The sequence below is a fragment of the Streptomyces sp. NPDC006733 genome (genome assembly GCF_040636125.1).
Lineage (GTDB): Bacteria > Actinomycetota > Actinomycetes > Streptomycetales > Streptomycetaceae > Actinacidiphila.
Genome location: NZ_JBEYJD010000013.1, coordinates 56,830 through 113,778, shown reverse-complemented (window position 1 = coordinate 113,778; position 56,949 = coordinate 56,830). Strand labels below are relative to the sequence as shown.

Annotated in this window: 50 protein-coding genes, 1 tRNA gene and 1 pseudogene (2 of these 52 cut by a window edge); 31 read left to right on the top strand and 21 right to left on the bottom strand. The window is 73.0% G+C overall.

Features of this window, described 5'->3' with window-relative positions:
- From ABZ721_RS14245 to ABZ721_RS14225, 5 genes are all read right to left on the bottom strand, one after another.
- On the bottom strand, positions 1 to 1,009 hold the 5' portion of the coding sequence (locus tag ABZ721_RS14245) for a MoxR family ATPase (RefSeq protein WP_358788904.1). 200 nt of this gene lie to the left of the window's left edge; only the first 1,009 of its 1,209 coding nucleotides appear in the window; its start codon is at positions 1,007 to 1,009; its stop codon lies off the left edge, out of view.
- Positions 1,006 to 3,060, bottom strand: a complete 2,055-nt coding sequence (locus ABZ721_RS14240; RefSeq protein ID WP_358788903.1) for a hypothetical protein — start codon at positions 3,058 to 3,060, stop codon at positions 1,006 to 1,008. The genes ABZ721_RS14245 and ABZ721_RS14240 overlap by 4 nt, the downstream gene beginning before the upstream one ends.
- The gene (locus tag ABZ721_RS14235; RefSeq protein WP_358788902.1) at positions 3,057 to 4,232 is read right to left on the bottom strand and encodes a hypothetical protein; all 1,176 of its coding nucleotides are present in this window, start codon (positions 4,230 to 4,232) and stop codon (positions 3,057 to 3,059) included. Before ABZ721_RS14235 ends, ABZ721_RS14240 begins: the two co-directional genes overlap by 4 nt.
- A gap of 290 nt (positions 4,233 to 4,522) precedes the next feature.
- Entirely contained in the window at positions 4,523 to 5,278 is a 756-nt protein-coding gene (locus ABZ721_RS14230; RefSeq protein WP_358788901.1) for an SGNH/GDSL hydrolase family protein, read from the bottom strand.
- Positions 5,278 to 5,847 (bottom strand): TIGR03086 family metal-binding protein, encoded by a 570-nt coding sequence (locus ABZ721_RS14225; protein ID WP_358788900.1) that lies wholly within the window; start codon positions 5,845 to 5,847, stop codon positions 5,278 to 5,280. Before ABZ721_RS14225 ends, ABZ721_RS14230 begins: the two co-directional genes overlap by 1 nt.
- An 82-nt stretch (positions 5,848 to 5,929) precedes the next feature.
- Between ABZ721_RS14225 and ABZ721_RS14220 the strand changes: the two genes are divergently transcribed.
- Positions 5,930 to 7,369, top strand: a complete 1,440-nt coding sequence (locus ABZ721_RS14220; protein WP_358788899.1) for a PLP-dependent aminotransferase family protein — start codon at positions 5,930 to 5,932, stop codon at positions 7,367 to 7,369.
- A 160-nt stretch (positions 7,370 to 7,529) separates the two neighbouring features.
- Positions 7,530 to 7,979, top strand: coding sequence for an ATP-binding protein (locus tag ABZ721_RS14215; protein ID WP_358788898.1), 450 nt, complete (start codon positions 7,530 to 7,532; stop codon positions 7,977 to 7,979).
- Positions 7,980 to 8,617: 638 nt separating this feature from the next.
- Here ABZ721_RS14215 and ABZ721_RS14210 read toward each other — a convergent pair.
- Positions 8,618 to 9,739, bottom strand: a complete 1,122-nt coding sequence (locus ABZ721_RS14210) for a DUF3500 domain-containing protein (RefSeq protein WP_358788897.1) — start codon at positions 9,737 to 9,739, stop codon at positions 8,618 to 8,620.
- A 497-nt stretch (positions 9,740 to 10,236) separates the two neighbouring features.
- On the opposite strand from ABZ721_RS14210, the gene ABZ721_RS14205 reads away from it, so the two are divergent.
- The 3 genes from ABZ721_RS14205 (at position 10,237) to ABZ721_RS14195 (ending at position 12,360) form a co-directional block, all read left to right on the top strand.
- A complete protein-coding gene (locus tag ABZ721_RS14205; protein WP_358788896.1) occupies positions 10,237 to 10,635 on the top strand; it encodes a YrdB family protein in 399 nt (132 codons plus the stop codon).
- 63 nt (positions 10,636 to 10,698) lie between these two features.
- A complete protein-coding gene (locus ABZ721_RS14200) occupies positions 10,699 to 11,346 on the top strand; it encodes a HEAT repeat domain-containing protein (RefSeq protein WP_358788895.1) in 648 nt (215 codons plus the stop codon).
- Positions 11,347 to 11,352: 6 nt separating this feature from the next.
- Positions 11,353 to 12,360 (top strand): MerR family transcriptional regulator, encoded by a 1,008-nt coding sequence (locus tag ABZ721_RS14195; protein WP_358788894.1) that lies wholly within the window; start codon positions 11,353 to 11,355, stop codon positions 12,358 to 12,360.
- A 61-nt stretch (positions 12,361 to 12,421) separates the two neighbouring features.
- On the opposite strand, the gene ABZ721_RS14190 is transcribed toward ABZ721_RS14195, so the two are convergent.
- Positions 12,422 to 13,432, bottom strand: coding sequence for a Gfo/Idh/MocA family oxidoreductase (locus ABZ721_RS14190; protein WP_358788893.1), 1,011 nt, complete (start codon positions 13,430 to 13,432; stop codon positions 12,422 to 12,424).
- Positions 13,433 to 13,597: 165 nt separating this feature from the next.
- Here ABZ721_RS14190 and ABZ721_RS14185 point away from each other — a divergent pair, with 165 nt between their 5' ends.
- The gene (locus ABZ721_RS14185) at positions 13,598 to 14,338 is read left to right on the top strand and encodes a GntR family transcriptional regulator (protein WP_358788892.1); all 741 of its coding nucleotides are present in this window, start codon (positions 13,598 to 13,600) and stop codon (positions 14,336 to 14,338) included.
- An 80-nt stretch (positions 14,339 to 14,418) separates the two neighbouring features.
- Here ABZ721_RS14185 and ABZ721_RS14180 read toward each other — a convergent pair whose 3' ends face one another.
- The 3 genes from ABZ721_RS14180 to ABZ721_RS14170 form a co-directional block, all read right to left on the bottom strand.
- Complete coding sequence (locus ABZ721_RS14180) at positions 14,419 to 15,063, bottom strand: DUF47 family protein (RefSeq protein WP_358788891.1); 645 nt, start codon at positions 15,061 to 15,063, stop codon at positions 14,419 to 14,421.
- Positions 15,060 to 16,028, bottom strand: coding sequence for an inorganic phosphate transporter (locus ABZ721_RS14175; RefSeq protein ID WP_358788890.1), 969 nt, complete (start codon positions 16,026 to 16,028; stop codon positions 15,060 to 15,062). Before ABZ721_RS14175 ends, ABZ721_RS14180 begins: the two co-directional genes overlap by 4 nt.
- Positions 16,029 to 16,186: 158 nt before the next feature.
- Complete coding sequence (locus tag ABZ721_RS14170; protein ID WP_358788889.1) at positions 16,187 to 17,500, bottom strand: phytase; 1,314 nt, start codon at positions 17,498 to 17,500, stop codon at positions 16,187 to 16,189.
- A 301-nt stretch (positions 17,501 to 17,801) separates the two neighbouring features.
- On the opposite strand from ABZ721_RS14170, the gene ABZ721_RS14165 reads away from it, so the two are divergent.
- From ABZ721_RS14165 to iolD, 11 genes are all read left to right on the top strand, one after another.
- The gene (locus tag ABZ721_RS14165) at positions 17,802 to 19,016 is read left to right on the top strand and encodes an ABC transporter substrate-binding protein (protein ID WP_358788888.1); all 1,215 of its coding nucleotides are present in this window, start codon (positions 17,802 to 17,804) and stop codon (positions 19,014 to 19,016) included.
- 67 nt (positions 19,017 to 19,083) lie between these two features.
- Positions 19,084 to 20,940 carry an iron ABC transporter permease gene (locus ABZ721_RS14160; RefSeq protein ID WP_358788887.1) on the top strand — a complete coding sequence of 619 codons (1,857 nt, stop codon included), beginning with the start codon at positions 19,084 to 19,086 and terminating at the stop codon, positions 20,938 to 20,940.
- 5 nt (positions 20,941 to 20,945) lie between these two features.
- The gene (locus ABZ721_RS14155) at positions 20,946 to 22,103 is read left to right on the top strand and encodes an ABC transporter ATP-binding protein (protein ID WP_358788886.1); all 1,158 of its coding nucleotides are present in this window, start codon (positions 20,946 to 20,948) and stop codon (positions 22,101 to 22,103) included.
- Positions 22,091 to 22,873 (top strand): HAD-IA family hydrolase, encoded by a 783-nt coding sequence (locus ABZ721_RS14150; protein WP_358788885.1) that lies wholly within the window; start codon positions 22,091 to 22,093, stop codon positions 22,871 to 22,873. The genes ABZ721_RS14155 and ABZ721_RS14150 overlap by 13 nt, the downstream gene beginning before the upstream one ends.
- Complete coding sequence (locus ABZ721_RS14145) at positions 22,870 to 23,709, top strand: inositol monophosphatase family protein (RefSeq protein WP_358788884.1); 840 nt, start codon at positions 22,870 to 22,872, stop codon at positions 23,707 to 23,709. Before ABZ721_RS14150 ends, ABZ721_RS14145 begins: the two co-directional genes overlap by 4 nt.
- A complete protein-coding gene (locus ABZ721_RS14140) occupies positions 23,706 to 24,524 on the top strand; it encodes an HAD family hydrolase (RefSeq protein ID WP_358788883.1) in 819 nt (272 codons plus the stop codon). Before ABZ721_RS14145 ends, ABZ721_RS14140 begins: the two co-directional genes overlap by 4 nt.
- A gap of 332 nt (positions 24,525 to 24,856) precedes the next feature.
- Entirely contained in the window at positions 24,857 to 25,783 is a 927-nt protein-coding gene (locus ABZ721_RS14135) for a TIM barrel protein (RefSeq protein ID WP_358788882.1), read from the top strand.
- A gap of 3 nt (positions 25,784 to 25,786) precedes the next feature.
- Positions 25,787 to 26,761 (top strand): 5-dehydro-2-deoxygluconokinase, encoded by a 975-nt coding sequence (gene iolC, locus ABZ721_RS14130; protein ID WP_358788881.1) that lies wholly within the window; start codon positions 25,787 to 25,789, stop codon positions 26,759 to 26,761.
- On the top strand, positions 26,761 to 27,639 hold the full coding sequence (locus ABZ721_RS14125) for a deoxyribose-phosphate aldolase (protein WP_358788880.1): 879 nt from the start codon (positions 26,761 to 26,763) through the stop codon (positions 27,637 to 27,639). The genes iolC and ABZ721_RS14125 overlap by 1 nt, the downstream gene beginning before the upstream one ends.
- Complete coding sequence (gene iolB, locus ABZ721_RS14120) at positions 27,636 to 28,640, top strand: 5-deoxy-glucuronate isomerase (RefSeq protein ID WP_358788879.1); 1,005 nt, start codon at positions 27,636 to 27,638, stop codon at positions 28,638 to 28,640. Before ABZ721_RS14125 ends, iolB begins: the two co-directional genes overlap by 4 nt.
- On the top strand, positions 28,637 to 30,619 hold the full coding sequence (iolD, locus tag ABZ721_RS14115; RefSeq protein ID WP_358788878.1) for a 3D-(3,5/4)-trihydroxycyclohexane-1,2-dione acylhydrolase (decyclizing): 1,983 nt from the start codon (positions 28,637 to 28,639) through the stop codon (positions 30,617 to 30,619). The genes iolB and iolD overlap by 4 nt, the downstream gene beginning before the upstream one ends.
- A 28-nt stretch (positions 30,620 to 30,647) precedes the next feature.
- Here the strand turns inward: iolD and ABZ721_RS14110 are convergent, their stop codons facing one another.
- Positions 30,648 to 31,103 carry an ATP-binding protein gene (locus tag ABZ721_RS14110; protein ID WP_358788877.1) on the bottom strand — a complete coding sequence of 152 codons (456 nt, stop codon included), beginning with the start codon at positions 31,101 to 31,103 and terminating at the stop codon, positions 30,648 to 30,650.
- A 254-nt stretch (positions 31,104 to 31,357) separates the two neighbouring features.
- Here ABZ721_RS14110 and ABZ721_RS14105 point away from each other — a divergent pair, with 254 nt between their 5' ends.
- Positions 31,358 to 31,750 (top strand): nuclear transport factor 2 family protein, encoded by a 393-nt coding sequence (locus ABZ721_RS14105; protein WP_358788876.1) that lies wholly within the window; start codon positions 31,358 to 31,360, stop codon positions 31,748 to 31,750.
- A gap of 46 nt (positions 31,751 to 31,796) precedes the next feature.
- Positions 31,797 to 33,815: an ATP-binding protein gene (locus ABZ721_RS14100; protein ID WP_358788875.1), complete on the top strand. Its 2,019-nt coding sequence runs from the start codon at positions 31,797 to 31,799 to the stop codon at positions 33,813 to 33,815.
- Between the two features lie 45 nt (positions 33,816 to 33,860).
- Here ABZ721_RS14100 and ABZ721_RS14095 read toward each other — a convergent pair whose 3' ends face one another.
- The 5 genes and pseudogenes from ABZ721_RS14095 to ABZ721_RS14075 form a co-directional block, all read right to left on the bottom strand.
- A complete protein-coding gene (locus ABZ721_RS14095; RefSeq protein ID WP_358788874.1) occupies positions 33,861 to 35,396 on the bottom strand; it encodes an FAD-dependent oxidoreductase in 1,536 nt (511 codons plus the stop codon).
- 39 nt (positions 35,397 to 35,435) lie between these two features.
- A complete protein-coding gene (locus tag ABZ721_RS14090; protein WP_358788873.1) occupies positions 35,436 to 36,350 on the bottom strand; it encodes a diiron oxygenase in 915 nt (304 codons plus the stop codon).
- Between the two features lie 110 nt (positions 36,351 to 36,460).
- Positions 36,461 to 37,162 (bottom strand): N-acetylmannosamine-6-phosphate 2-epimerase, encoded by a 702-nt coding sequence (locus ABZ721_RS14085; protein WP_358788949.1) that lies wholly within the window; start codon positions 37,160 to 37,162, stop codon positions 36,461 to 36,463.
- Between the two features lie 129 nt (positions 37,163 to 37,291).
- Positions 37,292 to 37,411, bottom strand: a pseudogene (locus ABZ721_RS14080) (ROK family protein); the annotation flags it as partial.
- Between the two features lie 116 nt (positions 37,412 to 37,527).
- Positions 37,528 to 38,565 (bottom strand): substrate-binding domain-containing protein, encoded by a 1,038-nt coding sequence (locus tag ABZ721_RS14075; protein ID WP_358788872.1) that lies wholly within the window; start codon positions 38,563 to 38,565, stop codon positions 37,528 to 37,530.
- Between the two features lie 126 nt (positions 38,566 to 38,691).
- Between ABZ721_RS14075 and ABZ721_RS14070 the strand changes: the two genes are divergently transcribed.
- From ABZ721_RS14070 to thpR, 5 genes are all read left to right on the top strand, one after another.
- On the top strand, positions 38,692 to 40,635 hold the full coding sequence (locus ABZ721_RS14070; protein WP_358788871.1) for a discoidin domain-containing protein: 1,944 nt from the start codon (positions 38,692 to 38,694) through the stop codon (positions 40,633 to 40,635).
- Between the two features lie 177 nt (positions 40,636 to 40,812).
- Positions 40,813 to 42,186, top strand: coding sequence for a hypothetical protein (locus tag ABZ721_RS14065; RefSeq protein ID WP_358788870.1), 1,374 nt, complete (start codon positions 40,813 to 40,815; stop codon positions 42,184 to 42,186).
- An 86-nt stretch (positions 42,187 to 42,272) separates the two neighbouring features.
- Positions 42,273 to 42,345, top strand: a tRNA-Gln gene (locus tag ABZ721_RS14060).
- Positions 42,346 to 42,473: 128 nt separating this feature from the next.
- On the top strand, positions 42,474 to 43,277 hold the full coding sequence (locus ABZ721_RS14055; RefSeq protein ID WP_358788869.1) for a hypothetical protein: 804 nt from the start codon (positions 42,474 to 42,476) through the stop codon (positions 43,275 to 43,277).
- 125 nt (positions 43,278 to 43,402) lie between these two features.
- A complete protein-coding gene (thpR, locus tag ABZ721_RS14050; protein WP_358788868.1) occupies positions 43,403 to 43,999 on the top strand; it encodes an RNA 2',3'-cyclic phosphodiesterase in 597 nt (198 codons plus the stop codon).
- A 70-nt stretch (positions 44,000 to 44,069) separates the two neighbouring features.
- On the opposite strand, the gene ABZ721_RS14045 is transcribed toward thpR, so the two are convergent.
- Both ABZ721_RS14045 and ABZ721_RS14040 read right to left on the bottom strand, forming a co-directional pair.
- Positions 44,070 to 44,441 carry an alpha/beta hydrolase gene (locus ABZ721_RS14045; protein ID WP_358788867.1) on the bottom strand — a complete coding sequence of 124 codons (372 nt, stop codon included), beginning with the start codon at positions 44,439 to 44,441 and terminating at the stop codon, positions 44,070 to 44,072.
- Positions 44,438 to 44,881 (bottom strand): MFS transporter, encoded by a 444-nt coding sequence (locus tag ABZ721_RS14040; protein ID WP_358788866.1) that lies wholly within the window; start codon positions 44,879 to 44,881, stop codon positions 44,438 to 44,440. Before ABZ721_RS14040 ends, ABZ721_RS14045 begins: the two co-directional genes overlap by 4 nt.
- A gap of 295 nt (positions 44,882 to 45,176) precedes the next feature.
- Here ABZ721_RS14040 and ABZ721_RS14035 point away from each other — a divergent pair, with 295 nt between their 5' ends.
- The 6 genes from ABZ721_RS14035 to ABZ721_RS14010 all read left to right on the top strand — a co-directional run bounded on the left by ABZ721_RS14035 (position 45,177) and on the right by ABZ721_RS14010 (position 51,927).
- Complete coding sequence (locus ABZ721_RS14035) at positions 45,177 to 45,572, top strand: DUF2267 domain-containing protein (RefSeq protein WP_358788948.1); 396 nt, start codon at positions 45,177 to 45,179, stop codon at positions 45,570 to 45,572.
- Positions 45,573 to 46,042: 470 nt separating this feature from the next.
- Entirely contained in the window at positions 46,043 to 47,437 is a 1,395-nt protein-coding gene (locus ABZ721_RS14030; protein WP_358788865.1) for a DUF4331 domain-containing protein, read from the top strand.
- Between the two features lie 75 nt (positions 47,438 to 47,512).
- A complete protein-coding gene (locus tag ABZ721_RS14025) occupies positions 47,513 to 48,817 on the top strand; it encodes a tetratricopeptide repeat protein (RefSeq protein ID WP_358788864.1) in 1,305 nt (434 codons plus the stop codon).
- The gene (locus ABZ721_RS14020; protein WP_358788863.1) at positions 48,814 to 50,577 is read left to right on the top strand and encodes a hypothetical protein; all 1,764 of its coding nucleotides are present in this window, start codon (positions 48,814 to 48,816) and stop codon (positions 50,575 to 50,577) included. Before ABZ721_RS14025 ends, ABZ721_RS14020 begins: the two co-directional genes overlap by 4 nt.
- 53 nt (positions 50,578 to 50,630) lie before the next feature.
- The gene (locus ABZ721_RS14015) at positions 50,631 to 50,948 is read left to right on the top strand and encodes a hypothetical protein (RefSeq protein WP_358788862.1); all 318 of its coding nucleotides are present in this window, start codon (positions 50,631 to 50,633) and stop codon (positions 50,946 to 50,948) included.
- Between the two features lie 250 nt (positions 50,949 to 51,198).
- A complete protein-coding gene (locus ABZ721_RS14010) occupies positions 51,199 to 51,927 on the top strand; it encodes a helix-turn-helix domain-containing protein (protein WP_358788861.1) in 729 nt (242 codons plus the stop codon).
- A 102-nt stretch (positions 51,928 to 52,029) separates the two neighbouring features.
- Here the strand turns inward: ABZ721_RS14010 and ABZ721_RS14005 are convergent, their stop codons facing one another.
- On the bottom strand, positions 52,030 to 53,127 hold the full coding sequence (locus ABZ721_RS14005) for a YncE family protein (protein WP_358788860.1): 1,098 nt from the start codon (positions 53,125 to 53,127) through the stop codon (positions 52,030 to 52,032).
- Between the two features lie 196 nt (positions 53,128 to 53,323).
- Between ABZ721_RS14005 and fes the strand changes: the two genes are divergently transcribed.
- The gene (fes, locus tag ABZ721_RS14000) at positions 53,324 to 54,595 is read left to right on the top strand and encodes an enterochelin esterase (protein WP_358788859.1); all 1,272 of its coding nucleotides are present in this window, start codon (positions 53,324 to 53,326) and stop codon (positions 54,593 to 54,595) included.
- Positions 54,596 to 54,656: 61 nt separating this feature from the next.
- On the opposite strand, the gene ABZ721_RS13995 is transcribed toward fes, so the two are convergent.
- Both ABZ721_RS13995 and ABZ721_RS13990 read right to left on the bottom strand, forming a co-directional pair.
- Positions 54,657 to 54,863, bottom strand: a complete 207-nt coding sequence (locus ABZ721_RS13995) for an MbtH family protein (RefSeq protein ID WP_358788858.1) — start codon at positions 54,861 to 54,863, stop codon at positions 54,657 to 54,659.
- A protein-coding gene (locus ABZ721_RS13990) for an amino acid adenylation domain-containing protein (RefSeq protein ID WP_358788857.1) crosses the window boundary here: on the bottom strand, positions 54,860 to 56,949 show its 3' portion. The gene runs 1,849 nt beyond the window's last position; the window shows 2,090 of its 3,939 coding nt (coding positions 1,850–3,939); its start codon lies beyond the right edge, outside the window — the gene reads right to left on this strand; it ends in the stop codon at positions 54,860 to 54,862. Before ABZ721_RS13990 ends, ABZ721_RS13995 begins: the two co-directional genes overlap by 4 nt.

The window sequence follows — 56,949 nt, the reverse complement described above, 5'->3', positions numbered from 1 at the left end:
GGACGATCTCCTTCAACCGGTCGCCCTCGGGATGCTTCAGCTTCAGGAACAGACAGCGCCTGCGGAACGCCGAGGAGAACTCACGCTCCCCGTTGCTGGTGAGGATCACCACCGGGAACTGCGCGCACCGCACCTTGCCCTCGTGCACGGGAACCCGGTCGCCGCCATCGGCGGACAGCACCCGCACCGGGGAGCGCTCCGCGCGGCGCAGCTCGGGGATCTCGTAGCCGCCCGTCTCGAAGACGTGCAGCAGGTCGTTGGGCAGGTCGACGTCGCTCTTGTCGATCTCGTCGATGAGCAGGACACGGGGTTTGAGCCGGGGCAGCAGGGCGTCTCCCAGCGGACCCAGCCTGATGTAGCGCCCGATGTCCTCCGGGGCCTCCGGCGGAACCTGTTGCGCGGCCTCTTTCGGGGCCCCCTTCGGCCCCGGGTTCGCGCGCAGCGACGTGGCGCGCTTGGGCTGCCCTTCCACCGCGTCCGGGCGGCGCGGGAGCCGCTGCTGGATGTTCAGGTCGTGCAGGCGGGCGAGGACGTCGTACTCGTACAGGCCCTCTCGCAGGGTGGAACGGCTGGTGATGCCCCACCGCAGCACCGGCCCGAGAGCGAGCTCCCGCGCGATGCTGGCCGCCAGCGTGGTCTTGCCCGTGCCCGGCGGTCCGGTGACCAGCAGGGGGCGGCGCAGATGGATGGCCGCGTTCACCAGGTCGTGGGCCTCGCCGTCCCCCTGGTACGAGACGGCGATGTGATCCTCCCAGGAGGAGTCCCCCGGGCTCGGCTGCGGTGCGCGCACCGGCCGTCGCGGATCGTCCTCCGGCAACCCCTCCGCCTCTTCGGGGGAGGCGAGGGCCCCGAGCCCGAAAGAGCGCCAGGGGGGCGGTTCCGGTAACTCGGCGGCAGGGCCGGAGGGGCCGGAGGAGGCGGAGGAGCCGGCGGCGCCGCGGGGCGGGGCCCAACGTCCGCGGTAGACCCACCAGTCCGCTGCTGTGCCCGTACCCTCGTACCGCGTCATCGCGCATCTCCTTCCACTGGGGTCGCGACCGCCGTCCTGACCAGTGGAGAACGACGGGGATCGTCGAAGAGCACGGTGACGTTCCGGAAAGTACCGACGCCGGACGGGTGTTGACGCAGGGCGTACATGATCTCCGGTACCTCCTCGAGCCGGCACTCCAGCAGTTTCTCCCGCAGCCCGTTGTCCAGGGCCAGCCGGTGGCAGGGCGGGGCGGACTGCCAGATGGGACAGTCGGCGTGGCACTCGACCCGCGGCCAGATTGCCAGCACGGCGCCCGCGTTGAGCGCACTGGAGACGATGTGCTTCCCGTCGGCGGAGTCCCTGGGCCGGGAGAGGACGATGCCGGCCGGTGCGTCGTCGTCGTTCCGGCTGAAGGCGCGACTGACGCCCTCGGCGTCCACCGTCCCGCTCGCGTCCACCCCGGCCCGCTGGTCGGCTCCGGCCTGCTGGTCCGCGCACAGGCGCCACATCAACGGCGCGGCCGGTGAGCTGTCCAGCACGGGACCGCGATCCTGCCAGGGGTGGAGCTGGGCGCCACGGCGGTGCCGCCACTGGTCCCGCACGACCAGCGCCCCCGCGTCACCGATGGTCGGGGCCACGCCCTCCTCCACCTCGTACTTGGGAAAGGCGTGGAAGTCGTGGTCGAACAGGTCGCGTTCCACGATGAACTCGACACGGGCGCGGTTCAGGGCCGATCCGACCTGCAGGGCCGCCTGCTCGTAGGTCAGGCGGAACGCCTCATGGAGCCGGGACTTCGGCCACGCCCCCGGCAGCCGGCCGATGGGCTCCAGCCTCGGCCCGGCGTAGAACCACGCGCGGGCCGTGTAGTGGGTCTCCGCGTCCGGACCGGGAACCGCTTCCACTCCCTCGGTGAACTCGGTCGCCCGGCAGAACGCGACGACCAGGAAACACGCGCTCTCGGTGCGGTACAGGGGCTGCTTGAGCGGGGGCAGCCCCGCTCGCTCCGCCACCTTCCCGTACCAGTTCTTCAGTTTGGTCCCCGCCCGCGGATGGGACAGCAGGGCCGCGCACAGGGTGGTGATGTGCGGTGGGTGCCCGTGCGGGCGCGGCAGTTGCGCGACGTGCGCCGCCATCTCCGCGAAGGGCTGCTCCGGATCGGGGAGGGTGAGGCCCTCCGCCGACAGGCAGGCCCGCACATCTCCCTGACGTCGCTGCCCCACATCGGCCTGGACGAGGATCCGGCGGAGCTCCTCGGCCTGTTCCTCGGTGACCGTCACATGCGGCCGGTAGTCACCGCGACGCACCGGAACACCGCGCCGGGTGATGTAGAACCGCGTGGGGATGCTGTCCAGCTCACCCGCCTTGTACCGGTCGAGGAACTGCCCTTCCAACTGCTCTGCCACGCCTGCCATCCGGTCGAGATCGAGCGCGGCCCACGGCTTGCTGTCGTCACCCCGCACGGCCTCCGCCAGGTGGCGGGAGAACAGGCCGCCCTGCCCGTCGAAGACGGCCTGGTCACCGGGGCGTGTCGCCTGGAGCTCCAACTGGTCGACGTGGTCGGATCGCGGAACGCCGGAACCGTGCGAGAAGGACGTGGCGATCCTGCCCTCATGGCTGAGGGCGCGGGCTCCGTCCTCGCGGCAGGCGTCGATGACGTACAGCTGACGTGCCGGGCGCCCGTCGCGGTTCATGCTGCGCTGGATGCTCGCCAGATCCAGCATGCGGCCCGACGGGAGGAAGAGCCACTGCTCCCCGTTGGTCAGGCTCATGCCGTGCCCGAGCCAGTACAGGACGAACGAGTCCTCCGTGCCGAGTTCTCTCAGCCCGCCCTGCTGCGGATCGAACTCGGCCAGCAGTTGATCCGGGGGCCGGATGTCGATCCGGTGCCGGCCCGAGTCCCCCACGAGGCCGTGCAGGGTCTCCGCGCCCGCGTCGCGGAGATCGGCGAACACCGTCACCTGGCAGATCTCGTCGCTGAACGTGAGAAGCCAGCGGACCAGCTGGGCCGCGCACTCCGCGGAGCCGGGCAGGTCCGGGACGATGCTCTCACCGTAGGTCTCCGGGCACACCACCAGTGCGCGCAGAGTCACCTCTCACCGTCCTTGACCACGGCGGCGAGCACGTCGTACACCTGCCGCGTCGTCCAGTACGCACCGTGGGCCCGCGGGAACGGCTCGCGGGTGTCGACCCGGACATCGCTCACCCGACTCCCGAACTGCGGCTCGGCGGGAAAGGCCAACAGGTCCACGGGGTCGTGGAGGTTGACCCACCGCGCGCCGAAGTGCTCGGGCAGCGCCGCCCCCAGGCGGTGCGTGGCCAGCGCGTCCAGGCTGTACAGGTACGGTACCTGGCTGCCGACCGTGACGATCGAGGCGACCTGGGGGAGGGGTTCTGCGACCAGCGTCTCGAAGCACGCGATGCCGCCGAGGCTGTGACCGAGCAGGACGACCGGACCGCGCACCTCGCGGACCCGCTCCGCGATGAAACGACGCAGCGGGCCCCCGCGCGCCTGATAGGCGAGGACGTCCCCGGCGGCGGGTGTCGCACGGTCCAGAACACTGTCGTGGTAGCGCCGCAGGATCGGATGCGCCGCCCGCTGCGCGGTGGCCCACGCGATATCGCGGGCCCGGCTTCCGACGCCGAGGGCGACACCGCCGAGGAAATCGGTGGCGGCCTGCTCCAACGCGTCGCGATCGGCGGCGGACACGGCTGTCCCGTCGGCCTCCTCCTCGCGGAGCCTGATGTAGGTCGAGACGACGGAACGCGCGATCAGGTCATTGGCTTTGGTGGCCGCCAATGACGGCAACGCGGCGTCGAACTCCCTTTCGGCCAAAAGGATTTTCGCGGCCTCGTGCAGCGCGGCGACAGCACTCTCGTCCGACAACTGCGCGCGGACCTTCGGGTCGTCGGCCAGTGCCGCTATTCGGCCGCGCAGCACGGACAGGGCGCGCGCCGAAGGCGCCGGGCTCTCCTCGAGCGTCGAGAGCCGAATTTCGAAGAGCGGGTCGTCATAGAGCCGCGCCCACACAGCCCGCCGGCTGTCCGCCCAGGTGACGTCGGCCGTCGTGGCGTGAGCGGTCGGGTCGGCCTCCTGATCATCCGCTGACCAGCGCGGAGCCACGCCGAGCAGATCCCCCCACGGGCACGCCTCGACCACGGCTTCCTGCAATGTGGCCGCTAATCCCTCGCGAATGCGTTCGACTGCGGCGTCATTTCGCTCCGAGCGCACACCTGTACCATGCACAAAAAGAACGGTCGTCATTCTGCCCCCCAATTGCCTGCAGAACGCGCCCCCGCAACGGGAGGCGGCAACTCCATACTGTAGCGGCAGGGGGCGCTGAGGGTTCCCTTTATGTGGAATGCGCCACAGTCCCTCCCATCCATGTCACAGGCGACACACGCGCTCCATCCGTCTCGTGTATTTCAGTGCTGAGTGCATGTGTCATGAGCCCGATTCGCGAATTCGGCTGAGCAGTGGCATGGCCGTGTTGTGCGCCGTTTCTTCGGCGACGGTTCGGGCGGGGCCCGGGGGGCTGCCGACCGACCTCCGCGTCACGCGACCTCCACCGCGGTGAGCTGCGGGCGCTTCGCGCCGACCGTGTCACCGGAGGAGCCGCCGGTCAGCCGCCTGCGGAGCCACGGGCCCAGGTAGGACCGCGCCCACCGGGCGTCGTCCCGCCGTCGCCGCCGGGCGGCGGTCCCGGCACGCGCCGGTTCGGGGGCCGGAGCGACGCCCAGGGTGGCCAGGATGTGATCGGCGACCCTGCGGTGGCCGGCCGGGCCCAGGTGGAGCCGGTCCTGGCACCAGAGCGCCGGGTCGCCGAACGCCGGATCCGCGAACAGGTCGACCACGTAAGCGCCATGACGGCCCGCCAGAGCGCTGACCGCCTCGTTCATGGCGACGATGCGCGGCCGGAGCAGACCCGGCAGGGGCAACCGCACGCTCTGGTCGGGGAAGCGGAACAGCACCACCTGGGCTCCCGCCTCCGCCAGCGTGCCGACCGCACGGTCGAACCTGGCCATCAGGTCGGCCGCGTCGAACCCGGGGCGCAGCGCGTCATTGCCGCCCGCGGAGAAGCAGACCAGATCCGGCCGCATCCCGGTCGCCACCGGGAGCTGCTCGGCCACGATCCGGTCGAGCCTGCGGCCCCGCACGGCCAGGTTGGCGTAGCGCAACCCCGTCTCCCGCGCCGCGAGTTGGCTCGCGACGAGATCCGACCAGCCGCGGAACGTGCCGTCGGGCAGCGGATCGCCGACGCCCTCGGCGAAGCTGTCGCCCACCACGACCAGGCTCGTCCAGCGGCTCATCACCGCTCCCAGCGGGGATCGCGGCCGGTGCGGGCGAGGAACCGATCGGCCGTCGGGGCGTCGCCCGACACGGCCACCTCTTCGCCGAAGGGCCGGCCGGGGCCGCGCGTCAGCGGGAACGTCAGCAGCATCTCCAGGGCGGCCCCGACGAGATCGTCGTCGAGGTCCCACTCCCTTCCCAGGGCGCGGGCCACGTCCCAGCTGTGCGCCACGGTGTCGATCACGTGCATCCGCACCGCGACCCTGCCGGGGAAGACGCCGAACTCGCGCACCTCGACCGGCCGTACCAGCACGTCCTCGACCGCGAACGCCTCGGTGACCAGGGCCGCCGACGCCGTGAACGCCTGCAGCGGATCAGGGTCGAGGGTCCCGCCGGTCCACACGGCCCGGTCGGTGCCGCCCCGCACCGCTGCCGCGAACCCCTGGTTCTCGCTCACCAGATGGACGAGGAGCTCCCGCAGCGTCCACTCCGCGCACGGGGTCGGGCGGTCCAGGTCGGCCGCGGTCACGGGGGACAGGATCCGCAGGGAGGCGTCGAGCGCCCGCCGGTCCAGTTCGATGAGGTGCATGACGGCGATCCTAGGAAGGGGAGCGGCTGCCCTGAAGGGCCAAAACAGCACCATCCGGGAGGAGCCAATTACGATGGGGCCGGTGGAGCTGCACATCGGCCTGGTCGGCCGCCATGACCTGATCGGGCAGATCTACCGGCAGGTCAGAGCGGCTGTCCTCGACGGGCGGCTGCGGCCGGGCGACCCCGTGCCGCCGACCCGGGAGCTCGCCGCCCGCCTCGGGGTGTCCCGCAACACCGTCAGCGGTGCCTACGACCGGCTGACGGCCGAGGGATTCGTCCGGGCTCGGACCGGAGCGGGCACCTTCGTCGCGCCCGGGATCGCCGCCGCCTCGTCGCCGACCGTCCCCAGCCCGTTGCGGCCGCTTCCCGTCTGGGAGGCGCTGCCGGAACCGCCCGACCTGATGAACACCCGCTACGCCTTCGACTTCCGGCCCGGACACCCCGACGTCCGGCTGTTCCCCTTCGAGAGCTGGCGGCGCCTGCTCACCCGCGAACTGCGGGCGAGCCGGTCGGGCACCGCGATCTACGGGGACCCGGCCGGCCACAGCGGGCTGCGCGAGCAGATCACCCGGCACATCGGCCTGTCCCGCGCGGTCCGCACGGAACCCGCCGACGTCACCGTCACCACCGGCGCGCAACAGGCCTTCGACCTGATCGCCCGCGTCCTGCTGCCGCCCGGCCGGACCGTCGCCGTCGAAGACCCCGGCTACCCGCCGGCCCGGCACACGTTCGCCGCCCACGGAGCCCGCGTCGTCCGCATACCGGTCGACGGCGAAGGGCTGGTCATCGACGCCCTCCCGCCCGATACCGCGCTGGTGTACGTCACCCCGTCCCACCAGTTCCCGCTCGGCATGCCGATGTCGCTCGCCCGGAAACTGGCGCTGCTGGCCTGGGCCGAGGAACACGACGCGGTCATCGTCGAGGACGACTACGACAGCGAGTTCTGTTTCGGGGGCACGCCGACGGAGCCGTTGCGCAGCCTCGACACCCACGGCCGGGTCCTGTACGTCGGTACGTTCTCCAAGGTCATGTTCCCCACCCTGCGCCTCGGGTTCCTGGTCGCCCCGCCCTCGCTGCGCCGGGCCTTCCGCACCGCCAAGTACGTGACCGACTGGAACACCTCCTGGCCGCAGCAGGCGGCGCTCGCGGCCTTCGTGGAAGAGGGGCTGCTGGCCGCGCACATCCGCCGCATGCGCCACTCCTACCGGGCCCGGCACGCCCGCATCGGCGCGGCCCTGGCCCGGGACTTCGCCGATCTGCTGGACCCCGTCCCCTCCGCCGCGGGCCTGCACCTGAGCGCCCTGCTCCCGCCGGGCACCGACGACCGGGCGGTCGCCCGCCGTGCGGCGGACCGGGGCGTGGGGGTCCTGGACCTCTCCGGCTTCGGCGGCGGTGGGAGGGATGGTGGCCGAGGCGGTCGATCCGGCCTGGTCCTCGGCTACGGCGCGATCCCGCTGGAGGCCGTCGAAGGCGGCCTTCGCGAGTTGGCACTCGCCATCCGTGACGGCTCGGGCTCCTGAGCGCGCGGCGCCGCACGGGCGCTGCCCGTTTCCGGTGCCGGGCGGGTTCGTTGGTCATGGAGGACGGGGAGAAACCTCGCGTGCGCGCTGCCCTCGTGGCCGCTCCGGGTGCGGATGCGGGGGCGCCGTACGCGAGGGGCTACGGGCCGGGGGGAACGACATGGCGCAGGATCCGGCGGGGACGGACGGGGCACCGGTGGCGCTGGCGGTGCTGTACCGGGCCGCGCAGTACGGGGCGGAGCGCAGCGCCGCGGGGGAGGCCCGGGAGCTGGCGGAGACGTTCGTGAAGGAGCTGGCCGGGCTGTTGTCGGTGCCTTTGCGGGATCGATTCGTCTACGACGTGGCGCTGGTCGTGACGGAGCTGCTCACCAACGCGAGCACGTTCGCGCCGGGCCCGTGCCTGCTGGAGCTGGAGGGCCGTCCGGCCGGGGTGACCGTCGCCGTGTCCGACACCAGCACCGCCCTGCCCCGCGCCTATCCGCACGATCCCACCCGGATCGGCCGGCACGGGCTGGAGATCATCCACCGCATCTGTGCCGACGTGCGGATAGAACGCGTCCCCGTCGGCAAGCGCATCAGCGCGACCCTGCGGCTCCCGACCATCCTCTAGGGCACCGGCCACCCTCTGGCTCCGTCCGCTGCATCCATCGCGGGGTGCGACGTGCGGTGCATGGTGCCGGAACGTATTGAGGGGCCCCGGCGCACATCAGCGCCGGGGCCCCGAAGGACGGAAAACACCACCTGTCGGCGCCTAGAACCGCGCCGACCTACTGTTCCGCACTGCCGACCGTGGTCGGGAGTGCGGGGATCGCGACTGCGTGACCGGAGACCACCTCGCTATCGATGTCCTGCGGCACCCGGGGGCACGAAACTCCCGCCCGGGCGATCCCGATGGCGCTCAACCCCTCCGTTCCCTCTGTATTGATCACTGACCGAACCGGTACTGCGAGCTACCGGAAAACACCTGGCGGCCTGTCCCGCACCACCCTCCGGCAGCCTGCGGCGGCCCCTCCCGGGGCGACCCGGCCCGGCAACCAACTCTGCGACCCACCAGCACTCACCGGCCGCCGAGTTCCGTCACCGTTCCGTACATCCGCGCGGCAGTTCGTGTCTGCCGCGCCCTGCTTCCTTCTTGGCTACGACCAGAACACTACCCACACCCACAAGCGAATGTCTACTTCACACGCGATAGATTTTGATGACACGGTCCGATAGGAATCTTCGCTCCCGCCCGGCAGGCCGCACGGTTCAGTGCTGGGTGTGGTCGTGGTCGAGGTGGTGCCGGATCAGCAGGTCGGCGCCGAAGTCGTTGGAGGGGTCGCGCCAGACGCTGTGCACGTGGTTGGCGTCGTCCTCGGCGTTGTCGAACTCGATCAGGGTCGTCGGGCCCTGGACGCGGAAGTAGTGCGGCCGGTCGACGGACGTGCCGCCGGCCCAGGCGAAGTGCAGATCACCGACGCCGCCCGCGGCCGCGATGCGGTCCATCTCGAAGCCGACCAGGCCGGGGCGGGCGCGTTCGACGAAGTGGGCGAGCAGGGCGTCGAAGTGCCCGCGCTGGGCGGGGGAGAGGTCGCCTGCGCGGATGCCGCGGGGGTGGTCGCGGAAGTAGGCGAGCGCCCGGCGGTCCTCGTCGGTGATCATCGCGTCGCGGCGGCCGACGCCGTGGTGGTCGGGGTATTCCACCTCGCCGACGGTGGCGACGGTACGGGTGACGAAGTCCGCCGGCGGCCGGGAGTGGATGATCGCAGTCCGCCGTTGGGGGCCGGTGAGGCTGTCCAGCAGGGCGAAGGCGGCGTCCTCCTCCTCGCCGAGGATCCGGAACGGGCCGAAACGGGCGGGTTCGGCGCCGAGCAGGAACGGGGTGGCGCTGACCACGTCCCCGTCGACGACGGTGATGTTGAGCGACAGGTGGTGGCCGACGAGCCGCCAGCCCCAGGTGGCGTCCGGCTGCGGCCGGCCGAAGAACGTCAGGAAGTAGCCGCGGGCGTCGCGGAAGGTGGGCGCGATGTGGCCGAACACCGGCAGGTTCAGCTCGCGCAGCACATGCTCGTTGGTCATCACCTGCACGACGCGGGCGTACGCCGGCAGCGACATCGACTCGGCGATCAGCCGGTGCGCCAGGACCTCCTGGTGGCGGTCGAGTTCGCCGAAGGGAAGGCCGTGCCGGCCGGACTCGGGCAGGAAGTTCCAGTGCGTCCTGGCGGGGTCCGCCGCCGGCAGCAGGACCCGCTCGCGCTGGTCGGCGGCCAGGGCGTCGAACAGCCCCATCGCCGCGAACGTGATGGCCGTCGCGTCGAACGAGCCGTCGAGCCTCGGCCGGTGGGCCGCGGGGAGAGCACCGTTCGGAGAGCGATGGCGGGGTGCCGTCATGACGTTCCTTCCGCTGGGGTCGGTTCCGCGCGGATCGTGTTCCCGGACGAAGGAAGCAGCATGCTCGCCACGCCCCAACCTCGATCCCGACCCGGACCCGGATCCGTGCGGCGAGGTGCCGCGGCCGCCACCGTGAGCGTGGCCCTGCTGACCGGTGTGCTGGCCACCACGCCGTCGGCGCGGCGACGCCCGTCGACCACGGGTACTTCCTGAGCGGTGTGATGTCGGGAAGGGCCGCGGCAACGTCGTGAACGGTCATGAGCGCTATGGAACCGCACGCCGCTGACAACGGGTCCGGGCTGCGGAATCCGCCGCGTTGACGGGCCCGCCGGTAGTGGGGCTGCGGCCCTATCCGGAACCTCGCCTCCGAGTTGGGTCGCCGCCGGATGATTCCGGCCGGCGGGCCGTATCGTTTCCCCCGCGCGGCGGGGTGGCCTCCGGGCCCTGGAGGGGCTGGGCACGGACGTGGCTGAACGGCCTCAAGGAGGAGACCAGGCGTGAGGATCGTCAAGCCCGGGCCGGTGAAGGACCGGAAGTGGACGCCGCTCACGGTTGCCAACGGCGCGTTGGCCCTCGCGCTGGAGGGCGGCCTGCTGGCGGCGCTGTTCTTCTGGGGGCTGGAGACCGCTTCCGGAACCCTGGCGGGGATCGCGCTCGGGGTCGGGAGTGCGACGTTGGCCGGGGTGGTGTGGGGGTTGTTCCTCGCGGCGGGTGGGCCGCGGTTCCCGCTGCCGGCCGGGCCGGAGATCGCGATCAAGCTGGCCGTCCTCGGCGTGGCCGCGCTGGCCCTGGCCGACTTCGGGCACGTCACGGGGGGTTGGATCTTCGCGGGGCTCGCGCTGCTCAGCGTCGCCGTGGAGTACACGGAGTGGGGCGCGCCGGGGGAGACCGGCTGAGGCGGGCTCCGCTTGACCTTGACACGGTGAGAAGGTCTTCACTGTGCCGAGGAGGTGATCACGATGACCGAGCTCCCACAGGACATCGATCTCGAGCACAGCAACCCGTCCGCACGGCTGCGGGCAGTGATGGCGGTCGGTACCACCCCCGACCCCCGGTTCGTCGGCGCGCTCGTCGAGCGGTGCGCGGTGGAGACCGAGTTCTCGGTGCGGGAGATGCTGACGTGGGCGCTCACCCGGCATCCGCCGTCGCTCACGGTCCCCGCGCTGATGGTCGAAGCGCGCTCGGAGGGTGTGCGGGCACGGAGCCAGGCGCTGCACACGCTGTCCAAGATCGGGGATCGGCGGGCGTGGCCGGCGATCACGCGGGCCCTGCTCGCGGACGCCGACGACGAGGTGGCGCGCAGCGCCTGGCGGGCGGCGGTCGTGCTGGTGCCCGAGGGGGAGGAGGCCGCCTTGGCCGCCGCGCTGGTGACCCAGCTCGGGCGGGGCGAACGGGAGACGCGGTTGAGCCTCAGCCGGGCGCTGATCACGCTCGGGGAGGTGATCCTGCCGGCGCTGCACGCTGCGATGGCGGATCCCGGACCGCACGTGCGGCAGCATGCGATGGCCACGGAACGGCTGTTGCACGACCCGGACGCCGGGTTCGGGTACGCCGTGGAGGAGGCGAAGCGCGTCGTGGCTCTCGGCGGGGCCGGGCAGGAGGAGTGACCGGCAGTGTTGATCGGTGAGGTGGCCCGGCGGTCCGGGGTCAGTGCCCGCATGCTCAGGCACTACGAGGCCCTCGGCCTCGTGCGGCCGACGGGCCGGACCGGCGGCGGCTACCGGGAGTACTCCGGCGAGGACATCCGGCGGATCTTCCACATCGAGAGCCTGCGGTCCCTGGGGCTGTCGCTGCGGGAGATCGGATCCGCGCTGGACGACCCCGGCTTCGCGCCCTCGGAGCTCGTCGACGACCTCATCCGCCAGGCGCGCGAACGGATCGCGGAGGAGACGGAGCTGCTCACGCGGCTGCGGCACATCGGTGCCGCCGGGCCCGCCGACTGGGAGGACGTCCTCCAGGTCGTCGCCCTCCTCCGGGCGCTGCGCTCGAAGAGCGCCGCAACGCGCCACCGCGCCGCCCTGTCCTCCGTGGGCGGGGTGCCGGTGCCGGTGGAAGCCCTGGTCGAGGCGGCGTTGAGCGAGCCGGACCCGATCGTCGCCGGCGCCCTGCACTGGGCGATGGCGCAGTCGGGCGACGGCGGGCTGGCGCTGCTGGGGGAGGGGCTCGGCTCACCGGTGGCCGCGGTGCGCCGCCGCGCCGTCCGGTCCATCACCGAGATCCCGGACGGTGCGGCGGCGACCGCGCTGCTGCGGGGCGCCCTCACGAGCCCCGACATCGTGGTCCGCCGGTACGCGGCACTGGCCCTCGGGGTGCGCGGAGTGGCCGAGGCGATCCCGACCCTCCTCGACATGGTCGTCGAACAGGCGCAGGACGTGGACGCCGCCGACGCGCTGAGCGCGCTCGCGAGCCGCCCCGCGCTGGCGGATCGCATCGTGACCGCACTCGTCGGCCGCCTCGCCCACGACGCCGCCGAACCGTCCGCCCGCCGTCGGCTGGCCGAGGCGCTCGCGGATGTTCCGGGAAGCGCGGCATCGCGTGCGCTGGCGGAGCTGTCGTGCGACGAGGACCGCACCGTCGCGCTCACCGCGGCCTACATCGTCGGGCTGCGCGGCGCGCGGTAGCGGGTCCGGTCCACGACCCCTGCGCGGCGCGCGGTCGCGGATCCGGTCCACGGCTCCACGGTCACCGCACGGACGCCCGCAGGGGCGCGGGCAGCCGGACCGGGCGGCCTTCGGCCCGGGAGCGGGTGGCGGCTTCGGCGACGGCGAGGGCGGCGCGGGCGTCCTGGGCGGTGCAGGGGCTGGGGCGCAGCCCCGCCACCACCTGGGTGAAGGCGGTGAGTTCGGCGCGGTAGGCGTCGAGGAAGCGCTCCATGAAGCCCGGGTGCGGCGTGCCGCCCGGCCAGGCCGCACCCTCGGCCGAGGTCAGCGGGGTCTGCTCGGTCAGTCCCGCGACCATGGTTCCCTTCGAGCCGCAGACCTCCAGGCGTACGTCGTACCCGGCGCCGTTGTAGCGGGTGGCGGTACAGGTGGCCAGGGTGCCGTCGTCCAGGGTCAGGACGCTGACGCCGGTGTCGACGTCGCCGGCGGCCGCGAAGAAGTCCTCGCCGCGGTTGGCGCCGGTGGCGTAGACCTCGGTGACCTCGCGGCCGGTGACCCAGCGGACGATGTCGTAGTCGTGCACGGAGCAGTCGCGGAAGATGCCGCCCGATCCGGGGATGTAGCCGGGGTGCGGGGGAGCGGGGTCCGAGGTGCAGGCCCGCAGGGTGTGCGTCCAGCCGAGGCGTCCGTCGGTGACGGCCTCGCGGACCGCCTGGTAGCCGGCGTCGAAGCGGCGCTGGAAGCCGATGTGCAGCGGGATGTCGGAGCCTTCGAGGGCGGCGAGCACCGTGTCGGTCTCCTCCAGCGTGCCGGCGACCGGCTTCTCGCAGAAGGCCGGCAGCCCGGCGCGGTGGGCGGCGAGGATCAGCCCGGCGTGGGTCCCGGTGGGGGCGGCGATGACCACGCCGTCGAGGCCGGCGCCGAGCAGCCCGTCCAGGTCGCCCGCGTACTCCGCTCCGACCCGGTCCGCCACGGCGCGGGCGGACGCCCGGTCGGCGTCGTGCACCACGAGGCCGGTGACGGCGGGCAGGCCGGCGAGGGTCGCGGCGTGGAAAGCGCCGATACGGCCCGTGCCGATGAGTCCTATACGCATTGCGGAGCCTTTCATCCGTGGAGGGGAGGACCGGGCGGTCATCCCCTGCTTTCTACTCTTGGTCGGGCCCTGGATCAAGAGTTTGTTATGACATCAGAACGTAATGTGTTAGAGCGAAAATGAGGCATACTGGCCTGTGTCGGCAGCAGCACCTGGGAGGATGACGTGGAGTTCGCGAAAAAGATCACCATCGACCGGAAAAGTCCGGTCCCGCTGTACTTCCAGTTTGCCCAGCAGCTGCAGAGCCTCATCGAGTCCGGCGAGCTGCCGGCCGGCACCAAACTGATCAACGAGATCGCCATGGCCGACCAGTTCGGGCTGTCGCGCCCGACGATGCGCCAGGCCATGCAACTCCTCGTCGACAAGGGGCTGCTGGCCCGCAAGCGCGGCGTGGGCACCCAGGTCGTCACCAACCGCATACGGCGCCAGGTCGAGTTCAGCAGCCTCTACGAGGACCTGGAGCGCGACAGCCGCCGGCCCCGCACCGAGGTGCTGTCCATCGAGACGGTCCCGGCCGACCCGGAGATCGCCGTCGCGCTGCGGGTGGAGGAGGGCGCCCCCGTGCTGGCGGTCGAACGGCTGCGGTTCGCCGACGACGAGCCGATCGCCGTCATGGGCAACCACCTGCCGGCGGGGCTGATCGAGCTGACCGCGGAGGGGCTGGCCGAGGCCGGCCTGTACCAGCTGCTGCGCCAGGTCGGCGTGGGGCTGAGCTCCGCGGTGCAGACCATCGGGGCCCGCCGGGCCACGGCCGCCGAGGCCAAGCTCCTCGGCGAGACCCGCGGCGCCACGCTGCTGACGATGAACCGCACCGCCTTCGACGGTTCGGGGCGGCCGGTCGAGTTCGGCTCGCATGTGTACCGGGCCTCCCGCTACTCGTTCGAGATGACGGTCAGCGCGACGTAGGTGCGTCGCGGAACGTCGTGCGGTCGCGTGCCCGGTGCCTGCCCGCCGGCGGCCACCGGGCCCTGCGACCGCGCCGCCGGTCAGTGCCCGCGCTTGAGGAGCGCGTCGGACAGGTCGGCGGCCGCGTCGTTCAGCCGCAGCCCGATCACGTCCAGGCGCCGCAGCAGCTCGCGGCGGCTGAGGATGCCGGCGCGCAGCTCCTGGCGGAACAGCGCGGCGACGGAGGTCTGGTACTCGCGCCGCACCCGGCCGGCGGCCTTGCGGGCCGCCATGGCGCCGTCCTGCACCCGGGCCGGACTGCCCGACAGCTCGGCGACGGCGTCGCGCAGGGCGACGACTCCTTCGCGCACGGCCTCCAGGGCGGGCAGGTCGACCGGATCGCCGGCCATGCCGAACAGGTCGGTCTCGCGGACGAGATCGCGCAGGTTGTCGAGCACGTCGTCGACGGAGCGGGAGAAGCGGTAGAGGTCCTCCCGGTCGATCGGCGTGGTGAGCGTCTTGGCCAGCTCGGCCACCAGCGCGGCGCGCCGGCTGTCGCCCTCGTGCTCCACCTCGCCCATGCGCACGCGCGCGTCCGCCGGTGCGATCCGGCCGGCAGCCAGCTCCGCGGCCAGGTCGACGCCCTTGACCGTCGCGTCCAGTTGCTGGGTCAGTAGGTCGATCGTCCTGCGGTGCGAGCGTCCCGCGAGGTCACCGAGGATGCGGCGTACGGTCCCGGCCATCATGAGGTGGCTCCCTTGAGCAGCAGGCCGGCCAGAGAGCCGGCGGCGAAACTGGCCGGCAGCGTGACCAGCCAGGCGGTCAGCAGGGGGACGGTGAACTGCCAGCGCACCCGGCGGCCGCCCTCACTGGCGCCGGTGCCCACCAGCCCGCCGGCCACCGACTGGGTCATGCTCACCGGCACGCCCATGCCCGCCGTGGACAGCACCGCCACGGACGACGCCAGTTCGGCGGACATCACCTGCCAGGGCCGGGTGGTCAGCAGCCGGCTGGTGGCGCCGCGGGCGACCCGGCGGGCGCCCAGCAGCGCACCGGCGGCAAACACCGCCGCGACCATCGCGTCGCCCGCCTCCCACGGGTGCGGCATGAGCGCGTCACCGGCGAAGGCGACGGCGACCACGGCGAACATCTTCTGCCCGTCGTTGGCGGCGTAGGCCAGGCACTGCGAGCCGTACGCGACGAGCTGCAGGCAGCTCACCAGGCGCGGCATGCCGCGGACCGCGGGGATCCGGCGCACCGCGCGCCCGATCAGCCAGCCGGCCGCCACGCCGACCAGCGGCGCCGCCGCGCCGACGGCGAGCACGGCGCCGAGCCGGCCCCAGGACGGCTGGACGCCGAGCACCACGCCGGCGCCGGCCAGGCCGCCGAGGGCGGCCAGCGTGAGCGAGGTGGCCACGCCGCCCCAGGTCAGCACCAGTACGACCCCGACCGCCGCGGCGGCGCCGGCCAGGAAGACCAGGCGTGCGGTGTCCGGCGACCCCTCGGCGAGCCGACCGGTGAAGGTCCGGGCGACGGCCAGCCCGAACAGGTTCGGCCCCACCCCCACGGCCACCACCAGCAGTGCCAGCACCGGTCCCGCCGACCGGCCGCGGTGGCGTACGGCGAGCGCGAGGAGCGCACCGCCGTCGTTGGCGCCGCTGATGAAGACGAAGGCGATGGCGGTGATGCACAGGGCAACGGTGACCGTCACGGGAGCAGGGGCCTTTCGCGGGGACCGCCCGCCGGCGGGCGGCGGGCTGGGGAGCGGCGCGCGCCGCCCGCGGACACGGGGGGAGAGCGGGAGGCGCGCGCCTGGACATGACACGGGGGGTGGGGGCGGTGTGCGGCCGCCCCCACCGCGCCGGGGGATCAGCGCACCCCGGCCGCCCGCATCACGTCGGCCAGGTCGACGATCTTGTAGTTGGTGTTCGTGCGATCGCCGTCGTCGCCCTCGCCGGGAGCGGGCGCGTTGTACCCGTCCTGGACGACGAACACGCCGTTCGGGAACGCCGAGCCGAGCGGCCGGCTGAGCGCGGCGATGCCGTCGGTCTCCTCCGTGCCGTCGACCGCGGTGCCCGCGGCCACCCGGAAGGAGCCGGTCCACCGGTCCGCGCAGGAGGTGTCGTAGACGGAGTACGTGTAGTCGCCCTGGCTGGAGACGACCAGGTACTGGTGGCCCGACGGAGCGCGGAACAGCGTCAGTCCCTCCGTGTCGGCGGTCAGGTGCCGGCCGCCGTACCCCGGGTCGGCGCCCGCCACGCACTCGTCGGTCGCCGCGTCGTAGACGGCGGGTATGCCGAACTGCTTGGTGCGGTCGACCAGTTGCGGTGAGCCGGTGAGCTGGGCGGACACCTTCCAGAAGCCGACGTCCTCCTGCCCGATGTAGGCGGTGCCGGTCGCCGCGTCGACCACCAGGCCCTCCAACTGCGGCCCGTTGCCGGGCTCCTCGCACGGGGTCCACGTCCCGCCGGGAGTGCGGAAGGTGCTCGGCAGGGTCATGCTGCGCACCTTGCGGTACGTCACGGTGCCGGCGGGGGTGACAGTGATCTCGAACAGCCCGACCTCGGGTGTGTGCCGGCGGCTGGCCAGCACGTACGAGCGGCCGGTGCCCGGGTCGCGCCACGTGGCGGTGCCGTAGGCGGTGAACTGGTCGTCCACCTCGGCCTCGGTCGCGGCGAAGGCGCGCGGCACGGCCGTGTCGGTCACGTCCGTCAGCGGCGCGGCGGGGTTCGCCCCGTCGATCCGGTAGAAGCGGATGCGGTCGCGCCCGCGGTCGGTGACGACGGCGACGTCGGAGCGGCGGCCGTCGGGGAAGCGGAGGCCCGGGAGCAGGTCGACGTTGTTGAAACGGCCCGGAGCCGCGTCCGGCGCGGGTGCGGCGGGTGCGGGCAGGGTCTGCACCGGATGGCCGTCGAGCCCGTACACGTCCAGACCGCCCTCCTTGGCGGTGCCGAGGACCAGGCTCGCTCCCGGGTGGGCGGCGTCGTACCAGACGGCGGGGTCGTCCGCGTTGGAGTTGCTGCCGGCGTCGTCGTCGAACAGCGGTGTCGTCTCCGCCGCGGCGTGCACCGACGGGACGCCGGTGTTGCCGGGCAGTGGTGCGGTGGCGGCGGTTGCCGAGGCGGCGGTCAGCGTCGTGACGAGCACGGCGAGACCGGCGGCAAGGCGGGTGCGGCTGCGCATGTTTCCTCCCTGACGGGGGTGGTTGGTCACCCCAAGGTGCTGCGGACCTTACATAAGAATGTATTGACAAAGGAAGGCCTACGGCGGGAGGAGTTGGAGTGGAATCCAAGTGAACGGCACGTGTCCGGGAAGCAACGCGCTTCCCAAGGGAGCGTTACGAAAGGGTTTCCTCAGAATGTCTTGACATACTGCCGTGGCGCGCTCGAAGCTGTCGGCCATCAGGTCGCCGGGCCGCGCTCCTTGGCCTCGGACCACACCCTTCGAGCCCGGCCGCGTCCGGGACACTGCGGGAGGCCAGGCCATGTCACGCCACGTCTGCGGGGACCGCCCCCGAATCACCGCCCGGCGGCGGTACTTCACCGCCGCGCTGCTCGCCGGCGCCCTCGGCGGCGGCGCCGCGTGCGCTCCGTCGAGCGGCGGCACCACCGGCTCGGACAGCGGACCGGGATCCGCCCCCAGCGCCACGGCCGTCGTCGACTCCGGCTTCGACCTGGACAAGCTGATCGCCGCCGCGCGGCAGGAGGGCGGCATCACCGTCTACGACAGCACCGGCGACATCACCAAGACCGTCGACGCCTTCACCGCCAAGTACGGCATCAAGGCCACGGGCGTGAAGAGCAAGGTCGGCGACACCCTGGAGAAGATGACCCGGGAGAACCAGGCCGGCAACGTCACCATCGACGCCACCTTCTACGAGGACGGCCCGTCGCTGGTCGGCCAACTGCTGGCCCAGAAGGTGGTCTTCACCTGGATACCCGGCACGCTCGCGCAGCGGATCCCCGCGGCGAACCAGAACCCGCTGCAGGTGCTGTCCAAGGGCAACATGTGGATCTACAACCCGAAGCTCTTCCCCGACGGCTGCCCCGTCAAGAACATCTGGGACCTGGCCGACCCCGCCTGGAAGGGCAAGGTGGCCCTGCAGGACCCGCTGGGCAAGCCGAACATCGTCGAGTACTTCAACCAGCTCAAGTCCGTCGGTGACACCCGGCTGCGCGAGGCGTACCGGGCCAAGTACGGCAAGGACCTGCCGGCCGGCGACTCCGCGGGCGAGACCTGGATCAAGGGACTGGCGAAGAACAGCCCCATCATCACCTCCTCCGACGACGACGCGTCGGCCGCCGTCGCCTCCCCGAACCAGACCAAGCAGCGCGTCGCCCTGGTGTCCAACGCCAAGTTCCGCGACGTGGCGGACAAGAACTACTCGATGCGGGTCTGCACGGGCATGCAGCCCTGGGCGGGCTACCAGTACCCCAAGTACGCGGCCATCGCCACGAAGAGCAAGCACCCGAACGCGGCCAAGCTGCTCGTGCACTTCATGCTCACGCAGGAGGGCGTCAACACCCAGCTGGGCACCGGCGGCGTCCCCGGCAACCCCGACCTCAAGCCCGGCGCCTTCATGCCGGACGGCCTGACCGACTGGAACAAGCAGCTCCTCGTCTTCGACCCGGCCAAGCTCGGCCGCGACTTCACCGATCTGCAGTCGATGCAGGACCTGTGGCGCCTCAACAACGGCTGACCACCCGCCGGCCCGGTCCGCCGCGACCGGGCCGGCCCGATCCCGGACACGTTACGGAGACTTGCGCATGGCAGCCGCCACCCGCCCACCCGTCACCCTCCCGCCAGAACCGGACGCCGGCCCGTCCGAGAGCCGGATCAGCCGGCTGCGCTACCGGCTGAGCGTCCTGCGGCACGAACCGACCGTGCCGCTCGGAATCCTGATCATCGTCGCCCTGCTCTACCTGGTGGTGGCACCCCTGGTCGCGGTGCTGTCGGACTCCACGCAGGTGCAGTACGGCGACGAGGGGCAGGCCCACCAGGCGCCCGGCACGGCCACCGGCTACTACTTCTGGCGGGTCTTCCGCTCGCCGGTGGCGCGGATGCTGTTCTGGGAGCCGCTGCTGCACACCGTCCTGGTCGCGCTGGGCGTCACCGTCCTCGCCCTGCTGCTGGGCGGATCGATGGCCTGGCTGCTGACCCGCACCAACGTGATGGGCCGCAAGTGGCTGTCCACCGCGCTGGTCGTGCCCTACATGCTGCCGTCATGGACGTTCGCGCTGGCGTGGCTGGCGCTGTTCAAGAACGACTCCTCCGGCGGTCAGATCGGCATCCTGGAGGCGTGGGGCGTGCACACGCCCGACCAGCTGGCCTACGGCGCGGTGCCGATCATCATCTGCCTCGGCCTGCACTACTACCCGTTCGTCCTGCTGCTGTTCGGCAACGCGCTGCGCCGCATCGACAGCCAGCTGGAGGACTCCGCGCGGATCCTGGGGGCCGGCCGCGGCACGGTCGCCGCGCGGATCACCCTGCCGCTGATGCTGCCGTCGCTGTCGTCGTCGGTGCTGCTGGTCTTCGGCCGCATCCTCGGCACCTTCGGCACCCCGTACATCCTGGGCCTGCCGGTCGGCTACAACCTGCTGTCGACGTCCCTGTTCCGGGCGGTCAACAGCCACCAGCGCGGGGTCACCGCGGTGCTCACCTCGGTCATCGTCCTGATCGGGGTGCTGGTGATCCTGGCCGACACCCGGCTGGCCAGGGAGCAGAAGCGATTCGTCACCGTCGGGGGCAAGGGCGCCATGGACCGCGTCGCCGACCTCGGCCGCTGGCGCCGGCCCGCGTTCTGCGCCGCGATCGCGGTCTTCGCGGCCGGCGTGATCGTGCCGGTCTGCACCCTCGCGCTGTCCACGGTCACCAAGACCCCCGGGATCTTCCGCGCCGACAACTTCACGCTGAAGTACTGGATCGGCGCCCACCTGCCCGGCGCCCCCGCCTTCCCGCACGGCGTGCTGCGCGGCGGCGAGCTCTACACGGCCGCGTGGAACAGCCTGCGCATCGTGGGGCTGGCCGCCCTCATCTGCGGTGTGGTCGGCCTGCTCATCGGCTACGTCGTGGTCCGCGCCGGCGGCAGCAGGATCGGCTCGCTGCTGCGGCAGATCAGCTTCCTGCCGTACATGGTGCCCGGCATCGCCTTCGCGGCGGCGTTCCTGTCGCTGTTCGCGGTGCGCCGCGGGCCGGTTCCGGCCCTCTACGGCTCGATCAGCCTGCTGGTGATCGTGCTCGCCGTCACGCACCTGCCCTACTCCTCCCGCTCGGGTATCAGCGCCATGACCCAGCTGGGCCGGGAACCCGAGGAGGCCGCGCAGGTCTCCGGCGCCGGCTGGTTCACCCGCCTGCGCAAGATCATCATTCCGATCCAGCGCGGCGCCCTGACCACTGGCGTGATCCTGCCCTTCATCTCGGGGCTGAAGGAGCTGAGCATCGTCATCATGCTCACCACCACCGGCACCCAGCTGCTGACCACGCTGTCGATCAACCTCGTCGACTACGCCTACGACCAGATGGCCAACGCGGTGGTGCTGGTCATCGCCCTGGTCTCCTTCCTGGCCACCTACCTCACCCAACGCCTGACCAAGACCAACCTGTCGTCCGGACTCGGAGGCTGAACGTCATGCCGACCATCACGCTCTCGTCGGTGCGAAAGAGCTACGGCTCCGGACCGCCCGCTGTCGACAACCTGGATCTGGAGATCCCCGACGGCTCGTTCACCTGCCTGCTCGGCCCCTCCGGGTGCGGCAAGACGACGACCCTGCGCATGATCGCCGGGCTGGAGTCGCTCAACGCCGGAACCATCACCGTCGGTGGCCGGATCATGGACTCCACCCGCGACGGGGTCTTCGTGCCGCCCGAGAAGCGCGGCATGGGGCTGGTGTTCCAGAACTACGCGCTGTGGCCGCACCTGACCGTTGCCAGGAACGTCGAGTTCGGCCTGAAGGTGCGCAAGGTCAAACCGGCCGAACGCGTCGAGCGCGCCAGGGCCGCACTGGCCATGATGCAGATCGACTGGGCCACCGACCGCTACCCCGCCCAGCTCTCCGGCGGCCAGCAGCAGCGCGTCTCCCTCGCCCGCATGCTCGCCGTCAACCCCAACGTGCTGCTGCTGGACGAACCGCTGTCCAACCTCGACGCCCAACTGCGCCTGGACATGCGCGCCGAGCTCAAGCGCATCCACGACGAGACGGGCCACACCATCGTCTTCGTCACCCACGACCAGCTGGAGGCCATGACCATGGCCACCCACGTCGTGGTGATGAACAAGGGCGTCGTCCAGCAGATGGCCCCGCCGATGGAGGTCTACACCCGCCCGACCAACACCTTCGTGGCCCGCTTCGTCGGCAGCCCGCCGATGAACCTGTTCGAGGTCGGCGGCGCCGCCGGCGCCGGCGACCCCTTCACCGACGCCGCACACGATCGCATCCTGGCCGACCGCCCCGATCTGGCGGGCGAGCTGGCCACCGTCGGCGCCCGGCCCGAGGGCCTGCGGATGCTGCGGCCCGGCGAACCCGACCCCGCGGACTGCTTCGTCTTCGACGCCGCCGTCAAGGCGGCCCTGCCCACCGGCTCCAGCTGGACGGTCCTGGTGACCGCCGGCGGAACCGAGCTGTACCTGGTGGCGTACACCGATGTGGGCGCCGCACCGGGCAGCATGGTGCGTTGTGCGATCCGCGTCACCGACCTGCACCTGTTCGATGCCTCGGGCAGCCGGTTGCCCGACTCCGCGGCCGAGGCCGCATTGACCGAGGAGAACGCCAAGACATGGGCCAGCTGACCCGACCCACCGCCCTGCTGCTCGACTTCGGCGGGGTGGTCGTGGCGACCACCCGCCGGCCCACCTGGGCGCACGACATGGCCACCGAACTGCACGCCGCGCTCTGCGCGTCCGGCTGCCAGGAGCTGACCGTCGCGCACATCGAGGCGGACCTCGAGGCCGGCGTGACCGCCGACGCGCACTGGAAGAACGCGATGAGCCGCCCGGCCGCCCCCCGGGAGATGACCTACCTGGAGTTCTGGACCGACTTCGTCGCCGCCGACTGGCCCGACGCGGCCCTGGCCTTCGTCACCGCCCACGCCCAGCCGCTGTGCCACCGGCTGGGCGAGCTCAAGCAGGAACGGGCCACCCGGGACGGGATCTCGGAGCTGTTCGACGCCTGCGAGCTGTTCGGCATCCGCGTCGGCATCGTCTCCAACGCCCTGGCGGGGTCGGTGCACCGCGACTTCATGGCCGCGAACGGCCTCGACAAGCGGGTCGCCGTGCAGGTCTACAGCGACGAGGTCGCGGTCCGCAAACCCAACCCCGAGATGATCGAGATCGCCGCGCGGGCGCTGGCCACCGAGCCGGCCGCCTGCTGGTACGTCGGCGACAACTACGACCGCGACGTGCTGTGCGGGCGGCGTGCCGGGGCCGGCGCGACCGTGCTGATGGAGGCCCGCGGCACCTACGACCGGCCGTACGTGGTCCAGGCCGAGCCCGACGCGGTCGTGGCCGATCCGCACGGCCTGCTGGAGCTGCTGCTCGGCGCCCGGGTGGTGACGGCGTGAGCGAGCTGGACGAACTCTCGGTCCACCTGTGCGAGGCCGCCACCGAGGCGGCGCTGGCCGTCGCGCCCGACCTGTCGGCCGCCTTCCGCTCCGCGATGGAGGTGGACTTCAAGCGCGACGAGCACGATCCGGTGACCGTGCACGACCGGCGCGCGGAGGAGCGCATCCGCGAACTGCTGCTCAAGCGGGTGCCGGACAGCACCGTCGTCGGCGAGGAGGGCGGCCGCCAGGACGGCGGGGGCCGCATCGCGTGGTACGTCGACCCGATCGACGGAACCGCCAACTTCGCCCGCGGACTGGCCTTCTTCTGCACCTCCATCGGGGTCACGGTCGACGGTGAACCGGTGGCCGGCGCGATCGTCGACCCCGTCGCCGGACACGTCTTCACCGCCGACGCCTCGGGTGCCCGCCTCGGCGGGGAACCGCTGCGCCCGACCGGGGTGCGCGACGAGGCCCGCGGGCTGCTCATCACCAGCTTCCCCAACACGCGGGAGCTGGCCCGCAACGACCCCGAGACGCTGCCGCGGTTCGGCGACCTCGTCTCCCGCTACGGCACCGTGCGGCGCACCGGAAGCGCCGCGCTGACCCTGGCGCACGTGGCGGCCGGCTGGTGCGACGCGGCGCTGGGGACCTCCGTCAACGCCTGGGACATCTGCGCCGCCCACGTGCTGGTGCGCCGCGCCGGCGCCGTCTACCGGGGCTTCGCCGGCGACGGCGCCGCCGACGGGGACTGGGACCGGCCCGGCTACCTGGCCCACGGCGCGAACCTGGAGCCCACGGCCGTGGGCGAGTTCGTCGACTGGTACCTGTCCCGGCTCGCCGGGTGGAACGCGTGACGCCCGCGCCGGACCCGTCCCTGGGCTTCCCGTGGATCGTCACCGACCTCGACGGCACCCTGGTCGACCGGGACCTGCGGATCGTGGAGCGCAGCGCGCTGGCCCTGCGGCGCTACCAGGAGCTGGGCGGCACGGTGGTGATCGCCACCGGCCGCAACGAGGTGTCGGCGGGGCGCTACCACCGTGAACTCGGCCTGACGACACCGATGATCGTGTACAACGGCGCGCGGGTGGTCGACCCGGTGTCCGGGGCCCGGCTGCTCGACCTGGACCTGGGCCCGGCGTGGCAGCCGCTGCGCGAGCACCTGCTGCCCGTCCTGCCCGAGGGTGTGGGGGCCGTCGCGTTCGCGGGCGGGGAGGCCTACGTGCTGCGGCACGCCCCCTCGCTGGCGGCCTATGCCGGGCGCGACCGGATCGAGCTGCGCGAGGACCCGCCGGAGCGGGCCCCGACGAAGGTGATGCTGATCGCCGACCGCCCGGGTCTGGGGGCGCTCGCGGAACTGACCGCCCGGCACTGTCCGGGCGCCCGGCTCCTGCAGTCGGAGGACACCTACCTGGAGGTCCTGCCGGCCGGCGCCGGCAAGGAGGTGGCACTGCGCTTCCTCGCGGAACGGGCGGGAGTGCCGATGGAGCGGATCGCGGCCATCGGCGACAACCCGAACGACACCGCCATGGTGCGGGCCGCGGGGCTGGGCGCCGCGGTCGGCGACGGCCACAAGGAGGTCCGGGCGGCGGCCGACATCGTGGTCGGCCCGTGCGCGCTCGGCGCGGTGGCCGACCTCGTCGAACGGGTCCTGGCCGGCGCCGGCCGGTGATCCGCGCCGCCCTCCTCCGCTCCGGCTCCGTGCCGGGCCCGGCAACCCGGGCCCGGCAAGCGGTGTCCGGGGCTCGCGGCCGAGCAGGCCGGGGACCGTCCGCGTCCGGTCCCCGGCCCTCCCACGTGCGCGTTTCGCCGGCAGGCCGCGCTGAACACCTGCAGTCAGTAGGACAGAATGTAAGGACAAAGTCTTGACAGGCTGACGTCGAAGAAGGCAGCCTCGACTCACGCGAGTGGGGCAGCGGCCCAGCGCAGGACGAGAGTAGAAATGGGGCTTGGAATGCCGATCACGTTGGCCGAGGCCGTACACGTTTCCGAAGGAGGCCGGTGGTGAGCGCGCCCATCTCCCAGCGGGTGGCGGGAGCACCGATCTCCTGGGGGGTCTGCGAGGTCCCGGGCTGGGGACACCAGCTCGCTCCGGACCTGGTCCTGCGCCAGATGGCCGAGATCGGCCTCGCGGCCACCGAGTTCGGCCCCGAGGGCTTCCTCCCCGACGCTCCCGAGGACAAGGCGAAGACCCTGGCCTCGTACGGGCTGCGGGCCGTCGGCCAGTTCGTGCCGGTGGTCCTGCACGACCCGGACCACGACCCCCTCCCCGAGGTCGAGGCGGCGATCGCCGGCCTCGTGGCCGCCGACGCCCGCACGGTCGTCGTCGCGGCCGCCACCGGCGCCGAGGGCTACGACGACCGCCCGGTGCTCGACGCGGCCGGCTGGAGCACCCTGCTGGCCAACCTGGACCGGATCTCCCGCACGGCGGCCGCCGCCGGCCTCGTCGCGGCCCTCCACCCGCACGTCGGCACGATGGTGGAGTCGGGGGAGGAGACGCGGCGGGTCCTGGACGGGTCGGGCATCGGGCTGTGCCTGGACACCGGCCACCTCCTCATCGGCGGCGGCGACCCGGTCGCGGTGGCCGCCCAGCGGCCCGACCGGGTCGCCCATGTGCACCTCAAGGACGTACGGCTGGACCTCGCCGACCAGGTGCGCGCCGGGGCGATGAGCTACACCGAGGCGGTCGGGCAGGGGATGTACGTCCCGCTCGGCGCCGGCGATGTCGACATAGCCGCGATCGTCCGGCTGCTGGAGGCCGCCGGGTACGGCGGCTGGTACGTCCTGGAGCAGGACACCATCCTGCGGTCCGCGCCCGGCGAGAACGGCGCCGCCGACCCCGTCGACGACGTGCGCGCCTCGCTGGCCCACCTCCTCACCCTCGGCACCCGCCCCCTCGACACCCCCGCCCGCGACGCGACGGAGGGCTGACCGGTGGCCCACGACCTCGTCGCCATCGGGCGCACCGGCGTCGACATCTACCCCCTCGACCACGGCGTCGGCCTGGACGAGGTGCGCAGGTTCGAGAAGTTCCTCGGCGGCAGCGCGACCAACGTCGCCGTCGCCGCGGCCCGCCACGGCCGCAGCGTCGCCCTGATCACCCGCGTCGGCCGCGACCCCTTCGGCCGGTACGTCCGGCGCGAGGCCGCGCGCCTCGGCGTGGACACCGCCTACGTCACCCCGATCACCGCGCCGGGCGGCCCGCCCACCCCGGTCACGTTCTGCGAGGTCTTCCCGCCCGACGACTTCCCGCTGTACTTCTACCGGTACGGCACGGCCCCCGACCTCATGATCGAACCCGCCGAACTGCCGCTGGACGTCATCCGCGACTCCACCGTCTTCTGGGCGACCGTCACCGGCCTGTCGGCCGAGCCGAGCCGGGCGGCGCACTTCGCGGCCTGGCGGGCGCGCGGGCGCCGCGGCCTGACGGTCCTCGACCTCGACTACCGGCCGATGTTCTGGTCCGGCCCCGAGGAGGCCGGGCAGCAGGTGGACCGCGCGCTGGAGCACGTCACCGTCGCCGTCGGCAACCGCGAGGAGTGCGAGGTCGCCGTCGGTGAGAGCGACCCGCAGCGGGCGGCCGACGCCCTGCTCGACCGCGGCCTCGAACTCGCCGTGGTCAAGCAGGGCCCCAAGGGCGTCCTCGCCGCGACCCGGCACGAACGCGTGGAGGTCGCGCCCTTCCCCGTCGAGGTCGTCAACGGCCTCGGGGCGGGCGACGCGTTCGGCGGCGCCCTCGTCCACGGGCTGCTCAACGGGTGGGAGCTGCGCAGGACCATCGAGTTCGCCAACGTCGCGGGCGCCCTCGTCGCCTCCCGCCTCGAGTGCTCCACCGCCATGCCGACCACGTCCGACGTGGAAGCCGTCCTCGCTTCCCGGCCGTCGGCGCACGCCGAAGGGACCGCCTGATGGACGCCGCACAACTGACCGCGATACGGGCCTGCGAGCCCGAACGCATCGGGCGGTCGTGGCAGAAGCGCGCCCGCCGCCCGCTGAGCGGGCACGACGGCCGGCTGCTGATCGTCGCGGCCGACCACCCGGCCCGGGGCGCCCTCGGCGTGCGGGGCGACGACGGCGCCATGGGCGACCGCACCGCCCTGCTGGACCGGCTGGCGACCGCGCTGTCGCGCCCGGGCGTGGACGGGGTGCTCGGCACCCCGGACCTGCTGGACGACCTGCTGCTCATGGGGGCGCTGGAGGACCGGGTCGCCATCGGTTCGATGAACCGCGGCGGGCTCCAGGGCGCGGCGTTCGAACTGGACGACCGCTTCACGGCGTACACCCCCCAGGCGATCGCCGCGCAGGGGCTCGAAGGCGGTAAGACGCTCACCCGCATCTGCCTCGACGACTCGGGCACGGTGGCGACCCTGGAGGCGACGGCGGCGGCGGTCACCAGCCTGGCCGAGCACAGCCTCATGGCCATGATCGAACCGTTCCTGACCGTGCGGGAGGAGGGCCGGGTGCGCAACCTCCTCGATCCCGACAGCGTCATCAGGTCGATCCACATCGCGAGCGCGCTGGGCGCGAGCAGCGCCTACACCTGGCTCAAGCTGCCGGTCGTGGACGAACTCGAACGCGTCCTGGACGCGACCACCCTGCCGACCCTGCTGCTCGGCGGCGACCCTCAGGGCGATCCGCACGACACGTACGCCGCCTGGGCGCGGGCCATGACGCTGCCGGCGGTACGCGGGCTGGTGGTCGGCCGCACGCTGCTCTACCCGCCCGGCGGCGACGTGGCCGCCGCCGTCGACATCGCGGCCGACATCGTCCACGGGAGCGGCCGATGAGCGGCGCCGAGCGGTGGGTGCGCCCCCTGGGCACGGCGGCGGGCGACGGGTGGGACGTCCTGATCACCGAGGGCCGGGACTGGCACCACACGCGCCTGCGGGTGGCCGACCTGGCGGCCGGCGACACCCGCACCCTGGACGGACGGGACTGGGAGCACATCGTCGTACCGCTCTCCGGCGGCGTGCACGTCACCGCGGTGGCGCCCGACGGCAGCACCCACGAGGCCGAACTCGCCGGCCGTGCGAGCGTCTTCGCGGGACCCACCGACACCGCCTACGTGCCCGCGCGGTGGCGGATCACCCTGCGGGCCTCGTCCGGGCCCGCCCGCGTCGCGCTCGCCGGGGCGCGGGTCCCCGCGACCGCGGAGCAGGGCGGCCGCGCGTTCCGGCACGTGGCCGCGGGCGACGTGCCCGTCGAACGGCGCGGGGCGGGGACGGCCTCGCGCCAGGTGCGCAACTTCGGCACACCCGACGTGCTCGACGCCGACGCCCTCATCGCGTGCGAGGTCATCACGCCGGCCGGCAACTGGAGTTCCTGGCCGCCGCACAAGCACGACGTCGAGCGCCCGGGGGAGGAGGCGGCGCTGGAGGAGATCTACTACTTCGAGACGGAGTCGACCGACGTCCGCGGCACCGATCCCGTCGGCTACCAGCGCGTCTACTCCTCCGGCGCGGACCGGCCGATCGACGTGCTCGCCGAGGTCCGCACCGGCGACGTCGTCCTGGTGCCGTACGGCTGGCACGGGCCGGCCATGGCCGCTCCCGACGCCCATCTGTACTACCTCAACGTCATGGCCGGCCCCGGCCCCGGACGCGCGTGGCTGATCTGCGACGACCCCGCCCACGCGGGGGTCCGCGACACCTGGCGGGACCTGCCCTTCGACGGGCGCATCGCCGCACCCGGGCCGATCGCGAAGACCCCCGCGGCCATCGACCCGGCCCAGACCCCGGCCCAGACCCCGACCCCAACCCAGACCCCGACTTGTGGAGGTGCCGCATGAGTACGGCCCAGTCCGCGGCGGCCCGGCCCGCGACCGTGCGGCTGACGGTGGCGCAGGCGACCGTCCGGTTCCTCGCCGTCCAGTGGTCGGAGCGCGACGGCGAGCGCAGACGGCTCTTTGCCGGCGTCTTCGGGATCTTCGGCCACGGAAACGTGGCGGGCGTCGGCCAGGCGCTGCTGCAGCAGGAGCGGGAGGCCGACGGCCGTCCCGACCTCCCCTACGTCCTGGCCCGCAACGAGCAGGCGATGGTGCACACGGCCGTCGGCTACGCGCGCCAGGCGGACCGCCTGGAGACCTGGGCCTGCACCGCCTCGATCGGCCCCGGTTCCACCAACATGCTGACCGGCGCGGCGCTCGCGACCGTCAACCGGATCCCCGTGCTGCTGCTGCCCTCGGACACCTTCGCGACGCGCGTCAGCGCCCCGGTGCTGCAGGAGCTGGAGCACCCCTCCGCCGGGGACGTGACCGTCAACGACGCCTTCCGTCCGCTGTCCCGGTTCTTCGACCGGGTCGTCCGGCCCGAGCAGCTGCCGTCCGCGCTGCTGGGCGCCATGCGGGTGCTCACCGATCCCGCCGAGACCGGGGCCGTGACGATCTGCCTGCCGCAGGACGTCCAGGCCGAGGCGTACGACTGGCCGGCCGAGCTGTTCGCGCCGCGCACGTGGCACATCGCCCGGCCGCCGGCCGAGACGGCACGGGTCGCCGCGGCGGCCGACGCCCTCCGGCTCGCCCGCAGACCGCTGCTCGTGGCGGGCGGCGGCGTCCACTACTCCGGCGCGGAGGACGCGCTGCGCGCGTTCGCGGAGGCGACCGGCATCCCGGTCGCCGAGACGCAGGCGGGGAAGGGATCGCTGCCGCACGGCCATCCGCGGGCGATGGGCGGGGTCGGCTCGACCGGGACGACGGCGGCCAACGCGCTCGCCCGCGACGCCGACGTCGTCATCGGCGTCGGCACCCGGTGGGCCGACTTCACCACGGCGTCGCGTACGGCCTTCCAGGGCGACGACGTCCGCTTCGTCAACATCAACATCGCCGGTTTCGACGCGGGCAAGCACGCCGGCCTGTCCGTCGTGGCCGACGCCCGCGAGGCGCTCACCGCCCTCACCGCCGCGCTGCGCGGCCACCGCGTGCCCGCGGAGCACGAGAAGCGCCAGGCCGAGCTGTGGGAGGCGTGGGACGCGCGGGTCGAACAGGCCTACAACCCGCCCGCGCACGTGACGGACGCCCTGGCCGAGGGGGTCCTGACACAGGGCACCGTCCTCGGCCGCGTCAACGAACTCACCGATCCGCGGGACGTCGTGCTGTGCGCGGCCGGATCGATGCCCGGCGACCTCCACAAGCTGTGGCGCGTCCGGGACCGCAAGGCGTACCACGTCGAATACGGGTACTCCTGCATGGGCTACGAGATCCCCGCCGCCCTGGGCGTCCGGCTCGCCGACGACACCCGCGACGTGTTCGCCATGGTCGGCGACGGCGGCTACCTGATGATGCCGACGGAGCTGGCGACCGCGGTCCAGGAGCGGATCAAGATCATCGTGGTCCTCGTCCAGAACAACGGCTTCCACTCGATCGGTTCGCTCTCGGAGTCCCTCGGCTCGCAGCGCTTCGGCACGCGGTACCGCTACCGCTCCGCGGCCGGCGGCCTGGACGGGCCCCACCTGCCCACCGACCTCGCCGCCAACGCGCGCAGCCTGGGCGCCCACGTGATCGAGGTGCGCTCCCGCGCCGAACTGGAGGCCGCCATCGCCGAGGCCAAGGCGTGGCCGGCCGACGGGGGACCCGTCGTCATCCACGTGGAGACCGACCCGCTCGTGCCCGCTCCCGGCAGCGACAGCTGGTGGGACGTGCCGGTCAGCGAGGTGTCGGCACTCGACTCGACGCGTGCGGCCCACGCGGCCTACACGGATCACAAGGAGGCCCAGCGCCCGCTGCTCACCCCACCACCGCTCCCGCGCGAACCCGGACCTGACCAGGCCTAGGGCCGGGGCACCTCAGGACCGGGGCACCTCAGGGCCGGGGAGTTTGCGGCGGGGGCACGGCCAGGGTGGCGCGGATGCGTTTGCCGACCGGTACGCGCTCCACGTGCACCTCGTCGCAGATGCGGTCGATGATCTCCATGCCGTGGCCGCCGATCCGGCTGGGATCGCGCGGGAAGATGCGGGGCAGGGTGCTGCTGCTGTCCCAGAGCGTCACGCTGACGTGGGTGGACCGCCCCTCCAGCTCCAGCAGGCACGGGCCGGGGGCGTAGCGGTGGGCGTTGGTGAGCAGCTCCGTCACGACCAGCGCCATGTCGTAGCCGAGCCGCTCGCAGGGCGGCAGCGCGAACAGGTCCAGGAGTTCCTTGAGGAACAGGTCCGCCATCCGCCGGGCGTCGCCCGTGGAACCGTGCTCGTAGTGCGCCGCCCGGTACAGGACCTCCACCGACACCGGCGCTTCGGCCGCCTCGGGCGGATCGGGCACCATCTCATCCCCTTCAGCACATCGCGCTCCGCTGCGAATTCCCCCGATCCGGCCCCGTAATCCTCCGCCGGCCCGGATGTTGCGGTTCTCACGGGCGGGCCCGTACGCCCGCGGCCCCGCCACCGGACCTCGCCCGGGGTGGAACCCCGCCGCTCGTGCCGGCCTCTACCTGGGCGGCCGGCCCCGTGTCCTTCGCGACCCCGGGAGCCGGTGTCCGCCGTGCCCACGACCACCACCCCTCCCGGGAGCGAACAGCGTTGACCCCGACCGACATCACCCGCGCCATCAACGACCTGCTGTTCACCCCGGGCCTGGACCTCGGTGAAGCCGTCGACCGGCACTTCGCCCCCGACTACCGGCAGCGCACCGACGGCGAGTGGAGTGACCGGGCCTCCTTCGTCCAGCACATGACCAAGCTCCGCTCCGTGGTGCGCGACGGGCACATCGAGGTCCACGACGAGCTCCGCGACGGCGCCCGCTACGCCGACCGCCACTCCGTCACCGTCACCAAGCACGACGGCGCCACCTCCGTCACCGAGGTCTACCTCTTCGCCGAGTTCGCCCCCGACGGGCGCTTCCGGCGCGTCGAGGAGACCACGTTGCTGGTCAGCGGGCACGAGGACGACCGGAACCTGGGATCCATCAAGTGACGGCGCGGGCCGGGACCGGGTTCGGGACCGGGGGAGGGGAGCGGTCGTGGTCTCCATCGGCGAGAGGCTGAGCAGCGCGCGCGTGCAGGCGTTCATCGGCCGGGACGACGAGCTCGGGCGCTTCGGGCAGGCGCTGGCCGGTGATCCGCAGGCGCCGTTCGCGTTCTACGTGTTCGGTCCCGGCGGCATCGGGAAGTCGACGCTGCTGCGGCGGCTGGCGGACCACGCGCGCACGGCGGGCCGCCCGCTCGTCGAACTGGACGGCCGCTTCGTCGGCCGGGACCCGGCCGACTTCGAGCGCGCGGCCGGCCCGTTCGTGGACTCTCCCGGCACCGTCCTGTTGGTCGACTCGTTCGAGCACTGCCAGTGGCTGGAGAGCCGGCTGTGGCACCACTTCCTGCCGCGCGCCGCGGACGGCGCCCTCGTCGTGCTGGGCGGCCGGCTCGCGCCGCAACCGCAGTGGAGCGCCGACCCCGCCTGGACGGGCCTCCTGCACGTGGCCGAGCTGGAGCCGTTCTCGCCGGAGCAGGCCAGGAGCCTGCTGGTCGCGGCGCGGATCCGGCCGGAACTGCGGGACATGGTGCTCCGCTTCGCCGGCGGCAACCCGCTGGCGCTGTCCCTCGCGGCGGCGCGCGGTTCGTCGGGCTGGAGCGGCGAGGACGTCTGGGCGCCGTCGGCCGACGTCCTGCGCACCCTGCTGGTGGGGCTGATCGGCGAGGTGCCGTCGGCGGCGCACCGCCGCGCCCTGGAGGTGGTGGCACAGGCGCACTCGACCTCCGAGGAGCTGCTGTCGGCGGTGCTGCCGGACGAGGACGCCCATCTGCTCTTCGGCTGGCTGCGGGAACTGCCGTTCATGGAGGCCACCCACCGCGGGCTGCACCCGCACGACGCCGCCCGCGAGACCCTCGCCGCGGACCTGCGCTGGCGGGCGCCCAACGCCTTCGTCTCGGTGCGCAGGCGGCTGGCGGAGGAGTACATGCGCCTGCTGCGCGAGGCGCCCGAGGAAAGGGTCTGGACCGTCACCGACGAACTGTTCTACCTCTTCCGCGAGGTGGCGACCCTGGCGCGGCTGCGCAGCTGGTCCCGCGAGGACGAGGTGCACGACCGTCCGCTGCACCCGGACGATCTCGACATCCTGCTGGGCATGGCCACGGAGACGGAGGGGCCGGCCTCCGCGGAGCTGGTCCGCTACTGGGCCCGGCGCCAGCCGCAGGCGTTCAGCGTCTACCGCCTGGTGGCGACGGGCCGGATCGTGGCCTTCACGGCCCGGCTCGCGCTGCCCGCCCCTCCCGACCCCGAGGACCTGGCGACCGACCCGGTGATCGCGGCGGCGTGGGCGTACACCGAGGCCGCGGGTCCGGTGGGCCCCGGCGACCACATCGGCGTCAGCCGTTTCACGATCTACCCCGAGCGGTACCAGGTGCCCTCGCGCGTCATCGACCTGAGCAGTTCGCGCGCCCAGGCCGAGGCCGCCCGCGCCCGCGGCCGCGCCTACGGCTTCGCCGTCTGGCGCGACGCCGACACCTGGGCGGAACGCGTCAAGGGGACCCTCGTCGACACCGGTGCCCGACCGCGCGTCGGCGCGCACACGTACGGGGTGTTCGGCGTCGACTGGCGCCAGGTGCCCGTGGAGGCCTGGCTCGGCCGCTTCATCTCGGCACCCGACGAGCCCGACGCGGCGGCGCTGTCCGGACCGGCGCACGGCACGCGCACCGCGTTCGACCAGGCCGTGCGCGAAGCGCTCGCGCACTGGCGCGACCCGGCCGCCTTCGCCGCCTGCGCGCTGGTGCGCGCCCGCCTGGCCGCCGACTCCGACGATCCCGCGGGGGAGTTGCGCACCCTGCTGCGCCAGGAGGTCGACGACCTCGCCCCGGACCCGCGCGGGGTGCGGGCCCGCGAGGCCCTGGCGGCGGGCTACTTCTCGGGCGCGCCCACCCAGGAGGCCGCCGCCCGCCGCCTCGGCCTCCCGTACGGCACCTACCGCCGCCACCTGCGCCAGGGCCTGGACCTGCTCTGCCAGGCCCTGTGGGAGCGGGAGTCGCACGGTCCGCGCACGGCGCCGTAGCCGCGGGCCGGTGCCCGTGGCGGCCGGTATCGGCTGCCACGGGTGTCAGCCGCGGCGCCGCCGGCGGGCGAGGCGGTGGAACGCCTTCGGGTTGCCGGCGGGCGCGGGCAGGGCGCCCGCGACCGCGTCGGCCAGCAGGGTGCCGACCGTCTCGGCCGCACAGGCGCGGTTGGCGCCGATGCCGCCCGAGGGCCCGCGCTTGATCCAGCCGACCACGTACGTGCCGGCCCGGCCGGCCACCCGGCCGTGCTCGTGCGGGACGGTCCCGGTCGCCTCGTCGAACGGCAGCCCGGCGACGGGCACTCCGCGGTAGCCGATCGCCCGCAGCAGCATGCCGGCCGGGATCTCCACCTCCGCGGTCCCGGCGGTGGCGCGCACGGCGCGGACGGCGTCCTGCCCGCGCACCTCCAGGGGCAGGGAGAGGAAGCGGAAGACGATGCGCCGGCGTCCTGCCGCGCCCGGTGACACGGCCCAGTCGACGGCCTCCCGCGCCACCCCCTGGAGGACCGCCGCCTTGTCCCACGGCCCGGCGGCGTCGATCACGGACCCGATGCGCGGGTCGTGGTCGTCGATGAGCAGGTCCACCCCGGGGAGGTGCTTGAGGGCGAGCAGTTCGGAGCGGGTGTAGGCCGCGCGCTCCGGATCACCGCGCCCGAGCAGCACCACCTCGCGCACCTTGCTGCGGCGCAGCTCCGCCAGCGCGTGGGGCGCGATCCCGGTGCCGGCCAGCGTCTCCGGGTCGGAGACCAGGATGCGGGCGACGTCGAGGGCGACGTTGCCGTTGCCGACCACGACGACCCGCTCGGCCGACAGGTCGACGGCGTCCGGCGCCACCTCCGGGTGCGCGTTGTACCAGGCGACGACGGTGGTCGCGGAGACGCTACCGGTCCGGTCCTCACCGGGGATGCCGAGCCGCCGGTCCGAGGCGGCGCCCACGGCGTAGATCACCGCGTCGTGGTGCGCGGCGAGTTCCTCGGCTGTGACGTTGCCGCCCACGTCGACGCCGAGGTGCAGCCGCACGCGCGGGTGGCTGAGGAAGCGGGCGAAGGTGTCGCCGACCTTCTTGGTCGCCGGGTGGTCGGGGGCGACGCCGTGGCGGACGAGGCCGCCGGCGACCGGGAGCCGGTCGATGAGCGTGACGTCGGCCCGGGTGTGCAGCAGCAGGTCCTCGGCCGCGTACATCCCGGCCGGTCCCGTACCGACGATCGCGACCCGCAGCGGACCGAAGTCCGACGGCAGGACGCGTCCGAAGGTCGGCTCGCCCCAGGCGTGGAAGTTCGGTCCGAGGCCCCCGGCCTCCGGCGCCTCCTCCGGTCCCTCGCCCTCGGCGCGCTCGAAGTAGGCCGCGTTGATGGCGGCGTACTCCCGCTGCCCGGCGGCCAGGCTGTCGACCGGGAAGATCGCGTCCACCGGGCAGGCGTCGGTGCACGCGCCGCAGTCGATGCAGCTCTTCGGGTCGATGTACAGCATCTCCGTGCTGCCGAAGGCCCGCTCCTCGGGCGTGGGGTGGATGCAGTTGACCGGGCAGACGGACACGCACGTGGCGTCGTTGCAACAGGTCTGGGTGATCGCGAAGGCCATGTCGTCCGCTCGGCTGTGGTGTCGTCAGTTCGGGTGTCGTCAGATGAGGTTGGCGCGCTTGTAGAAGAACAGCGCGGGCTTGGTGAGCAGGCCCACCGACGTCAGGAACTCCATGAGGCCGGCGCAGCTCGAGCGCATCATCGACTTGTGGTGCTCGTTGGCCTTCGCCTCGCGGATGCCGCGCTCCTCGTCCAGCCCGGCGTTCGCGTAGACCTTCCGGTTCACCATGCTGCTGACGATGACGTAGGCCGCGACGGCGATCAGGACGGAGTGGATGTGGCGGCGCACGCGCCCGGCGCCGGCGAGGTGCTTGCGCGTCTCCTCGCGGGCGAACTTCATGTGCCGCGACTCCTCGACGACATGGATGTTGTTGATCGTGCGGACGAACGGCACGACCCGCTCGTCCCGCATCCAGTCGCGCTGCATGACGTCGAGGACCTCCTCGGCGACGAGGATCGCCGCGTAGGCGGCCTCGCCGAACGCGACGGTCTTGAAGAACCGGCCGAGTTCAACCGCCGCCCGGCGCGGGCGGTAGGCCGGCGCCCCGAGCTTCTTCGCGCCGCGGGCGAACATGATCGAGTGCCGGCACTCGTCGGCGACCTCGGTCAGCGCCCACTGGAAGCTGTCGCTGAGCGGGTCCTTGGTGTAGATGTCCCGCAGCACCATCTGCTGCAGGATCATCTCGAACCAGATGCCGGTGCTCGCCACCGACGCGGCCTCCTGGCGCGTCAGCGCCTTGCGCTGCGCCTCGGTGAGCTCCTTCCAGTACGCCGTCCCGTAGAGCGTGCTCCACTCCGGGCTGGCGCCGTGGAAGTCCGGGTCCAGCGGGGTCTCCCAGTCGACCTCGATGAGCGGGTCGTACGAGAGCTGCGCGGACGAGTCGAGCAGCCGCCGTGCCACGTCCTCCGCAGGGGGTCGATTCGAGCTCTCCGGCCGCGAGACGTCGATCGCCATGCTGGGGATCCTCCAGTCGAGTCCGGGAAGGGTCTCTCTTCCGCCGCTGCCATTACCAGCGGTAACAAGAATTCTTGTTGACGGACTGTATAGCAAGAGCCGCCCGGTGCCTACCCCCGAGTAGCCTGCGGATTCCCGGATTCCGGGTGAAGCGCCTGGTCGAACCACCGGGTGAGCGTGGTGGGATGGGTGATCGCCGTGCCGACGACGACCGCGTGGGCACCCGCGGCCAGGGCCCGGGCGGCGTGATCCGGCGTGTGGACGCGGCCCTCGGCGAGCACCGGCACCGGCAGCAGGGGGGCCAGCTGCCGGACCAGGTCCAGGTCCGGGCCCGGGGTCCGCCGGGAGCCCGCCGTGTAGCCGGACAGGGTGGTGCCGACGAGGTCCGCGCCGAGCTCCACCGCGCGGATCGCCTCCTCGGCGGTGGAGATGTCCGCCATCACGAGCCGTCCGAGCCGGTGCACCGCCGCGATGGACTCGGCCACGGGCCGGCCGTCGGGGCGCGGGCGGTCGGTGGCGTCCAGGGCGACGATGTCGGCGCCGGTCTCCGCGACGGCGACGGCGTGCGCTGCGGTCGGGGTGATCAGAACGCCGCTGTCGCCGTCCTTCCACAGCCCGATCAGCGGTGCGTCGGTGGCGGCACGGATGGCCCGCAGGTCGTCGATCCCCTGCGCGCGGACACCGGCCGCGCCGCCGTCCAGCACCGCCAGGGCCATCCGCCGCATCGTGCCGGGGTCGTGCAGGGGCTCGCCGGGGTAGGCCTGGCAGGAGACCACCAGGCGTCCGCGCAGCGCTTCGAGGAGCTGGTTCACCGTCCGGCCACCGCCCAGGCGAGCCGGGCCGCGCCGAGCAGCGCGGCGTCGGAAGCCCAGCGGCGCCCGCTCCAGCGGGACGCCCCGCAGGGGTGGGAGCAGTTCGCCCCGGTAGGCGGCGCGCAGCGGTTCCCACCAGGCCGGGCCGCAGTTGCTGACGCCGCCGCCGACGAGCACGATCTGCGGGTCGAGCATGTTGACCAGCCCGCCGACGACCTGTCCGAGCGCCGTGGCACCGTGGGCCAGCACCTCGGCCGCAGTGGCGTCCCCGTCGGCCGCCCGCGCCGACACCTCGGCGAGATCGCGCACCGCGCTTCGAGCGCGTCAAGGGGCGGGACGCCGGTTCCGGACGGCGCGGCCGTCCGTCAGGCCCCGGGCGCCGGCCCGGTCGATTCCCGCACCACGAGTTGGGTCGCCAGCTCCACGTGGAGGGTGTCCACGGTGTGCCGCTCCAGCAGGCGCATCAGCAAGGACGCGGCCATCCGGCCCATCTCCTCCAGCGGCTGACGGACCGTCGTCAGCCGGGGCAGCGTGCTGCGGCTCAGGTCGATGTCGTCGAAGCCGGTGATCGACAGATCCTCGGGAACGCGCAGCCCGCGCTCGTACGCCGCCCGCAGCGCCCCGACCGCCGCCTTGTCGTTGAACGCCACCAGGGCCGTCGGCCGCTCGCGGAGGTCCAGCAGCTCGCACGCGGCCGCGTGACCCCAGTCGGCGGTCGGCTCGATGCTGCGCAGCAGTTCGGGGGAGGGCAGCACCCCGGCGTCGGCGAGCGCCGAGTTGTGGCCGGCGACGCGGGAGCGGGCGGCGAGCCAGTAGTCCGGTCCGCCGATCACGCCGATCCGCCGATGACCCAACTCGACCAGGTGCGCGCTGACGCTGCGGGCGCCGGTGAGGTTGGCCGCCGAGACCGAGGCGATGTCACCACGGAGCGGAGTGCGCGGATCGACGACCACGAAGGGGAAGTTCTGCTCCCGCAGCGCCTCCAGCTCGCGCGCCGGTTCCGGAGGGACGATCAGCAGCGCGCCGGCGATGGCCGGGTCGTCCGGCAGCCCCGCGAGCACCTGGACGTCCCGGGCGGCGTCGCCCGCGCTGAGCACCAGCCGCCGGCCGTGCAGGTCCAGCGTCTCCGCGACGGACGAGACGATCACCCCGAAGTAGTCGGTCAGGACGTACGGGCACCGCACGTACACGGCACCGTTCGCGCTGCCGGGCCGCACCGGGGGCGCGGCCCCCAACCGGTCGGCCGCCGCACGCACCCGCCGCCGGGTGTCGTCGGCGACGTTGTCCTGCCCGCTCATCACGCGCGACACCGTCGCGATCGACACCCCGGCCTCGGCGGCGATGTCCCGCACGGTGGCCCGGGGGCTCCCTGACCTGCGCGGTGTTACATCGTTCTGTTTCATTCCCGCAGCGTACTGCCCGTCGCCCATTCTGCGCTCGGAGCCTTGACAGGCGCACAGGTTGCGACTTCGCTATGGGGCGCCGCGGTTCCCTGTTGTTTCATTGTGTTTCACACGGAGGAGAACCTCTTGAGACGCGCTCTCGGCGTATCGGCCGTCACGGCCGCCGCACTGTGCCTCGCCGGCCTGCCCGCCACCGCCTCCCCGGACTCCCGCGCTCCCGCCCGTCCCGCGGCCGCGCAGGCGCAGGTGTGGCTGACCACCGCCGACGGCGCGCAGCGACTGCGCCCGCAGGCGCCCGTCGCCTTCCACGACGGCGGCTCCGATCTGACCACCATCACCGTCGACCCGCGGCAGCGCTTCCAGAGCGTCGACGGGTTCGGCGGCGCGCTCACCGACTCGACCGCCGCCGTGCTGGCGCAACTGCCCGCTGCCGAGCGGGACGCGGCCATGCGGCAGCTCTTCGACCCGGTGCGGGGCATCGGCGTCAGCTTCGTGCGCCAGCCCGTCGGCTCCTCCGACTTCACCGCCGCGTCCGCCCACTACACCTACGACGACGTGCCCGCGGGGCAGACGGACTTCCCCCTGCGGCACTTCACCATCGCGCACGACCAGCAGCAGATCCTGCCCCTGCTGCGCCGGGCGAAGCAGCTCAACCCGCAGCTGACCGTGATGGCCTCCCCATGGAGCCCGCCGGCCTGGATGAAGGACTCCGGCTCCCTCGTCGGGGGCCACCTCAAGGACGATCCGGCCGTGTACCAGGCGTACGCCCGCTACCTGGTGAAGTTCGTCCAGGCCTACACGGCCGCGGGGGTCCCGGTCGACTACCTGACCGTGCAGAACGAGCCGCAGAACCGCAAGCCCCACGCCTACCCCGGCACCGACCTGCCCGTCGAGCAGGAGGCCAGGGTCATCGAGGCGCTCGGCCCGCTGCTGCGCCGCGCCAGCCCCCGCACCAGGATCCTCGCCTACGACCACAACTGGACGACGCACCCCGACGACATCGCCACCGCGGAAGAGCTCGGCGAGGACCCGCAGCCCCGCTACCCGTACGACGTCCTGGACAGCCCGGCCGCGCGGTGGATCGCGGGCACGGCCTACCACTGCTACTCCGGCGACCCGAGCGCGCAGACCGCGCTGCACAACGCCCGCCCGGACAAGGGCATCTGGTTCACCGAGTGCTCCGGATCGCACGGCGCCACCGACACCCCGGCCCAGATCTTCCGCGGAACGCTCACCTGGCACGCGCGCACCATCACCATCGGCACCACCCGCAACTGGGCCAAGTCCGTCGCCGACTGGAACCTCGCGCTCGACCCGGCCGGCGGCCCGCACAACGGCGGCTGCGACACGTGCACGGCGCTGCTGACCGTCAACCCGGACCACACCGTGACCACGAACGCCGAGTATTCCACCATCGGCCACCTCTCGAAGTTCGTGAAGCCCGGCGCCGTCCGCATCGGCAGCACCAACTACGGCACCACCGGGTGGAACGGCCGGATCACCGACGTCGCGTTCCGCAACCCCGACGGCTCCACCGCGCTCGTCGTGCACAACGAGAACGACGACCCGCGCTCGTTCTCCGTGGCCGTCGGCGACAAGTCCCTGGACTACACGCTGCCCGGCGGCGCGCTGGCCACCTTCACCTGGCCGGCGTCCGCGCACCTCGACAGCCGCCTGCGCGAGATCCCGCTGACCGGCGCCACGGCGACCGCGTCGCCGGCCGGCCAGGGCGACCCGGCGCTCGTCGCGGACGCCGACGGCACGACCCGCTGGAGCAGCGGCACGGCACAGGCCCCCGGCCAGTACGTACAGCTCGACCTCGGCCGCCGCACCACCTTCCGCGGCGTGGCCGTCGACAGCGGCGACAGCCCCGGCGACCACGCCCGGGGATGGCAGCTCGGTGTCAGCGACGACGGCACCCACTGGCGGACGGCAGCCACGGGCACCGGCACCGGCCAACTCACCACGATCACCCCGCCCCACCCCACAACGGCCCGCTACCTGCGCATCACCCAGACCGCCACCGCCGCCAACTGGTGGACCCTGGCAGACCTCCGCCTCTACCGCTGACCCCGGCGCGAGCGCCCGACCCGAGCGCCCGACCCGAGCGCCCGACCCGAGCGCCCGGCCCCGCAGGCCGGGCGCTCGGCCGCCGTTCGCTGCGAAGCCTTGGCGCATCCTGAGGGATGGCCGCAGCCTGCGGAAATCCAGTTGGGTCCCGGTCCGTGTGATGGCAGGGTGGCGCTCATGTCGTCGCCCGCAACCGAACCGCTCCTGCGTGAACTGCACGCCTCGCTCGCACTGCGCAAGCGGCCGGAGGACATCGCCGGGCTCATCCAGGACCTCTATGCGGCTCAGGGCACCGACCTGGACACGGCCACCGGGACGGCGCTTGCGAAGGCCGCCGAGCACTCGCTGCGCAACGTCTGGCACGGCTACACCTCCATGCGGGAGGACTTCGCGCGCCCTGTCGGAGCGCAGCGGCAGCTCGCGCGTGCAGCGGTGCTGTTCGCGGACGTGCCCGCACTTCCCGACAGCGCCGGTGACGATCCGGCCCGGATTGAGGCGGTGATCCGGCGTGCCGGTGAGTCCATAGGCCGCGCGTACGGGCAGATCGACTTCGGGATGGATCGCCTTGACCGCGCCGAGCGTACGGCGGCCGGTGTCGGCGACATCTCCAAGCGGCAGTACAACAAGCGCTTCCGGCTCCTCCGCCGGATGGAGGGCAAACTCGCGCGGATCCTCCACGAGCAGCGGCGCCGCGAAGTGACCATGACGGGCAAGGGAGCACTCGCGCACGCGCTGCCGTACGACGTCTTCGCCGCGGACCCCGACACGGCGGCCTTCATCGCGTACGTCACGGCGCGGGGTTACATGCGCAGCGTCTTCACCAACGGCAAGCAGCGCCAGGTCTACGACGAGATCGCGGAGGCCCTCCTCCGACGCCTGCGCGCGTACCCCGAGCGGACCTGCTGGTACGCCGTCGCGCATGTCCATCCCACGGCCGAAGTACTGGCCGAGGTATCCGACGAGAACCTCACTCGCCTCCTGGTCCGGTGGAACGGCTTCCTCCGCCAGGTCGCGGACCAGTTGGAGGACGCCTGGAATCGGCACCCCCTGGAGCGGAACACGATGATCGTGCGCCGCGGTGACGATTCGTCGACGTGGAACCAGGCCGCACAGGCGTGGAACGCGGCGCGAGCCCACTGGTTCGCGCTCCTCACCGAACTGGGCCAGGAGAAGATCCTGGATCGCATCTGTCCGGGCAAGGTTCCACGGTTGATGGCAGCCGACGTGGCGTACTGGCACCGAATGAGCGGTGGTGGACTGCACCCGGACACCTCTGTCTGGGCCGAGCTGCCGCTGCCCTGGGAGGTGCTCCGCGGGCAGGAGCAGTGCCCGCGCTCTCTGGTCGAAGCGGTCTGCGCCCGGCACCGCGTGGACCCCGTCGCCGGTGCCTGGACCGCCCCTCGGCCGGTGGCTGAGGCCGTCGCCTTCCGCCGGACACCCGAGCTCGTGCACGGGGTTCCCGTCGCCGACCCTCTCATGGCCGGTGCCCTCAGGTCGGCGGGGATCTTTTCGGGCAAGGGCAAGAACGCGGCAGCGAAGGAGTGGCTGTAGCCGGGGGAATGGCCGTGGTCGGCGGTACGGGGCGGGCGAGGAAATCGATTGACGGGCACGTCGACCCTGGCAATGATCAACACGGCGGCGAGGAAGCTCTGTGGAGGAGCGCCCGGCTCTGACCCCGGGTGGACGTAGGTTCGAATCCTGCCCTCGCCGCCTTGTTCCGGCCGCGGGCGGACCAGGCGGCCGCACGGAGCCGCGTACCGTCGGCGGACCCGTCGCCCGGCCCGAGCGAGCAGTTGTCCGCAGGACTGAGTTGTGGTGACGTGTAGGCGTCACGGGGAGTGTGGGAGCGGACAGTGGCGCACATCAGAGTGACGGTATGCCTGCCTCCGGACGTGCGGGGCGATCTCGAGGCAGCAATCGGGGAAGCTCTGGCGCCGTTCGAGATGTACGGCGAGTTCGTCGACCGTGGCATGTGGGACCGCTGGACCATCCGTGGCGGGAGCGACGGGAGCGGGTTCTCGGCCGGTCCGGGCTTCGAGGACGATCCGCGGTTGATCCATGACGCACCGCTGCATACCGGGGAGCCCCAACCGAGCCTGCCGGGGATGTGCGCGGGCGGTCCCCGAGGCCTGCTGGACTTCGACGGCCCCCGGGCGACCGCGGTGTCGCTGGCGCATGCCACCTGGGACCTGTGGCACCGCCTCGCCCCCGAGTATCCGCCGGTGCGACCGCACTCGGCCTTCCACCGGCGGCATCTCGCCGATCCGGAGGCCTACCCCGGGCAACAGGCACATGACGACTACCGGGCGCAGCCGCTGATGGGTGCGTTCGAGGTCCTGTCGATCCAGGGGGTGCCGGAACAGTTCAGGAACGCGTTGATCGTCGACGATCCTGAAACGGTGTTCGCGGGGGACCGAGCGGAGTTCGTGCAGAGTGTGAGCTACCGGGCGAAGAGCTTCCACGACCTGCTCACTCTCGACGGCTGGTGGATCGAGGACCGCGACCGCCCCGTACACGGCGCCTGCGACCCCGCGCTCTGCCCCCACAAGGAGCAGGGCGCCCAGTATGCGGCGGACATCGACGGCTACATCGAAGGCCTTCCTGCGGAGGCCTTCCTCGTCCGGTTGAAGTGCCACGGCTGATCCAGCGGAGTCCGCGACAGCGACAGCAGCTGCGGTCGCCGGGCTCGGCTCACCACCGACGACCTACCTCACGGCAGGGTCGGCGGACGTCGCGTTTCGGGGTCGGGTGCGGTACTAAGGCCGGTGTGAACGAAGAGATCCGGCCTGCGACCGTCCGCGTGTTCATCGCGCTCGCTCCGCCCGACCGCGCGAAGGAAGAGCTGGCCCGGGAACTGCGTCCCGCGTACGACACGCACCCTGACATGCGGTGGAACCGTATCGAGGACTGGCACATCACCCTGGCGTTCCTCGGGGAGCTGCCGGTCGGGACGGTGCCGCTGTTGCGGCGGCCGCTCGGCGGGCTCGCCGCGGGGCACCGGGCTCCGCGGCTGGCGCTGCGGGGGAGCGGGAACTTCGACGACCGGGTGCTGTGGACCGGGATCGACGGGGACCTCGACGCGCTGCACCGGCTCGCCGCCGAGGTGCGCGGCGTCGTCAGGAGTTGTGGCGTCCCGCTGGAGGAGCGGCCCCTGCGGCCCCATCTGACGCTGGCCCGGGCCCGCCGGGGCGATCAGGGGTCGATCGCGGAGATCGCCGCCCAGATCGCCGGGTTCGCCGGCGAACCGTGGGCCGCTGAGCGGCTGCACCTGGTCGGCAGCAACGCCGGCCGCAGCAGCGGGCCGATCCACTACCGCGACATCGAGGCCTGGCCGCTGGGCACCGCCAGCTCCGTCGGCGTCTGAGAGCCGGACATGCCGCCCCCGCGCCGGGGAGTCCGGGCAGGGGCGGCACCAGGTGCTGGGCGATGGGCGGTCAGTCGGTGCAGACCGTGGCCGGTGCGGGGAGTTCGCGCGTGGTCAGGTAGTGGTTGGTGGCCTTCTGGACGCACGGGGAGGCCAGGAACATGCTGTAGTCGTCGCCCTCGCGGCCCAGGACGACGCTGCCGGGAAGCTGGGCGGCCATCGCCGCGCCCGCGCGGTAGGGGGCGAGGGCCTGGTGGGTGGACTGCAGGACCAGGGCGGGCGGTGCGCCGTTGACCGGGGCGCCCGCCTGGACCGGCGCGGCCGCGACGGGCCAGCCCAGGCACCCCGTCAGGGCCTGGTAGGAGCGCACGGCGCCGCCGAGGTGCGGGGACACCCGGGCGAGTTCCGTCCGCAACCGGGTGAGCTGCGCGAACGTGCTCACCGGACGGGCGTTGTCGAGGCAGGCGGGTACCTGGACCGGTCCACGGTCAGGGCCAGCGCGGCCGGGGCGATGGCGGCGGCGCTGAGGCCCTGGGCGGCGCGGGTGGCGATCAGCACGCTCGGGGAGGTGGCGAGGCCGGCCGCCAGCGAGGAGGCGGCGAACAGTGCGAGGCCGGCCATCAGCACCCGGTGGCGCCCGAGCAGGTCGGCCGCGCGCCCGCCGGCCAGGAGCAGCGCTCCGAACGCCAGCCCGTAGGCGTTGACGACCCAGGTGGTGCCGCCGTCCGACAGGCCCACTGCGGCGCGGATCTGCGGCAGCGCCACGTTCACGGTCGACGTGGCGAGCATGACGGTGAACTGGGCCGCCGCGAGGGCCGCGAGTACGGCCGCCGGGCGGGGCGAGCGGTCCGTCCGTTCCGCCGGTGCGTGTCGGAGGTTCATGCCGCACAGACTCGTGGCGGGCGCTGTCCACATTCCAGATCCGGCGGGGACGGTGACTGTCCACTGCTGTCCGCACGTGTCCACCCGGCGCTCCGGACCCCGGGCCGGGACCCCGTGACCGAGGCTGGAATGCGATCTTTTCGCCGATCCCGGGTTTGCTTCGCTCCGAAGGGGTCAGGCGAGGGATGACCTGGCCCTCTCCGCCGTGGTCGCCAGTATGCGCAGCTCGAAAGGAATCGCCTCGATGTCCCCCCGCTGTGAAGTGACCCCCGCACCGCACCCGACCGCCGTGGGCATGGCGTTCGTCCCGATGCTGGAGAGGATCAGGTACGACGGCGCGTACCCCACCCGCGAGCGGGCCGCGCAGGCCCTGTACGCCGTTCTGGAAGCCCTCGGCCCGCAGCTGGCCGACGCTGAGCGGATGGAGCTGGCCGCCCGCCTGCCCGTCGAGGCCGCCCGCACCCTCACCGCCCGGCGCCCCGGCGTCCGGCCCCGCACCAGCTGGGACTTCGTCCAGGACGTCGCCGCCCGCACCGGCGGAACGCCGGCCACCGCCCGCTGGGACACCGGCGCCGTGCTCCTCACGGTCGCCCGCCTCGCCGGCCCCGACCTCGTCGACCGGATCATCGACGGGCTCCCCGCCGGCTACGGGCTCCTGTTCGGCCGCACCGGACTCAGCCGCGCCGCCTGAGAGCCGTCCCACCCCGTAGCGACCCTCCGCGGAGCGGCCCCGCGAAGAGACCGACCGCGGAGCGGCCCGCCGCGGAGGGAAACCCTCCGCCACGAGGGATTCACCGTGCGCCGGCCGCCCGCCCGCGTACGGATTCAGCCACTTTCCCCGCGCCGCCGCGCGGAGACCTGTCAGGACCGCGGCGGGAAGCGAGAACCTCACTGAGGTTTCGACGTTCTGGTGTTGCGTCGGCGAGGGCGGAGGATCGGGTTCAGCCGTGCATGTATGCGGGGACCCGGTGATGTGCGGGTGGCTGGAAACATCGGCCTGCCGGGGTGGCGTGGCAGTGGTGGCAATCCGGTGGTCGTGCGGATGCGAAGAGGGTTCGGAGGGCTTGGCCCTCCGCGACATCACCCTCATCCGCAGAGAAAAGACCATCGATGATCTCAAGAAAAACCCACTCCGTAATCGGTCGGTGGAAGTCCGCGGCCATGATGCTGGCGCTCGGTTCGGCCGTCGCCGGTGCCGCCCTCGCCGGCCCCGGAGCCGGCGTCGGACAGGCGTCCAGCCACCGGGAAGCGCCGTTGATCGCGGCCGACCCGCAGCTGGACAACACCGACGTGTACGCGTTCACCAGCCCGGACAAGCCCGACACCGTGACGCTGACGGCCAACTGGATCCCGTTCCAGGAGCCGAACGGCGGACCCAACTTCTACCCGTGGTCCACTGACGCGCACTACGACATCAACATCGACAGCCAGGGCACCGGCAAGCCAGACCTGACCTACCGGTGGACGTTCCGCGACGAGGACCGGCGGGGCGGGAAGACGTTCCTCTACAACAACGGCGTCGTGAACAACCTGAACGACAAGACGCTGCTGTTCCGCCAGCACTACACCCTGCAGGAGCTCCGTCCGGGCAAGAAGCCGGTCACGCTGGTCGCGGACGGCATCGCCGCACCGTCCAACGTCGGCAAGGCGTCGATACCGAACTACGGCAGGCTCCGCGACCAGGCCACGCAGCAGCTGCCGGGTGGCGGCCAGACGGTCGTCACGCAGGCCGCCGACCCGTTCTTCCTGGACCTGCGGGTCTTCGACCTGCTCTACGGCGGTGACCTCTCCGAGACCGGACAGGACACCGTCAAGGGCTACAACGTCAACACGGTCTCCATCCAGGTGCCCAAGTCCGTGCTGGCCTTCAAGGGCGACGCGCAGCGCAACCCGGTGATCGGTGTGTGGAGCACCACCGAGCGGCGCACCCTGCAGCTCAGCCCCGGCAAGCAGACCCCCACGGGCAAGTACGTGCAGGTCTCCCGCCTGGGCAACCCGCTGGTGAACGAGGTTGTGGTGCCCGCCGGGCTGAAGGACGCGTTCAACGCGCTGCCGCCGTCCGAGGACCGCAAGCAGCCGAAGGTCGTCGCGAGGGTACTCGACCCCGAGGTGCCGCAGCTCATCAAGAGCATCTACGGCATTCCGGCGCCGGCCACCCCGCGCAAGGACCTGCAGGAGATCTTCCTGACGGGGATCGCGAAGGAGACCAAGGGCCCGCTGGCCGTCGACCTCAACTCGCAGCTGCTGAACCTCGACATCAACAAGAAGTGGTTCGTTCCCGCGGAGGAACTGCGGCTGAACATGTCGACACCGGTGACCGCCGACCCGGACCGTCTCGGTGTGCTGGGCGGTGACTTCCAGGGCTTCCCCAACGGACGCCGCATGGCTGACGACGTCCTCGACATCGAGCTCCAAGCACTCGAAGGGGCCACTCCCGGTCACCTGATCAAGGCGCTGGCCGCAGGTGACGGCGTCGACGGGCCGGGCACCCCGTTCGGGACCACGTTCCCGTACGTCGCCCTGCCCTACACCGGCTCGGTCAACCAAGCCGGTTAGCCCAGAACCGGCCGGTGCGGGTCAATGCCTCCGGCCCGCACCGGCCTCACCGTCACCCAGAGAGGGAACCCGTCCATGCGCCGCCTCGCCCTGTTCGCCACCGCCGCCGTACTGTGTGCCGGCCTGACCGGTTTCGCGGCGCTGGAACACCGCTCCGACACCTCCGGCTCCGCTCCCACCAGAATCGCCGGCGCTCGCACCTCGCCCACGGCCGCCACGCTCATCAGCAAGCTCCAGGACCACCTGCGCCGGCAGCCGGCCGACGCGGACTCGTGGGCGCAGTTGGGTTCCGCGTACGTGGAGCAGGCGCGGCTGACCGTCGACCCCACGCTGTACCCGAAGGCCGAAACGGCCCTGCGGCGCTCGTTGAAGGTGCGGCCGGACGCCAACACGGCCGCGCAGACCGGCATGGCCGGGCTGGCCAACGCCCGCCACCAGTTCGCCCAGGCCCGCACCTGGGCCGAGCAGGCGATCCAGAGCAATCCGTACGCGTGGGCGGCCTACGGGGCGCTGGCCGACGCGCTGACCCAACTCGGGGACGACACCGGCGCGCAGGCGGCCGTGCAGCGGATGCTGGACCTGCACCCGTCGACCGCGTCGTTCACCCGCGCCTCCTACACCCTGGAACTGCAGGGCCGGACCGATGAGGCCACGCAAGCCCTCCAGCGCGCCCTGGAGGATGCCTCCAGCCCCGCCGACCAGGCGTTCTGTCAGCACTACCTCGGTGAGCTCGCTTTTAACACCGGCAAGATCCCGCAGGCGTTGGAGCACTACCGCAAAGCGTTGGCGCTGGATGCCTCCTACACCCCGGCGCTGGCCGGGGTCGCCCGCGCGGAGGCCGCGTTGGGCCGCACCGCGCAGGCCGTCACCGATTACCAGGCGGCCATCGCGCGGGTTCCGCAACCGCAGTACGTGCTCGAACTCGGGGAACTGCTGGAGTCCTTGGGCCGAACTACCGAGGCGAAGGCGCAGTACGCGGTGCTGGAGGCCGAGCAGAAGCTGTTCACCGCCAACGGGGTCGTGGACGACCTGAACCTGGGCCAGTACCAGGCCGACCACGGTGACCCGCAGCTCGCCGTCACCCTGCTCACCGCCGAGTGGGGCCGCCGCCACGCTGTGCAGGTCGCCGACGCCCTGGGCTGGGCCCTGCACCGCGCCGGCCGCGACCAGCAGGCGCTGCCGCTGGCGCGGGAGGCGGGCCGGCTCGGCTGGCGCGACGCCACCGTGTCCTACCACCGCGGCGTCATCGAGCAGGCGCTCGGCAACGACCAGGCCGCACGCACCGACCTGACGGCCGCCCTGGCCGCCAACCCCGCCTTCTCACCGCTGCACGCCCCCGACGCCCAAGCGCGCCTCGCCCGCCTCCAAGGACACCAATGAACCGCATCCTCACGCGCCCACGCCCTCGCACACACCGTGCCGCACTGCTCCTGATCGGCATCCCGGTCCTGCTCTGCCTGGCCGCGCCCACCGCGTCCGCCCACCCGCTCGGCAACTTCACCGTCAACCGCTACGACGGGCTGACCCTGCACCCGGACCGCGTCGACGACCTCGCCGTCGTGGACACCGCCGAGATCCCCACCCTCCAGGCCAAGCCCGGCCTGGACACCGACCACGACGGAGTGGTCGGCCCCGCCGAGGCCGCCGCCCACGCCCGGACGGCCTGTGCCACGCTCGCCGACGGCATCAGGGCCACGGCCGGCCCGCGGGGCGAGAGCGTGGCGCGCGCGGCCCAGTTGCGCTTCCAGGTGCGCTCGGCCGACTACCGGCTCTTACCCGGACAGGCGGGTCTGGACAGTGGCCGCCTGGAGTGCCGGCTGACGGCCCCGGCGGACCTCGGAACGGTCGGGGGCGTCGAGTTCTCCACGGGTGCGGACCCGGCGCGGATCGGCTGGCACGAGATCACCGCGAGGGGCGACGGGGTGCGCATCGGCACCTCCGACGTACCGGCGACCTCCCTCTCGAACGAGCTGCGGAAGTACCCCGCCGACCTGCTGTCCGACCCGCCCGACGCCCGGCAGGCGCACGTGTCCCTGGGATCGGGCCCGGGGGCCGCCGTTCCCGGCGCGCCGGGGAGCAACTGGTTCGGGAGCTGGTACGCCACGCTCGACGCGAAGCTCGGCTCCCTGACCGACCGCGAACAACTCACCTTCCCCGTCGGCCTGTTGGCCGTGCTGCTGGCGCTCGTCCTGGGCGCCGGGCACGCCGCGCTGCCGGGACACGGCAAGACCATCATGGCCGCGTACCTCGCCGGACGGCAGGGCAGGCCGCGCGACGCGGTGACGGTCGCGTCGACCGTCACCCTCACCCACACCGCGTCCGTCCTGGTCCTGGGGACCGCGTTGAGCGTGTCGTCCGCGCTCGTCGGGGAGGTGGCACTCGCCTGGCTCGGCACCGTCGCCGGCCTGGTCATCGTCGCCGCGGGCCTCTGGCTCCTGCCGGCCGCCCTCCGCACGCTGCGGGCCCGCCGGGGCGCGGATTCCGTGCCGCACGAGCACACGCACAGCCATCACGGACACACCCATCCGCACACGCACGACGTACCGGCCGCCGTCGAACTCGTCTCGGTCGGGGGCACGGCCGTCGCGCAGGGGGTGACCCGACACGAGACCGCCGTCCACAGCCACGACGCGCACGAGCACAACCATCGTCACGATGCGCACGACCACCACCACGGTCACCCGCACGGCCACGACGTCCACGGCCACGACGTCCACGGCCACGACGTCCACGGCCACGACGTCCACAGCCATGACGTCCACAGCCACAGCCACGGCCTGTTCGGCCATCACCACCACGGCAAGCCGGCGGCCGGCGCCCGGAAGGGCGGCCTGATCGGCATCGGTATCGCCGGCGGGCTGGTTCCCAGCCCTTCCGCGCTGATCGTCCTGCTGGGCTCCATCGCCCTGGGCAGGACCGTCTTCGGCATCGCCCTCGTCGTCTGCTACGGCCTGGGCATGGCCGCCACCCTGGCCGCAGCCGGGCTGTTCCTGCTCAAACTGCGCGACCGGATCCCGGCCCTGAACGGCGGAGCCGTCGGCCGGTTCGCGGCGTGGGGCGCGCGCGTGACCCCACTCGGCACCGCTCTGCTCATCCTCGCAGTCGGCCTGGGCACCGCTTTACGCGCCCTGCCGCTGTGACCACTGACCACCACCGCTGACCCACCGTCACTTCACACGACAGGAAATCAACCATGCCCTCACACGTCGGCACCCGCTTGGCCACCCTGTTCCTGCTCGGCGCGCTCGCGCTCGTCGGCTGCGGCCCCACCGAAGCGGGTACCGGGGCCATCGACACCGCCTCCGACGCCAAGACGCCCGCCTGCCGCGCTCATCAGACCGTGCTGCCCAGCGAGGACTACTCAGGGGGGAAGGAGGCCGACATGAAGTCCGTCCTCACCATGCTGCGGTACTACACCGCCAAGGGGGCCTTACCGTTCTGCGACGGCAAGCCCGCCAACGAGCAGGACACCGCCTGGGTCAAGCTCTACACCTACCTCACCAAGCCCTGACGACCACCCGCGCCCGGCGCTCCGGTCCACCGACCGGGACGCCGGGCAGCGGCACGTCGACCCGCCGGGTGCAGTACCCCCCGTCCACGCCGCCGTGCGTACGGAACTCACGCTCCCCGGTGGTGAACCCGGGCGGTGCCGGAGCCGTACCTCCTGCAGAGCGGCCGGAGAGCAGCCGGAGAGCAGCCGGGTCGAGACGGGGGTCTCATCGATGGGGCAGTTGAAGGAACAACTGGACAGACCGGGCGGGATGACGCCCACGGCCGGACCGTCGGGGGGCCTCCGGCCGTGGGCCAACGGGCGCGGGGTGCTGCAGGGGGCCTTCGGGCTGCTGGGCGCCGTCGACCGGGCGGGGGAAGCCGGGCTGACGCGCCTCGCGGCGGAGTGCGGGCTGCCGAAGACCACCGCGTACCGGCTGCTGGAGCAGCTGGTCGCGCTGAACGCCGTCGAGCGGTGCCGCGGGGGGTACCGGATGGGCCCGCGCATGTTCCGGCTCGGCCAGGAGTGGCAGCCGCATCCGGGGCTGCGGGCCGCGGTGCGCGACCCCGTACGCCGCCTGGTGGGCGCGACCGGCGCGACCGTGGGCATCAGCGCGCTGCGGGAGGGGCAGACGCTGGTGCTGGACTGGATACCCGGTGAGGACACGGCGCTGCCGCCGCCGCGTGGCGGCACCGTCTGGCCGTGGTTCACCGCGGCGGGCAAGGTGCTGGTGGCCGGAACCGGGCACACCCTCCCGCTCGACCGGCTCCCCGCGTCCTGGCCCCGCGAGGCGGAGCGCGTCCGCGAGCGCGGCGTGGCCTTCGACCGCGAGGAGGTCGTGCCGGGCGTGTGCTGCGTGGCGGTGCCGCTGCACGCCGCGGACCGCGTCCCCGTGGCGGCACTGTGCGTCCTGACCCGACCCGCCCAGCACCTGGAACGCCTCGCGGACGTCGTCCAGCGCACGGGTCGGGCGATCAGCGCCTCCCTGCGGGGCCGTTGAGCGCTCGCGGTCGCCGCCACTGCTGCTCCCGGACGGGGACTCCGTCCGGGAGCAGCTCACGCGGGGCCGGTACACGCCCTCTGAGCGCCCCGGCCGTGCGGGTCAGCGGCCGAAGGTGATCCGGTGGATCGAGTCGGGCAGGCCGCTGCCGCGGGGGCCGGACTTGTCGACCGCGAAGACGCCGCGCGGGGTGACCGTCACATGGTTCGTCTTGGCGCCCGTCGCCAGTTCCGCGACGGTGGCGCCGGTGTTCGGGTTGACGACCTTGGTGGTGCCGGACGTCTGCAGGCCCACGTACAGCAGGCCGGTGCGCGGGTCGGTGGCGACGGAGAGGGTGCCGGCGCCGGTGTCGATGGTCCGTACGGTCGTGCCGGTGCGCAGGTCGACCACGGACACCCGGCCGTTCTTCAGGTCGGCGACGTAGGCGGTGCGGCCGGTGCGGTCCAGGGACACGTCGAGCAGGGAGCCGCCCGCGACCGGGATGAAGCGCGGCTCCACGGAGGCCTTCGGGGAGACGGCGATGAGCCGCTCCTTGCTGAGGTCCGTGACGTAGACGGTGCCGGTGCGCCGGTCGACGGTGAGGCCGGCGGGGCTCGACCCCTCCACGTGGACGCGCCGGATCTCCTTGAGCGTGCGGGTGTCGTAGACGACGACGCTGCCGTCACCGAGGGCGGTGGCGTACGCGCGGTTGCGCGCCTCGTCGACCAGGACCTCGCGGGCGTGTCCGACGCCCGCGAAGGAGGCGAGGTGCTTGCCGGTGCGCTGGCTGTACACGGCGACCGAGTTGTTGCGGGTGTTGGTCGTCCAGACGGTGTCGTTGCGGTCGTCCACGGCCACGCCGTAGACCGCCTCGACGGCGCCGGTCGCGGCGTCGGTGACCGGCGGGGTGATGGTCTTCTCGACCTTCAGGGTGCGCGGGTCCACCCGGAGCAGCTGGGACGTGGTGCCGGAGGCCGCGGTGACCCAGAGGTCGTCGTGCCGCTGGGAGTACGCGGTCTGGTAGAGGCCGCTGGTGAGCGCGGCCGAGGTGACCTGGTAGGTGGGGGCGGCGTGCCGGGAGGCCGCTGCCGTCTGCGCTGCCGGCGTCCGGGCCGTGGCCGAGGGGGCGTTGACGCCGCCGACCATCGCGCCGACGACCAGTGCGGCGCTGACCGCGAGTGTCGCGCGGCGCCGGGTGGATCGGATGCCACTGTTACCCATGTCGACTCCTTGGATAGGGGTATCTGCCGAACAGCCGGGTCCCACCGTTCCGGACCCGTCGAGAATGAAGGTTAGCCTAACCTAAGTTGATGATGGTGGCAGGGCCGGTTTCCGGTCGGGTACCCCCGCGATCAGGGCAGGTAAGGTCAGCCTCACTTGCTCTGCCCGATGGCCGACACCGGAGGACGCACCGCTCATGCTGCCCGCACCACCGACCGGAACCCCCAGCCGCCCGCCGCGCATCCCGCGACCGGCCCCCGTCGAACGGGCGGAGAGCCGTCGGATCGCCGAGCTGGCGCAGCGGCCGGAGACCGAGGAGGCGTTCTGGGACGCGGTGCGCGAGGAGGGGGCCCCGCTCGTCGAGGCGGCGCCCGACGGGGACGCGGAGCACGTCGTCGTCACCTTCGTGTGGCGCGGCACGTCCGCGACCCGCAACGTCCTGGCGCTGCCCAACAAGGTGCTGGACCCGGCCGACTGGAGCCGCAACCTGATGCGCCAGGTGCCGGGTACCCACGTGTGGCACTGGTCGGTGCGGATGCGGGCCGACTGGCGGGCCAGTTACGTGCTGTGCGTGGACGAGGGGCAGGCGCCGGCCGGGGTCGAAGGCCCGGCCTACGGCCAGTGGCTGCGCGGCCAGGGGCGCCGTGACCCCTGCAACTCCGGTGCGCAGCCGCGCCGCTGGGGCGGCGAGCCGATGTCGGTGGTGTCCCTCCCGGCCGCGGCCGACCGCGCCGGGAGCACCGACCGCAACGGGAGCGCTGCCCGTCGCGCGCCCGGCACCGTCACCGTGCACCGGGTGCGCAGCGCCGCACTGGGCAACGAGCGCCGGGTGTGGGTGTACGCGCCGGCCGGCCACGACCTGGCCGAACTGCCCGTCGCGGTGCTCTTCGACGGCGAGATGTGGGAACCGGAACTGCGCCTGTCGCAGGCGCTGGACACGCTGCCGCCGATGGTGGTGCTGATGCCCGAGTCCCTCGGCGGCGACACCCGGTGGAGCGAACTGGCCTGCAGCGAGGCGTTCGCCGACTTCCTCTCCACCGAGCTGCTGCCCTGGGCGGCGGAGCGCTGGCCGCTCACCGCCGACCCGGCCCGCACGGTCCTCGCCGGTCAGAGCCTCGGCGGCCTGACCGCGGCCTACGCGGCGCTGCGCGAGCCGGGCCGGTTCGGAGTGGCGCTGTCCCAGTCGGGCTCCTTCTGGTGGCCCAGCGGGACCCCGGACGAGCGCGGCGCCGAGTGGCTGACGGACCGGATCGCCGAACTCCCGCCCCTGCCGGTGCGCTTCGTGCTCTCCGCGGGCCTTCAGGAGTGGGTCCTGCTCCCGGCCAACCGCCGGCTGCGGGACGTACTGCTGGCCAAGGGATACGACGTGGACTACCGCGAGTTCAACGGCGGCCACGACTACCTGTGCTGGCGCGACGAACTCGTCGCGGCGCTCGGAGCCGTGGCCGGACCGTTCGCCGGGTCCTGAACTGCCTGTTCCAGAGCTGCCGCCGGCACCGGGCGATCGCCGCCGCCCGGTGCCGGCGGCCTCAGAGCGCCACCGTCCAGTGCTCCTCGACGTGGGCCGAGCAGTTGTCGTGCGAGTCGGGTCCGTACACCTGGGTCCAGCCGCCCGGCACCTGGGCGAACGCGGGCCACAGCGAGTACTCGCCCGCCGCGTTGCGCAGCACCAGGTGGGTGGGTCCGGCCGCGCGCCCGCTGTCCGGGTCGGCGTCGAAGGGGCTGTGGCGGGTCATCGGTTCACGCTCCCGAGGTGGTCGACGAGGCCGGCGGCGATGCGCGCGATCGGTCCGGCTCCGGTCATCTCCTGGTGCAGGCAGTCGATGTCCCGGTTGACGATCCCGCCGGTGACGTACGGCCGCCAGGCCTCCCTGGTCAGCCACGTCTCGGCGCGGGGCGCCGTCGCGGTGAAGAAGACCAGGTCGCCGTCGAACCGCTCGTGCGCGTGCTCGCGCATCAGCCGGGCGTTGTTGACGACGATCCCGGTGACCGCGGACAGGGTGAACTCCGGCAGCCCGGCCAGCGCGCTGCCCTCGTTCCGCAGCAGTTCGACCGCCGCGTCGCGATCCAGTGCCCGGCCCGGGTCGACGCCCGCCATCCGCAGCAGCGCCGTGAGCGCGTCCGCGTCCGTCGGGCCCGCCTGGTCGCGCCACTGGTCGGACGGGTAGGCGTCCATGAGCGCGAGCAGTTCGACCGTCTCGCCCTGGCGTTGCAGGTGGACGGCGACGGTGTGGGCGATGACGCCGCCCACCGACCAGCCCAGCAGCCGGTAGGGCCCCTGCGGCTGCACCGACTTCAGGTGCCGCAGGTAGTCCGCGGCCATGTCGTCCATGGAGGACGGGTACTCCTGCGGCGCGGTCAGCCCGCGGGCCTGGAGCCCGTGGACCGGCTGGTCGGGGCCGAGTGCGGCCAGCAGGCCGGAGTAGCACCAGCTGATGCCGCCCGCCGGGTGGAAGACGAACAGCGGGGTGCGGGTGCCGGTGGCGCGCAGCGGCAGCAGCACGCCCAGCGCCTCGTCGCCGCCCCCGGACGCGGGGTCGTGCAGCCGGGCCGCGAGCGCGGCGGGGGAGGGCGCCTGGAAGAGGGCGCCGATGGGGAGTTCGACGCCCAGGGTCGCGCGGATCCGCGCGACCAGCCGGGCGGCCAGCAGCGAGTTGCCGCCCAGGTCGAAGAAGCCGCTCTCGGCGCCGACCCGGTCCACGCCGAGCACCTCGGCGAAGAGCCGGGTCAAGGTCTCCTCCCGGGGGGTGCGCGGAGCGCGGCCCGGCGCGCCGGGGTCGATGCCGGGCGCGGGCAGCGCGGACCGGTCCAGCTTGCCGTTCGGGCTGAGCGGGAACGCCTCCAGCGCGACGATCGCACCGGGCACCATGTGCTCGGGCAGCACCGCCCGCAGGGCGGCGGGATCGGCGGCCGCGTCCGCCGGGGTGACGTAGCCGACGAGCCGCTGGTCGCCCGGCCGGTCCTCGCGGACCAGGACGCAGGCCGAACCGACGCCGGGAAGGGCCGCCAGCGCGGCCTCGATCTCGCCGGGCTCGATCCGCTGCCCCCGCAGCTTCACCTGGTGGTCGGTGCGCCCCAGGTAGGCGACGCTGCCGTCGGGCAGCCAGCACGCGAGGTCGCCGGTGCGGTACATCCGGGCGCCGTCTGGGCCGAACGGGTCCGCGACGAAGCGGGACGCGGTGAGCGCGGCCCGGCCGAGGTAGCCGCGCGCGAGCTGGGTGCCCGCCAGGAACAGTTCACCGGTGACGCCCGGCGGGCAGGGCCGCAGCGCCGCGTCGAGCACGTACAGGCGGGTGTTCCAGACCGGCTTGCCGATCGGGACCGGGCCCTGCTGCCCCGGCTCGCACGGGTGGTACGTGACGTCGACCGCGGCCTCGGTCGGCCCGTAGAGGTTGTGCAGGCCGACGCCCGGGAGCACGGCGTGGAACTGCTCGGCGGTCCCCGCCGGCAGGGCCTCGCCGCTGCAGAACACCCGGCGCAGCCCCGAACATCCGCCCGCGGCCGGGTCGGTGAGGAAGACCTGCAGCATGGAGGGGACGAAGTGGACGGTGGTGACGCGCTCCTCGGCGATGACCCGCGCGAGGTACGCCGGGTCCTTGTGGCCCTCGGGCCGCGCCACGACCAGGGCGGCGCCGTGCCGCAGCGCCCAGAAGAACTCCCAGACCGAGACGTCGAAGCCGGACGGCGTCTTCTGCAGGATCCGGTCCCCGGCCTCCAGCGGGTAGGTGCCCTGCATCCAGCGCAGCCGGTTGTCGATCGCCCCGTGCGTCACGACGACACCCTTGGGGCGGCCGGTCGAACCGGAGGTGTAGATCACGTAGG

Bases quoted from the DNA above. Each gene is read 5' to 3' on its own strand.
- ABZ721_RS14235 (WP_358788902.1), bottom strand. From the start codon at position 4,232: ATGACGACCGTTCTTTTTGTGCATGGTACAGGTGTGCGCTCGGAGCGA.
- ABZ721_RS14230 (WP_358788901.1), bottom strand. From the start codon at position 5,278: ATGAGCCGCTGGACGAGCCTGGTCGTGGTGGGCGACAGCTTCGCCGAG.
- ABZ721_RS14225 (WP_358788900.1), bottom strand. From the start codon at position 5,847: ATGCACCTCATCGAACTGGACCGGCGGGCGCTCGACGCCTCCCTGCGG.
- ABZ721_RS14215 (WP_358788898.1), top strand. From the start codon at position 7,530: ATGGCGCAGGATCCGGCGGGGACGGACGGGGCACCGGTGGCGCTGGCG.
- ABZ721_RS14210 (WP_358788897.1), bottom strand. From the start codon at position 9,739: ATGACGGCACCCCGCCATCGCTCTCCGAACGGTGCTCTCCCCGCGGCC.
- ABZ721_RS14200 (WP_358788895.1), top strand. From the start codon at position 10,699: ATGACCGAGCTCCCACAGGACATCGATCTCGAGCACAGCAACCCGTCC.
- ABZ721_RS14190 (WP_358788893.1), bottom strand. From the start codon at position 13,432: ATGCGTATAGGACTCATCGGCACGGGCCGTATCGGCGCTTTCCACGCC.
- ABZ721_RS14180 (WP_358788891.1), bottom strand. From the start codon at position 15,063: ATGATGGCCGGGACCGTACGCCGCATCCTCGGTGACCTCGCGGGACGC.
- ABZ721_RS14170 (WP_358788889.1), bottom strand. From the start codon at position 17,500: ATGCGCAGCCGCACCCGCCTTGCCGCCGGTCTCGCCGTGCTCGTCACG.
- ABZ721_RS14165 (WP_358788888.1), top strand. From the start codon at position 17,802: ATGTCACGCCACGTCTGCGGGGACCGCCCCCGAATCACCGCCCGGCGG.
- ABZ721_RS14160 (WP_358788887.1), top strand. From the start codon at position 19,084: ATGGCAGCCGCCACCCGCCCACCCGTCACCCTCCCGCCAGAACCGGAC.
- ABZ721_RS14155 (WP_358788886.1), top strand. From the start codon at position 20,946: ATGCCGACCATCACGCTCTCGTCGGTGCGAAAGAGCTACGGCTCCGGA.
- ABZ721_RS14150 (WP_358788885.1), top strand. From the start codon at position 22,091: ATGGGCCAGCTGACCCGACCCACCGCCCTGCTGCTCGACTTCGGCGGG.
- ABZ721_RS14125 (WP_358788880.1), top strand. From the start codon at position 26,761: ATGGACGCCGCACAACTGACCGCGATACGGGCCTGCGAGCCCGAACGC.
- iolB (WP_358788879.1), top strand. From the start codon at position 27,636: ATGAGCGGCGCCGAGCGGTGGGTGCGCCCCCTGGGCACGGCGGCGGGC.
- iolD (WP_358788878.1), top strand. From the start codon at position 28,637: ATGAGTACGGCCCAGTCCGCGGCGGCCCGGCCCGCGACCGTGCGGCTG.
- ABZ721_RS14110 (WP_358788877.1), bottom strand. From the start codon at position 31,103: ATGGTGCCCGATCCGCCCGAGGCGGCCGAAGCGCCGGTGTCGGTGGAG.
- ABZ721_RS14095 (WP_358788874.1), bottom strand. From the start codon at position 35,396: ATGGCCTTCGCGATCACCCAGACCTGTTGCAACGACGCCACGTGCGTG.
- ABZ721_RS14090 (WP_358788873.1), bottom strand. From the start codon at position 36,350: ATGGCGATCGACGTCTCGCGGCCGGAGAGCTCGAATCGACCCCCTGCG.
- ABZ721_RS14075 (WP_358788872.1), bottom strand. From the start codon at position 38,565: ATGAAACAGAACGATGTAACACCGCGCAGGTCAGGGAGCCCCCGGGCC.
- ABZ721_RS14065 (WP_358788870.1), top strand. From the start codon at position 40,813: ATGTCGTCGCCCGCAACCGAACCGCTCCTGCGTGAACTGCACGCCTCG.
- ABZ721_RS14040 (WP_358788866.1), bottom strand. From the start codon at position 44,881: ATGAACCTCCGACACGCACCGGCGGAACGGACGGACCGCTCGCCCCGC.
- ABZ721_RS14035 (WP_358788948.1), top strand. From the start codon at position 45,177: ATGGCGTTCGTCCCGATGCTGGAGAGGATCAGGTACGACGGCGCGTAC.
- ABZ721_RS14030 (WP_358788865.1), top strand. From the start codon at position 46,043: ATGATGCTGGCGCTCGGTTCGGCCGTCGCCGGTGCCGCCCTCGCCGGC.
- ABZ721_RS14025 (WP_358788864.1), top strand. From the start codon at position 47,513: ATGCGCCGCCTCGCCCTGTTCGCCACCGCCGCCGTACTGTGTGCCGGC.
- ABZ721_RS14020 (WP_358788863.1), top strand. From the start codon at position 48,814: ATGAACCGCATCCTCACGCGCCCACGCCCTCGCACACACCGTGCCGCA.
- ABZ721_RS14015 (WP_358788862.1), top strand. From the start codon at position 50,631: ATGCCCTCACACGTCGGCACCCGCTTGGCCACCCTGTTCCTGCTCGGC.
- ABZ721_RS14010 (WP_358788861.1), top strand. From the start codon at position 51,199: ATGACGCCCACGGCCGGACCGTCGGGGGGCCTCCGGCCGTGGGCCAAC.
- ABZ721_RS14005 (WP_358788860.1), bottom strand. From the start codon at position 53,127: ATGGGTAACAGTGGCATCCGATCCACCCGGCGCCGCGCGACACTCGCG.
- fes (WP_358788859.1), top strand. From the start codon at position 53,324: ATGCTGCCCGCACCACCGACCGGAACCCCCAGCCGCCCGCCGCGCATC.
- ABZ721_RS13995 (WP_358788858.1), bottom strand. From the start codon at position 54,863: ATGACCCGCCACAGCCCCTTCGACGCCGACCCGGACAGCGGGCGCGCG.